Genomic DNA, 47833 nt, shown 5'->3' with positions numbered 1-47833 from the left:
ACCGGGGTCACCTGGCACACCTGAGGCCCCCGCCCCGCACCCGGCCGGTGACGGCCGGGCCAGCGGCATGTCCGGGCCGGTTGCGTGAGCCGCTGGGGGGTGGCTCCCATAACACCTTGGAACCCATCGCACGTCTCGGGGAGTCGGCGGACCTGGTGTCGCTCGGGATGGCAGGATGTCGCCTCGTGTCCATCGGGGTTTCGCAGCAGTCACTGCCAGGTCTGGCCGCCCGTCCGGCGGCCCGTCCCACCCGGCGGATGCCCACGACGAACGGGCTGAGCGACCTCACGGTCATCGTCGGCCCGATGAAGAGCGGCAAGTCGCTGGAGCTCATCAGCCTGCTCTCGCCGCTGGCCTACTCCGACGTCACGCACCGCGTCTACCAGTCGGCCCGCCACCAGCGCGACGACAAGGTGACCTCGCGCAGTGGCAGCAGCCTCGTGACCACCAAGACGATGTCGCTCGAGCCGCTGCTGGACGACGACGTCGACGTGGTCGGCGTGGACGAGATCCACATGTTCGACGTCGCGGACGTGGAGGTGCTCGGCACCCTGATCGAGCGAGGGACCCGCGTCGTCGCGACCGGCATCGACCTGGACCACCGGGGCGAGCTGTTCGCGCCGGTCAGGGCACTGTTCGAGCTCGGTCCGCAGGTCGTGACCCACCGCCGCGCCGTCTGCGACGTCTGCCGCGAGTTCCGCGCCGTCTACACCCAGGTGCTCGACCGGGACCGCGCTTTCACGACACGGTTGGCGCCGTCGACGCCACTGCCGGACGACGGCACGTTCAGCTACGAGGCGCGCTGCCGGTCCTGCTTCGTCTTCCCGACCGACTGACACCGACCGGCCCGGTATGCCGCCCCCTCAGGTGAGGGGGCGGCATACCGTCAGGCGGGTGCGGGCGTCAGCGGACCGGGAACTCCGCCCGGCGCGGCATCCGTGTCATACCCGGGTCGCGCTCGATCGAGCCGGCGAGGACCTCGTCGATAGCCGCCATCAGGTCGGCGTCGAGGCGCACCCCGGCAGCGCGGGCGTTCTCGGTGACCTGCTCCGGGCGGGAGGCGCCGATGATCGCGGCCGAGACGTTGTCGTTCTGCAGGACCCACGCCACCCCGAGCTGGGCCATCGTCAAGCCGGCCTGCTCGGCCAGCGGGCGCAGGCGCTGAACCCGCTCGAGCAGCACGTCGTCGGCGAGCCAGCGGCCGACCATGTCGGCACCGCCCTTGTCGTCGGTGGCGCGTGACCCGGCTGGAGGAGCCTGACCTGGCACGTACTTGCCGGTGAGCACCCCCTGCGCCAGCGGCGACCACACGATCTGCCCGATGCCGAGCTCGCGGGAGGCGGGGACGACCTCGGCCTCGATGACCCGCCAGATCATCGAGTACTGCGGCTGGCTGGAGACGAACGGGATGCGCAGCTCCCGGGCCAGCCGGTGCCCCTCGCGCAGCTGCTCGGCGTTCCACTCCGAGACACCGATGTAGAGGGCCTTGCCCTGCCGGACGACGTCGGCGAAGGCCTCCATCGTCTCCTCCAGCGGCGTCATGTCGTCGTAGCGGTGCGCCTGGTAGAGGTCCACGTAGTCGGTGCCGAGCCGCGCCAGCGAGCCGTTGATCGACTCGTGGATGTGCTTGCGTGACAGGCCGTGCGCGTTGGGGCCGCGTCCCCCGGCGGGGAAGTAGACCTTCGTGCACACCTCGACCTCCTCGCGGCGGACGCCGGCAAGCGCGCGGCCCAGGACGGCCTCGGCCGCGGTGTCGGCGTAGGTGTCGGCGGTGTCGAAGGTCGTGATGCCCTCCTCCAGTGCCTGCCGCACGCACGCCACGGCCTGGTCTTCCTCGACCTGCGAGGCGTGGGTGAGCCAGTTGCCGTAGGCGATCTCCGAGATGCGCAGACCGCTGTTGCCGAGGTTCCGGAACTCCATGGCCGCACCCTAGGCGCGCCGTGGCACGCCCGCGCGACCCCCCTGGCCGCTGAGCCACTGATCGACCGCCAGGGCGTAACCACTGGCCGGTGGTGCTCGTTTCCCGGGGGACGCGCCCGGACGGGTGTGTCGCCTGACCGGACGGTGCGCAGGGTGCCGTCCGGTGACCCCGAGGAGATCGCCTCATGCCGATCCGTCCCCTTGCCGCCCGGCCGCGCCGGACGCTGGCCCTGACCGCCACGGCGGCGCTGCTCGTCGGAGGGGTGGGTGCGGCCGCGGTCGCGGCCACCCCCTCGGAGGGGTCGGTGTCCGACACCTCGCCCTCTGCGCAGTGGACCGCCGGGCCGTTCGCCGCCCCCAACGTGACCGGGACCGCCGGGGACGTGACCTGCGGTCCGGAGCTGTGCGACGGCTACGCGCTGCACGTCAGCACCCCAGCCGGGTACGGCGACACCCATCAGCTCACGATCAAGGTCGGGTGGGGCAACACGGCCGCCGACTTCGACGTCTACCTGCTCGACAAGGCGGGCACCGTCGTCGGGTCCTCGGCCTCCAACGCCGACCCCGAGGTCATCCAGGTGCCGCCGACGACCGGGGATTACACGGTCCGTGTTGTCCCGTTCAACCCACTCGGGGAGTCGGTCACCGGGACTGCGGCCCTCACGGACATCCCGGCGAACCCGCCGCCAGGCACGGACACGCCGCCGACGTTCAGCCAGTACGGCGCGCCACAGTCCTTCGCGCAGGCGCACAACGCCGGGGAGCCGTCGATCGGCAACAGCCACAAGACCGGGGCGACCTTCTACCAGGCGCTCTACGACACCTACAAGGCCACGTGGGACGACAGCGTGAGCCCGTCGAAGGTGAGCTGGAGCGACGTGACGGCCACGTCGGCCAACGGGTGCCCGACCGCTGGCACCGCCTCGCTGGACCCGATCGGCTTCACCGACCCGGTCACCGGCCGGGTGTTCGAGAGCCAGCTGGCCGGCAAGACGTCGCTGATGTGCTACTCCGACGACGACGGCAGGACGTGGTCGCCGAGCCAGGGCGGCGGCATCAACTCCGGCGTCGACCACCAGACGGTGGGCGGCGGCGCCTGGCCGGCCGGGACGCTCGGCTCGCTGCCGACCAGCAGTTACCCGCGGGCGGTCTACTACTGCAGCCAGGACGTCGCCGACGCCAGCTGCGCCTCCAGCCACGACGGCGGCACGACCTTCGGTCCGGCTGTCCCGATGTACTCCCTGCTCGACTGCGGCGGCCTGCACGGCCACGTCAAGGTCGCTCCCGACGGCACCGTCTACGTGCCCAACAAGGGCTGCGGCAGCAACCAGGGCGTGGCGGTCTCCGAGGACGGCGGCACCACGTGGTCGGTCCGCACCGACCCGGCCAGCACCCCCGGCGACTCCGACCCGAGCGTCGGCATCGGCGCCAACGGCACGGTCTACATGGGCTACCAGGCCGCCAACGGCACGCCCCGGGTCGCGGTCAGCCATGACAAGGGCAAGACGTGGACCGACGACCAGAACGTCGGCGCCAGCCTGGGCATCCACAACACGGTCTTCCCCGCCGTGGTCGCCGGTGACGACGACCGCGCGTCGTTCGCCTTCATCGGCACCACGACAGCCGGCAACTACCAGGACGCCGCGAACTTCCACGGCGACTGGCACCTCTACGTCTCCACGACGTACGACGGCGGCAGGTCCTGGGTCACGGTCGACACCACGCCCACCGACCCGGTGCAGCGCGGCTCGATCTGCACCGGCGGCACCACCTGCGGCAACGACCGCAACCTGCTGGACTTCATGGACGCCACCGTCGACAAGGACGGCCGCGTGCTGGTCGGCTACGCCGACGGCTGCACCAGCGCCTGCGCGGCACCCGGCGGGGCGCAGAACTTCGACGCCTACGCGACCATCGCCCGTCAGCAGACCGGCAAGACGCTGTACGCCGCGAACGACCCCCAGCCCAACCTCACCCCGAGCTCGCTCTCGGTGAGCAGGGTCGGCGGTCTCTACGTCCCCACCGCGACGCTGGCGAACACCGGCGCCGTGCGGGCCCCCGGGGCGGCGCTGCAGCTCGTCGTCGACGGCAAGGTCGTCTCGACCTCGGCCGCGAGCGACCTGGCCGCCGGCGCGAGGCGCACCGTCGCATTCGCCGGGGTCAAGCTGGCCAGGGGCACGCACACGATCCTGGTCGTGGCTGACCCGGCCAACACGGTCCGCGAGGCGGACGAGGGTGACAACCGGCGATCCGTGACGGTGACGTCGTGACGCGGGGGAGGGGGCGTGCGGTCCGTGCCGGGGCCCAGGTCTTCGCCGGAGCTGCAGCCCTGCTGCTCGCCGGTGCACTGACCGGGTGCGAGAGCGCTGAGCAGAAGGCGACGGAGTCCGCGGCCGACCAGATGTCGGTCTGTGCCAGGGACGCCTCGGCGGTCGACCTGCCGGCGACCTTCCCGTCCAAGGCTGCGCTTCCGGACGGCTACGTCGTGACCCACGTGGAGTCCCGCGACGGCGGACGCGTCGTCGTCACCGCGGTGTCGCCCAAGCCGTTCCGGGACACGCTCAAGGACATGCAGGCGACCTACGCCCGCAACGGCTGGTCCCTGTCGCAGGGGGAGGTCGAGGCCGACGACGCCGAGTCCAACTTCTCCGGCAACGGCCTCAAGGGGCGATGGGCGATCCGCGCGATGGACGCCTGCAAGGGCAACACCGCCGTGTCGCTGGTGACCGGCGCGACGGGCTGAGCACCGCCGCCGGCCATCCGACACCCGCAGGGCCCCCGGCGCGCCGGGGGCCCTGTCCTTGCCATGACGGTTAACCAAATGGTTAAGTGTGCGTCGTGGCCGTGCACCTGACGTTCGCTGCGCTCGGTGACCCGACCCGTCGGGCGCTCGTCGAGCGGCTCACGCGCGGGGAGGCGACCGTGAGTGAGCTCGCCGTGCCTCACGACATGAGCCTGCCCGCGGTCACCAAGCACCTGCGCGTGCTGGAGGACGCCGGTCTGCTCACGCGTCGCAAGCGGGGCCGCACCGTCGTGTGCTCGCTCAACCGGGCCCCACTCGCCGAGGCGGAGTCGTGGCTCATCGACCGCCAGCGCCTGTGGAGCGCCAACCTGGACCGCCTGGAGCGGTTCCTCATCGAGGAGAAGGACGCATGACCGCAGAGACGACCACCACGACCGAGTCCACCATCGTCATGGAGCGCACGTTCGACGCGCCGATCGCCCGGGTGTTCGCTGCCTGGACCGACCCTGCCCTGATGAGCCGGTGGTACTGCCCCAACCCCGCCTGGGAGATCGCCGTCGAGCGCGACCTTCAGGTCGGCGGGGACTTCACGGTGTCCATGGGCCCGCACGACGTGGTCGGGCGCTACACGGCGATCGAGGAGCCCACCCTGCTCGAGTTCACGTGGAAGTGGGTCGAGTTCGACCACGCCCCGTCGCTGGTGCGTGTGGAGCTGAGCGAGGTCGACGGCGGCACCCGCCTCGTGCTGACCCACTCCGACCTCGTCGACGCCGAGGACGTGAAGAACCACGCCGAGGGGTGGATCGGCTGCCTGGTGCGCCTGCCGGGCGCCCTGGCCGCCTGAGCCTGACGCCCGTTCCGGCCTGACCGGCCGCGGCCGTCGCCGGGGGGAGCCCGGCAGCCGAGGTTGGCGGCGCGGCATACAGTGCCTGTTCGTGAGCACCTATGCCGACGCCGACCGCCAACGGTGGGTCCGCGAGGACCCGGCGCTCAAGCGGGCCGACCGCGACGACTTCGCCCGCGACCGCGCCCGCGTCGTCCACTCCTCGGCGCTGCGCCGGCTCTCGGCCAAGACCCAGGTGGTGCAGCCGACCAGTGATGACTTCGTCCGCAACCGGCTGACCCACTCCCTGGAGGTCGCGCAGATCGGCCGCGAGTTCGGGGCCGCGCTCGGCTGCGATGCCGACGTCGTCGACACGGCCTGCCTGGCGCACGACCTGGGGCACCCGCCGTTCGGCCACAACGGCGAGGCCGCGCTGGCGGCCGTCGCTGCCGACATCGGCGGGTTCGAGGGCAACGCCCAGACGCTGCGCCTGCTCACCCGGCTCGAGGCCAAACGCACGCACCCCGACGGGCGCCCGGCCGGGCTCAACCTCACCCGGGCCAGCCTCGACGCGGTCCTGAAGTACCCCTGGCGGCGCGGCGAGGCGCCGTCGCAGACCGCCAAGTTCGGCGTGTATGCCGCGGACGCGCCGGTCTTCGAGTGGGTCCGGCTCGGCGCGCCGGAGGGTGACCCCAGCCGCCGGTGCCTCGAGGCCCAGGTCATGGACTGGTCCGACGACGTCGCCTACTCGGTGCACGACGTGGAGGACGCCGTGGCCTCGGGCCGGGTCGTCCTGGCCGACCTGCGCTCGGAGTCCCAGATGGCGCAGGTGGTCGAAGTGGCGCGCGCGGCCTACGCCCCGGACCTGACCGAGGAGGACCTGGCCGGGGCCATGGCCCGGCTGCTCGACACCGGGTGGATCCCGTTGTCCTGGAACGGTTCCCGCGCCGACCTGGCGGCGCTGAAGGACATGACCAGCCGGCTGGTCGGGCGGTTCGTGCTGGCCGTCGAGCAGGCGACCCGCGCGGCATACGGGCCGGGCCCGCTGACCCGCTACGCCGCGGACCTGGTCGTGCCCGACGAGGTCAGGGCGGAGTGCGCGCTGCTCAAGGGGGTGGCGGCGCACTTCGTCATGAACGCCGCCGAGCGCCTCCAGGTGATGGCGCGGCAGCGTGACGTGGTGCGCGAGCTGGTCGAGGCGCTGCTGGACAAGCCGGAGGACCGGCTCGACGTCACCCACCTGGCCGACTGGCGCGAGGCCGGGGACGACGCGGCGGCGATGCGGGCGGTCGTGGACCAGGTGGCCGGCTACACCGACCCGCGTGCCACGGCCCTGCACGCGATGTGGGTGTGACCACCTAGACTCGCCGCGGCACACCAAGGAGGCTCTGTGGCGGGTCGGATCAAGGCCGACGACGTTGCTCTCGTCAAGGAACGCTCGTCGATCGAGGACGTCGTGCGCGAGCACGTCACGCTGCGCAGCGCCGGTCCCGGCTCGCTCAAGGGCCTGTGCCCCTTCCACGACGAGAAGTCACCGTCGTTCAACATCCGCCCCGCGGTCGGCGCGTGGCACTGCTTCGGCTGCGGCGAGGGTGGCGACGTCATCTCCTTCGTGCAGAAGGTCGAGCACCTCAGCTTCAGCGAGGCCGTCGAGCGGCTCGCCGGCAAGCTCGGCATGGAGCTGCACTACGAGGACGGCGTCGGCCCGCGTCGCGACGAGGGCCTGGGCAAGCGGTCCCGGCTGGTGGAGGCCCACCGGGTGGCCACGGAGTTCTACGCCGGCTCCCTGGTCGACCTGGCCGAGGCGCGCGCCGGGCGGGACTTCCTGCGGGACCGCGGCTTCGACCGCTCTGCCGCGGAGCACTTCGGGGTCGGCTTCTCGCCGCGGGCCGGGGAGGCCCTGACCCGGCACCTGCGGGCCAAGGGGTTCAGCGACGACGAGATCGTGACCGCGGGGCTGGCCGGGCGGGGCCAGCGCGGGCTCTACGACCGGTTCCGCGGGCGCCTCATGTGGCCGATCCGCGACATCACCGGCGACGTGGTCGGGTTCGGCGCCCGGCGGCTGTTCGACGACGACCGGATCGAGGCGAAGTACCTCAACACCGCCGAGACCTCGATCTACAAGAAGTCCACCGTGCTCTACGGCCTCGACCTGGCCAAGAAGGCCATCTCCCGCGACCGCACCGCGGTCGTGGTCGAGGGCTACACCGACGTGATGGCCTGCCACCTCGCGGGCATCGAGACCGCCGTGGCCACCTGTGGCACGGCCTTCGGCGTCGACCACATCAAGGTGCTGCGCCGGCTGATGCGCGACGAGAGCGACCTGGCGCCGGCCAAGGTGGTCTTCACCTTCGACGGTGACGCCGCGGGTCAGAAGGCGGCGATGCGGGCCTTCGCCGAGGACCAGCGCTGGGCCTCCCAGTCGTTCGTCGCCGTGGAGTCCTCCGGCAAGGACCCGTGCGAGCTGCGCCAGTCCGGCGGCGACCTGGCGGTGCGCGCGCTCATCGAGGACGCCCTGCCGATGTTCGAGTTCGCCGTGCGCACCACCCTGGCGCGCTTCGACCTGGCCAACGCCGAGGGGCGCATCCAGGGCCTGCGGGCGGTGGCGCCGATCATCGCCGGCATCCGCGACCGCTCGCTGCGCCCGGAGTACACCCGCACCATCGCCGGCTGGATCGGCGTCGAGGTCGAGCAGGTGGCTGCCGAGGTCGGACGTGCCGGACGGGTCGCCGCTCGCGATGCGGCGTCCGGTGGTGCTGTACCGGGGCGCGGCAGTGGCGGCGCGGGCCACGGCCCGGACGGGGGTGCCGGCCAGGGCGAGCCCGACCACGCCCCGCGCGACGAGGCCCAGGTCATGCCGCACCCCGACCTGCGCGACCCTGTGGTGCTGGCCGAGCGGCAGCTGCTCCAGGCGGTGCTGCAGTTCCCCGGCCAGTTCGACGCAGCCGAGCTCGAGGCCATCGACCCGGCGGCGTTCAGCGCGCCGGCCCACCGGGCCGTCCACGACGCGATCCGCGCCGCCGGCGGACCCGCCGGCGCCGCCACCACCGGCGTGTGGGCCGACCGGGTCACCGAGGCTGCCGCGGCCACCGTCCGGCCGCTGGTGAGCGAGCTGGCCGTGGCCCCGCTGCCGACGAGGATCGACGGCGCGACCGGGCTGCCCGAACGGCGCTACCTCAGCTCCCTGCTGGTCCGCGTGCAGGAGGTGGCCCTGACCCGGCGCATCGCCGACGCGCTCAGTGCGCTGCGCCGCATGGAGTCCGGCGACCCCGAGGCGGCACGGGCCCTGTCGGTCCAGCTCCAGGGGCTGCAGCGTGAGCTCGTCGCCCTGCGTGACAGGCTGGGCTGATGCGCCTTCCCCGTCTCCGCAAGACCCAGCCCGACCTGCCCGGCGACGTCGCCGCGACGCTCGAGCTCGGTCGGGGGGAGCGTGTCCTGGCCCACGCCGTGGACGACGCCACCGGCGCCACGGTGGTGGCCACGACGTGGGCGCTGTGCGTGGTCGCCCCCGACGCCGCCGCGGTCAGCCTGCGGCGGCCGTGGCACGTCGTGGACGCGGGGGTGTGGCAGCACGAGACCTTCCTGCTGACGGTGACCTTCGTCGACGGCACGCGGCCGGTGCAGTGGACCCTGCGCGACCAGCAGACCCTGCTCCCGGAGACGCTGCGCGAACGGGTCCAGGCCAGCGTCGTGCTCGCCCAGCGTCTCTCGGTGGGCGAGCGCCGGATGGCCAGGGTCGCGATCCGCAAGGACTTCCGCACCGGCGAGCTGGTCTCCCAGACGGTCCTCGGTCGCGGCGTGCGGGCCAGTGACGTGATCGTCCAGGAGCAGGTCGCCCACGCGCTGGCCGAGCTCGAGGACCAGGTCGGCATCACCCGCTGACCCGGCTCGCCACGCCCGCGCGGGCCGTTTCGGAACAGCCCGAAACCTTTGCTACAGTTACGCCCGCGAGCGCAGCCCGCAACAATCCCCTGTAGCTCAATTGGCAGAGCAGCCGGCTGTTAACCGGCAGGTTATTGGTTCGAGTCCAATCGGGGGAGCTCGACACGAAAGGCCCGGATCCAGCACGGATCCGGGCCTTCGGCGTCTTCGGGCGGGCGCGATGGCGGGTGTCGGCCGGGGATGGCTTGCCGCTCAGGGGAGGGCGAGAGTGGTGTTGCTGGCCTCGGCCGCCAGGCCCAGCCCCGTGGCGTCGGGTGCGGCCGAGGTGACCGTGAAGCCCATCGGCAGCTTCGGCAGCGGGAACGAACGGTCCAGGGCACCCTGCAGGGCCGAGCGCACGACCGTGGGGGCCGACTGGAGGTCACCACCGGAGACCGCGACGCGCAGGACGCCCTGGCGCACGGAGACGTCGGCGTTGCCGCGGACGGTCACGTCACCCAGCGGCGTCGACACGACGGCCCGCACCCGCGCGGTGTTGCCGCCCCCGGAGGAGAACGTCAGGCGCAGCCCCTGGCCCTGCAGGCGCGTCGCCACGAGCCGGTCGAGCTCGGTCCAGGTGATGTGTCCCCCAGCCTGGGCGTGGTCGACGGGGACGGAGGACAGCGTGCCCCCGGTCAGCGCCGACAGGGGTACCCGGGCGCCCTCGACGGTCGCCTCCAGCCGGTCCACGCCCAGCCCGTTGACCGACACCGGCCCCGAGGTCTGGGCGGACACCCGGGTGTAGCGGCCCTGGACCACCTGGGTGAGGAAGGGGAAGCCGCCCACGGTCACGTGCGGTGGCGTCTGCAGGTGCGCCGACCGCTGGATCCGGTCGGCGACGTGCTGGCCGGCCAGGTGGGCAGCGCCGCGGTCCACGCCGACGAGCGCCACCAGCAGCAGCACGAGTCCGATCAGCTTCCTCATGACAGGTCTCCCATGCCGGACGAGGCTGTCACACGCTGCTGTGGCGCGCTCAGCCCGCCTGCCCGGGAGCCGCGGGAGCGGCCTTGGCGCTGGTGTGGCCACGGCGGCGCATGCGGCGCTCCACGCGGCCGGCGAGCACCGTCAGCAGGTAGTTGATCGCGATGAAGATGGCGGCGACGACGATGAACGCCGGCACCATGTTGGCCCGTGCCGTGCCGAGCGTCTGACCCTGGGCGAGCAGCTCGACGTAGGTGATGATCGAGCCCAGCGCCGAGTCCTTCAGCACCACGACCAGCTGCCCGACGATCGCCGGCAGCATCGCCGTGAGCGCCTGGGGCAGCAGGATCGAGCGCAGCGTCTGGGTGGCCGTCAGGCCGATCGACAGGCCCGCCTCGCGCTGCCCGGCCGGCAGCGAGCCGACACCCGCGCGCACCAGCTCGGCCATGACCGAGGCGTTGTAGAGCGTCAGCCCCGTGACCACGCCGGCCAGGGCCAGCTGCTCGGAGTCGAAGACGTGGTACACGGCGTACAGGTTGAAGGCGAAGATCATCATGAGCAGCACCGGCACCGCGCGGAAGAACTCCACGAACACCGAGCAGAACCACCTCAGCGGCCGGTTCTCGGACAGCCGGCCCATGCCGAGCAGCAGCCCCAGCACCAGCGCCAGCACGATCGAGATCGCCGCCGCCTCGAGGGTGCCGACCAGGCCGGGCAGGAGGTACTCGGTCCACGTGTCGCTGGAGGCGAACGGGTTCCACTTGGCGGGGGTGAGGTTGCCCTTGGCGGCCAGCCGCGACAGCACCCACGCGAGGACGCCGAGCACCACCACGCCGCCGGCGGCGGCGGCGAGGGTGTGCCGACGGCGCGCCCGCGGCCCGGGGGTGTCGAACAGGACGGTGTGGGAGGTCATCGCTTCACCGCCAGGCGCCGGGACATCGTCGTGAAGAGCAGGCCCATCGGCAGCGTGAGCACCACGAAGCCGAGGGCGAAGACGAGGAACACCAGGACGAGCTGGTCAGGGCTGAACTCGATCATCTCCTTCATCAGGCCCGAGGCCTCGGCGACGCCGATCGCCGACGCGACGGTGGTGTTCTTGGTCAGTGCGATCATCGTGTTGCCCAGCGGCGTGACCGCGCCGCGGAACGCCTGCGGCATCACGACGTGGCGGATGTTCTGCCCGAAGCTCAGGCCGATCGAGCGCGCCGCCTCGGCCTGGCCGGCGGGGACGGTGTTGATGCCCGAGCGCAGCGCCTCACAGACGAACGCCGCGTGGTAGACCGACAGGCCCAGGACCGCGAGGCGGATGTTGTTGTCGACCAGGAATGTCGAGGAGGAGTTGTCCGCCAGCCGCAGGCCGAGGTTGACGAACAGGCCGATGTTGCAGAAGACGATGATCAGCGTCAGCGGGGTGTTGCGCACGATGTTCACGTAGCCCGCGCCCATCGTCCGCAGGACCGCCACGGGGGAGACCCGCATCACCGCGACCACCGTGCCGATGACCAGCGCCCCGACCGCGGAGAACACGGTCAGGACGATCGTCATCCAGAACGCCCCGAGGACGTCGTACTGCTTGAGCAGGTCAGCCATGAGCCGCCCTTCGTTGCGTGCGTGTCACCGACCGGTATGCCGTCCGCGCGAGGTGCGCGGACGGCATACCGGCAGGTCGTTCCCGGCTCAGGAGCAGGTGTCGACCTTGGGCGGGTTCTGGGACGTGTCGACCTTGAAGCCGGCGGGGCCGAGGTTCTTGTCGATCGCCTTCTGCCACTCGCCTGAGTCCTGCATCTTCTTGATGGCGGTGTTGATCTTCTCGCAGAGGGCCTTGTCGCCCTTCTTGATGCCGATGCCGTAGCGCTCCTCGGAGAAGGTCTGGCCGACGACCTTGAGCTTGCCCTTGTACTGCGGCTGGCTGGCGTAGCCGGCGAGGATCGTGTTGTCCGTGGTCAGCGCGTCGACCGCGCCGGCCGAGAGCGCCTCGACGCACTTGGAGTAGGTGTCGTACTCCTGCAGCTGCACGCCGGGGTACTTGTCCTTGACCTTGGCCGCGGACGTGGAGCCCTTGACCGAGCACAGCTTCTTGCCGGTCAGGGAGTCGGGGCCGGTGATCGAGGTGTCGTCGGAGCGGACGAGCAGGTCCTGGCCGGCGACGAAGTACGGCCCGGCGAAGGAGACCTTCTGCTTGCGGGCGTCGGTGATCGAGTAGGTCCCGACGACGAGGTTGACCTGGCCGGTGGAGAGGAGCGTCTCGCGCTGCGGTGTGGGTGCCTGCACGAAGGTGATGTCGCTCTCGGAGTGGCCGAGCTCCTTGGCGACGTACTTGGCCACGTCGATGTCGAAGCCGGTGTACTTCGCGCCGTCCTTCAGGCCCATGCCGGGCTGGTCGTACTTGACGCCGATCTTGAAGTCGCCGGCGCCAGCGCCACCGCCCCCGCAGGCCGCCAGACCCAGCACGGCGGCGGCAGCGACCGCCACCACGCCGATTCGACGAACGTTCATGCGTTTTCCTCCCTGTTGGACGCGACTTCAGTGCGTCAGGATCTTGGCGAGGAAGTCCCTCGCCCGTGTGGACTGCGCGTTGGTGAAGAACTCCTCGGGCGTGCCCTGCTCGACGACCTGGCCGTCGGCCATGAACACCACCCGGTCGGCGGCACGGCGGGCGAAGCCCATCTCGTGCGTCACCACGACCATCGTCATGCCGGACTTCGCCAGCTCGGTCATGACGTCGAGAACCTCGTTGATCATCTCCGGGTCGAGCGCCGAGGTCGGCTCGTCGAAGAGGATCACCTTGGGGTCCATGGCGAGAGAGCGCGCGATCGCCACGCGCTGCTGCTGCCCGCCGGAGAGCTGTGCGGGGTACTTGTCGGCCTGGTGCGCCACCCCGACCCGTTCGAGCAGCTCCATGGCGCGCCGGTCCGCCTCGGCCTTGGCCAGGCCGCGGACCTTGATCGGCCCGAGCGTGACGTTCTCGCGAATCGTCTTGTGCGCGAACAGGTTGAACGACTGGAACACCATGCCGACGTCGGCGCGCAGGCGGGCGAGCTCCTTGCCCTCGGTGGGCAGCGGCCGTCCGTCGATGGTGATCGAGCCGGACTCGAACGTCTCCAGCCGGTTGATCGTGCGGCACAGCGTGGACTTGCCCGAGCCCGAGGGCCCGATGACCACGACGACCTCACCCTCGCCGATGGTGAGGTCGATGTCCTGCAGGACGTGCAGCGCACCGAAGTGCTTGTTGACCTTGTCGAGCACGACGAGCGGACGGCGTCCCGGGGAAGCGGCGGCGTCAGTCATGCGGATCAACCTACCCACAGGCCACTTCCGTGCCACACGTGACCTGTGCGCCAGCCATGTGCCTGCTGTGTGCCTCAGGCCCCGGCGAGCACGAGTCGCGTGGGCGCGGTCCCGCTCCCGGGGAGGCGCAGCGGACCGTCACCAGGGGTGATGCTCCCGAGCAGCCGAGGCCCCCGCGCCCCGGTCGCCGACGGCAGCGAGGCTGGGTGCCCGGCCCAGGTCATCCAGCCCAGCACGGCGAAGGCCACGGCCTCCTTGGCCTGGTCCGGCAGCCCGAGGTCGGAGGCCCGAGTGAGCCGCACGTCGCCGAGCTCGCGGGCGAGGTCGCGCCGCAGCGTGGGGTTGCGCACGCCGCCCCCCGAGGCCACCACCTCGGTCGCGTCGTGGCGCCCCACCGCGTCGGCGACGGTGCGGGCGGTGAGAGCGCTCAGCGTGGCGAGCACGTCGTCCCCGCCGAGGTGGGCGTGGCCGCGCCACACCCGCTCCAGGTATGCCGCGTTGAACCACTCCTTGCCGGTGGACTTGGGTGCCGGGCGGGCGTAGTACGGGTCGGCGAGCAGCTCGGTCAGCAGCGCCTCGTCCACCCGGCCGCGCGCGGCACGGGCCCCGCCGGCGTCGAAGGCCTCGGTCCCTCCGGTGAGGTGGACGACCGCCGCGTCGAGCAGGGCGTTGGCCGGGCCGGTGTCGTAGGCGACGGGGGAGGTGCCCTCCACCCCGGCGGTGATGTTCGCGATACCGCCGAGGTTGAGCGCGACCGGGCGGCCCCGCCGCCCCCGCAGCCACAGCGCGTCGAACAGGGCGACCAGCGGCGCGCCCTGCCCGCCGGCGGCGACGTCGCGGGAGCGCAGGTCCGAGACGACAGGCAGACCCGTGGCCTCGGCCACCCACGCGGGCTGGCCGACCTGGAGCGTGCCGCGGACGGCGCCGCCCTCGACCCAGTGGAAGAGGGTCTGCCCGTGCGAGACGACCAGGTCGGCGCGGCCGCCGGCCAGCTCCTGCACGGCCCGCCGGGCCACCGCGGCGAACGCGCGGCCGACGCCGGTGTCGAGGCGGCACCAGTCCAGGGCCGTGGCCGGCGCCGGTGGCAGCGCCCGGGTGATGGCGGCGCGCAGGTCCGGCGGGTAGTCCTGGCTGAGGTGTCCCAGCACGGTGACGTGCAGGGTGTCGCCGTCGGCCTCGAGGTCGACCACGGCCGCGTCGATGCCGTCGTGGGAGGTGCCCGACATCAGGCCGACGACGCGCAGGGCCATGGCGGGGCTCATCGGGGGAGCGCGCGGCGGTGGTCGTCGGCGCGCAGCCCGAGGCAGGCCAGTGCGCTGACGACGCAGGTGGCGATGACGTACCAGGCCGGGATGTCGGCGTTGCCGGTGCGCTTGATGACCTCGGTGATGATCAGGCCGGCGCTGCCGGCGAACACCGCGTTGGCGAGGGAGTAGCTCACGCCCAGGCCGGTGTAGCGCACGGTGGTGTGGAACATCTCGGCGAGCATCGCCGGCCCGGGCCCGGCCATGAGGCCGACGATGGCGCCGGCGACGAACACGACGAGGAACTTGGTGCCGGTCGAGGTGCCGGGGGCCTGGAGCAGGTTGAGCATCGGCAGGGCGAGCACGGCGATGAGCGCGGCGCCGGTGACCATGAGCGGCTTGCGCCCGACCCGGTCGCTGAGTGCGCCGGCCGGCAGGATCGAGGCGGCGAAGCCCACGTTGGCGATGACGCCGGCGATGAGCGACTCGCGGAACGAGGTGCCCAGCGAGACCTGCAGGTAGGAGGGCATGACCACGAGGAAGGTGTATCCGGCGGCCGCCCAGCCCATGAGCCGCAGGATGCCGAGCAGGATCGCCACGCCGGTCGAGGTCGGGGCCTCGGGGGCCGCCTCACCCTCGGTGGCGCGGAGGGCGGTGTCCTCCTCGGCGACGTCCTCCTCGGCGGTGGCGGCGCGGAACACCGGGGTCTCCTCGACCTTGAGTCGCACCCACAGCGCGGCCGCGCCGAAGGGGAGTGCGAGGAGGAACGGGACTCGCCAGCCCCACGCGTGCAGCTGCTGGTCGGACAGGACGACAGCCAGGATCGCCGCGGTGCCGGCGCCGCCGAGCAGGCCCAGGGCCACGGTGAACGACTGCCACGAGCCGTAGAGCCCGCGCCGCCCCGCCGGGGCGTGCTCGGTCATCAGCGAGACGGCACCGCCGAACTCGCCGCCGGCGCTGAGGCCCTGCAGGATGCGCACCAGCGTCAGCAGGACCGGTGCCGCGGCGCCCACCGTCGCCCGGGTCGGCAGGACGCCGATGAGCGCGGTGCCGAGCGCCATGAGCAGCAGCACCAGGACCAGGGTGGGGCGGCGGCCGACCCGGTCGCCGACCCGGCCGAAGAGCCAGGCGCCGACCGGCCGGAAGAAGAAGGCGATGGCGAACGAGGCGTAGGTCTTGACCAGGGCCTCGAGGTCGCCGGCGCCTGAGGTGGCGAAGAAGGCGCCGGCGATGACGGTGGCGAAGTAGCCGTAGACGCCGAACTCGTACCACTCGATGAAGTTGCCGACGCACCCGCCGACGAGCGAGCGCCGCGAGGCCCGCACGTCGAGCACGGTGGCCCCGCCCGGGGCGCTGTTCGTGGTTGGGGTGGTGGTCATGCGTCGTCCTCGTCTCGGGCCCGGAGCAGGTTGTGAGATACCTTCGCGACGCCGACCAGGTGTGTCAAGGATTCACGACAAGCGGGTCCGGGCCGTGGACGTGACGGTACCGGCCGGGGCCGGGCTCAGTGCTCGAGGAAGGTCGCCGCCATGTCCTTGTCGCCGTGGCCGGCCTCCAGGGCCCGGTCGAGGTGCCCGCGGACCGCCTCCAGGACGGCGAGGTCGACCCCCGCGCCGCGGGCGGCGTCGACGACCAGCCCGGCGTCCTTGGCCGCGCCGTCCAGGCCGAACGCCGGCGCGAAGTCCCCGTCGAGCATGGCCGAGCCCTTGAGCTGGACGTAGGGCGCGTCCATGGCGCCGCCGGACACGGCCTCGAGGAACAGGGCCGGGTCCAGCCCCAGGGCCCGCGCCAGGGTCAGGGACTCGGCGATGCCCTCCACGACGGTGAGCACCCAGGCGTTGGCGGCCAGCTTGAGCCGGGACCCGGCACCCGCCGGGCCGACCCACAGGGTGCGCGAGCCGATCGCGTCCAAGACTGGCTCCACGCGCGGGCGGAGCTCCTCCGGGCCCGAGGCGAGCACCACCAGTGCGCCGTCCTCGGCCGGCTTGCGGGTGCCCAGCACCGGTGCGTCCACCAGCGCCACCCCCAGGTCGCCGGCCAGCGCGGCCAGGCGGTCATGACCGGCCACCCCAACGGTCGTCTGCTGCACCCATACCGCGTCCGGGCCGAGCGCCCCTCGGGCCTGCTCCATGGTCGCTGCGACGCTGTCGGCGTCGAAGAGCATGGTCACCACGAGGTCGGCCCCGGTGACCGCCTCGGCCACGTTCCCGGCGACGTGCGTGCCGGTGCCGGCCAGCGCCTCGGCCTTGTCCCGGCTGCGGTTCCACACCCGCAGCGGCAGGCCGGCCGCGGCGATGTTGCGGGCCATGCCGGCCCCCATGGTGCCGGTCCCGAGCAGGGCGACGGTGGGCTGGCGGGTCACGGGCTACCTCCGGTGGGTCGTCGGTTCGCGGCGAAGCAGGCGGGCGGGTCGGTTGCGGTCCTGTCTACCCCTCCAACGAGGGCTGGCGCGCGGCGTGGGCGGCCCGCCGGCGGGTCGCCACCAGGTCGCCGATGCCGATGACCAGCGAGACGGCGGTCAGCGCCACGGCTGCGCGCAGGCCGTGGCTGGCGGCGGCCGTGAAGTCCCCGCGGGTGGAGGTCAGCGTCGCGAAGTAGATCGAGCCGATGATCGCGATGCCGGCCGCGGTGCCGAGGCGCTGGCCGGTCTGGAGCACCCCGCCCGCGGTGCCGGCCCGCCGCACCGGCACCTCGCTCAGGGTCAAGGTGACGTTGGGGGAGATGACCAGGCCGCTGCCGATGCCGGCCAGCAGCAGGGGCAGCGCCGTGGCCCAGCCCAGGCCGCTGTCCTGGCCGTGCCCGGCGACGACCATGTCGGTCAGGGCAAGGCCGACCACGACGGTCGCGAGGCCGCCGACGACCAATGGCCGGCCGGCGCGGGTGACCAGGCGCCCGCCGACCGCTGCGGCCACGGCCGAGCCCGCCGCGAACGGCGTCACCGCCAGGCCGGCCTGCAGTGGCGTGTAGTGGAGGCCGCCCTGGAAGAAGAGGGTGAGGACGAAGAAGATGCCGGTGAAGCCTGAGAAGTAGGCCATGGCCAGGCTCGAGCCGGTGCTGTAGCTCGCCAGGCGGAACAGGCTCAGGTCGATCAGCGACGTGCGGCCGCGCGCGGCATACCGGCGCTCCCAGGCGACGAACACCACCAGCAGCACGGCACCCACGGCGAGCAGCGACCACTTCGTGCCGCCCTGCCACTGCTGCTCCTCGACGAGGGGCAGCAGCAGGGCGAGGACCGCGGCGCCGAGCAGGCCGACGCCGACCGGGTCGAGGTCGCTGCGGCCTTGGCCCTGCGGCTCGTGCGTGGGGATGAGGCGCAGCGCCAGCACGATGGCGGCGACGCCGATCGGGATGTTGACGAAGAAGATCCACCGCCAGCCCGTGTCGACGCCGAGCAGCCGGATGATCAGGCCGCCGAGGATCGGGCCGACCGCGGTGGAGACGCCGATGACGGTGCCGAGCATGCCGAACGCCCGACCGCGCTCGCGGCCGGGGGAGAACAGCTCCTGGATCAGGCCGGAGACCTGGGGGTTGAGGATGCCGCCGCCGACACCCTGCACGAGGCGGGCGATGACCAGCAGCAGCGCCGTGGGGGCCAGCCCGGCCAGCAGGCTGCTCGCCGTGAACACGGCCACGCCCACGACGAACATGGTCCGCCGGCCGCGGGCGTCGCCGAGGCGGCCGGACGGGACCAGCACCAGCCCGAACGTCAGCGCGTAGCCGGAGACCACCCACTGCAGGTCGCTGGGGCCGGCGCCGATGCCGGTGCGGATCGAGGGAAGCGCCACGTTGACGATGCTGATGTCGAGCAGCGTCATGAAGCCTGCGACGAGGCAGACGCCCAGGGCCTTCCAGCGGCGTGGGTCAGGGGTGTCCGTCACCTCGGGGGCAACCCCGCGCGGTGCGCGGTTCATTCCCCAACCGTCCACCCACCGGTATGCCGTGTGCCTGCGGGGCGGCGCGCCGCACCCGCCGTCCGTGTCAGGAGCTGGCCACCGGCCCCCCGTGACCCCGGGGGAGGGGTCGTCGTTGGGTGGCCAGGAGGTCGCCATGAGACTGCCCCACCGGCGCAAGCAGGGCCCGCCCCCGCAGGGCGAGGCCGAGCACGGAGACGAGCACGGGACCGCGCCCGGGCACGAGCACGCTTCCTACCCCTACGACCCCGAGCACCCGGACCGCCCCTACGAGCAGGTGCAGCGCGACATCGGCACCAGCCTGCTGTTGGGCGCCGTGGTGCTCGTGGTGCTGGTGGGCCTGCTGGCCCTGGGGCTGGCCTGACGGCTGTGGCGCGAACGCGATCCCGTTCCGGCGTCGAGCATTTGGCGTGCCCGGGACGAAACGGGCATGCTGGGCGACGATGTCCGAGAACCAGCCTCAGACGCCCGACGCGCCCCGGCCCGACGGCGATGCCTTCGACGCCGCGACGCTGCGCGTCCCCGTGACCTCTGACCGCGACGACGCCGCCGCGCGGATCGCCGAGCTGGTCCGTCGCTCCAACGAGCGCAGCTCGGCCGCTCCGGCGTCGACCACGGGCGCCGCCCCGACGCCGCCCGCGGCGCCGGCCCCGGCTCCAACCCCTGCTCCGGCGCCCGCGCCGGCCCCTGCTGCGGACCCGGCCGGTGAGGCCACGCAGGCGTGGCCGGCCCCGGCGGCCGACCCCGACGCGACCCAGGCGTGGCAGCCGGTGGCCGAGCACCGCCCGCAGGCGCCGCTCGACCCCGAGGTGACCCAGGCCATGGCCCCGGCCGTCGGTGCCGGCGGTGCTCCCCGTGCCGGCGGTGCTCCCGTCGGGGCGGCGCAGGCCATGCCCTCCGTGGGTGCCGAGCCGACCCAAGCGGTCCGCTACGCCAGCAGCGGGGTGTCCGAGGCGACGCCCGTGGCTCCGCTGGACTACGACGCGACCGCGCAGGTTCCCCTGCCGACGGCCGCCGGTGCTGCCCACACCACGGCGTTCGAGAGCCCGGCCGTCACGCCGGCGCGACCGGCCGGCCCCCGGCGGCGAGGCCTGCCCGTGCCGAGCTGGGCCATCGTGGCCGGCCTGGTCGCGGTGATCGCCCTGCTGGTGTGGGCGTTCACCGGGGGTGGCGGGTCGGGTGCGGGCCAGGGCAACGCGTCCGCAGGCTCCTCGGCCGGCGCGGGTCAGGCGGCCCCGGCCGGCTTCCAGGTCCGCCTCAGTGACACCGTCACCGACTGCGCGGCGCACTCCCGGGGCAAGGTCAAGGAGACCTTCCGACAGGTGCCGTGCGTCAAGGCGACCCGCTCGGTCGGCACCGGCACGGTCAACGGCCGCAAGGTCCTGTTCGTCGTCTCCCGGATCGAGATGTCCTCCTCCGACGACGCGGCGCGGATCAAGTCCGTCCTCGACGGCGACGGCACCGGCAACCTCAACGACCTGCTGCGCGAGGGCAGGCGCTTCGCCGGTGGGCCGCGCCAGATGCCGCCATCGGGCTACGCCTCCGTCCAGGCCGACGAGATCGTGGGGGTCGCCGAGGCCGGCTACCTCGACGGGAGCTCCTCCGACAGCGACCCGGCGCTGCGGGACGCGGCCGCCCAGGTCGCCGAGTCGGTCGGCACCCACTGACGCCCGGCTGACGCGGCCCGACCGACGAGGCCCGGGACACGGGCGGGCGGCGACGGTGACGCGTGGTCAGCCGCAGGCGGCAGCCCGCTGCAGCAACAGGGTGCGCTCGCGCTCGTTCTGGGTGAGCGTGGCGGCGTGCTCGAGCTCGACCCGGGCCTCCGCTTGCCGGCCCAGCCGCACGAGCAGGTCTGCCCGGACCGCCGGCAGCAGGTGGTAGCGCCCCAGCGTGCCGGTGGCCGCGAGGGCATCCACGATCTCCAGGGCCGGGGCGGGCCCGTGGGCCATCGACACGGCCACGGCGCGGTTCAGCTCGACCACCGGCGAGGGCTGGACGGCGACGAGCACGGCATACAGGGCGGCGATCCGGTCCCAGTCGGTCTCGCCGGCGGTGCGGGCGCGCGCGTGGCAGGCGGCGATGGCCGCCTGCAGCGTGTAGGGGCCGGACACCCCGGCGGAGAGCGCCTCGGCCCGCTCCAGCCCGGTGAGGCCACGGCCCACCAGCAGCTGGTCCCACCGGCCGCGGTCCTGGTCGAGCAGGAGCACCGGGGTGCCGTCGGCGGCGGTGCGCGCCCGGGTGCGCGAGGCGTGCAGCTCCATCAGCGCGACGAGGCCGTGGACCTCGGGCTCGTCCGGCATGAGCCCGGCGAGGACGCGGCCGAGCCGCATCGCCTCGGCGCACAGCTCGGGGCGCAGCCAGTCCTCACCGGCGGTGGCGGAGTAGCCCTCGTTGAAGACGAGGTAGACCACCTCGAGCACAGAGGCCAGCCGGGCCGGGCGCTCGTGCGCCGGGGGCACCTCGAACGGCACGCCCTTCGCGGCGAGGGCGCGCTTGGCGCGCACGACCCGCTGGGCGATGGTCGGCTCGGGCACGAGGAAGGCGCGGGCGATCTCCGTCGTCGAGAGCCCGCACAGCACCTTCAGCGCCAGCGCGACCCGGGCCTCGGTGGACAGCACGGGGTGGCAGGCGGTGAAGACGAGGCGCAGCAGGTCGTCCTCGATGTCGTCCTCGAGCACCGCGGCGAGGGCCGGGTCGTCCCCGCTCGCGCGGCGCCCCTGCTCGCGGCCGAGCTCGGCGTGCTTGCGGTCCCGGCGTTCCTGCCGCCGGAAGGCGTCGACCGCCCGGCGCTTGCCGACTGCCATCAGCCACGCCCCCGGGTTGCGCGGCACGCCCTCCGACGGCCACTGCTCCAGGGCGGCGAGCAGCGCCTCCTGGGCGAGGTCCTCGGCCAGACCGACGTCGCGGGTCAGGTGTGCCAGCCCCGCGACCAGGCGCGCGGCCTCGATCCGCCAGACCGCCTCGACCGCCCTGTGCGTGCTCGCCGTCCCCGTCACACGGCTCATCCCACAAGCGCCGGCACCTTTGCGCAAGAACCGGTCGCGAACCGCGTCGGATAACGGGCCCGGGGCGTCGTCATCATGCGCAATGCCGGGACAACCCGGGGGAGGGGGAGGCGGGGGCGTCGGGGCGGCCGGGGCAAGGCGCGGGGGAGCGCGCTCGCGGGGCGGGCCTGGTGACCCGCCCCGCGCTCCCCGCCGGAGTCAGTGCTGTTGACCCGCGACCTGCTCGCGCAGCCGTGCCTCCTGCTCGCGCAGCTCGGGGGTGAACTCCTCGCCGAAGTCCTCGGCCTCGAAGACCTGGCGGATCTCGATCTCGTCGCCGGGCAGGAACGGCGCCCGGCGCACCCACTCGATCGCCTCCTCGCGCGAGGAGACCTGCCACAGCCAGAAGCCGGCGACGAGCTCCTTGGCCTCGGCGAACGGGCCGTCGACCACCGTCGTGCTGCGGCCCTCGCCGAAGCGCACCCGGGCGCCCTTGGAGCTGTCCTGCAGGCCTTCACCCGCGAGCATGACGCCGGCCTTGACCAGCTCCTCGTTGAACGCGCCCATCTCGGCCAGCTGCTCCTGCGTGGGCAGCGTGCCCGCCTCGGTGTCCGCGTTGGCCTTGACCATCACCATGAAACGCATGTCCGTGCCCTCTTCCTTCGTCCGTCATCGGTCTGGGCCGGGCCCCTCGTGAGCCAGCCTCCACCAACGCGTCGCGCGGGCGCACCTCAGATCGACATCTCCGTGGGATGAGTTTTCGCCGGGTCCGCCCCCGTGTGCCCGGCCACCGCGAGCGGACCGTGCGTGCCCGGCACGGTGAACTGCTCGTGCCGCCCGGCCACGCTCATCCGGCGCCAGTGGGCGAAGCCGCGCAGGTCGTGGTGGACGACGAGGTAGTACCACGCGTAGCGCGCGGCGTCCGGCAGCCGCCGCCAGCGCAGGCCGGGCTGGGCGGTGAGGTAGCCCAGGTTCCGGAATGTCAGGTCGCGGCGGCCCGGGTCGCGCGGCACGAGCACGGAGAGCCGGCCGCCGAGCAGCGGGGTCCAGTCGTCACGGCCCTGCGGATGCAGGTACGCCGCCGGTGCGCAGGTGCCGAAGCGCAGGCCGCTGCGCTTGAGCCGCCGGTGCACCTCGACCTCGTCGCCGCGGACGAACAGCCGCGGGTCGGGCACGCCCACGGCTTCGAGGGCGGTCCGGGAGAAGAGCGCGCCGTTGAACAGGTTGGCGGTGCCGGGCAGGAGCACGTCCGTGCCCAGCTGGTCGCGCCGGCGCAGCCAGGTCAGTCCGCGGCGTAGCGGGAAGGCGAGCTGCTCGGGGTCCTCCTCGTCGAGCACGAGCGGGGACACCACCTCGAGGTCGTGCTCGGCCGCCGTGACCAGCAGCCGGCCCAGCACCCACCGGTCGGCCGGCCGGCCGTCGTCGTCAGCCATCCAGACCCAGTCCGCACCCAGGGCGCGGGCGTGCAGGACGCCGTAGGCGAACCCGCCCGCGCCGCCGAGGTTGGCCGCGGACGGCAGGTAGGTGCACGGCATACCGGCGTCGCGCACGACCGCCTCCACGACGGGGTCAGCGGCGTTGTCGACCACGACGAGGTGGTCCGGCGGCCGGGTCTGGTGCACCACCTCATGCAGGCACCGGCGCAGCAGCTCGGGCCGGTCCTTGGTGACGATGACGCAGACGACCTTGGGGTCCCTGATGCTCACTCCGCCAACGTAGGAGCGGTCGCTGAGGGAAATCTGACACGCCGGTGAACGGCGCGGACCCGTGAGGTGGCCGCGGGGATCCGGGGCGTGACAGTGCTCACGGCCGGACCGCGTGTCCCGTTCGCGGCGGCCTTACTGTTGGGGGGTCTGACGGGCCTGCGGGGTGCCTGCTCAGCACGTCGGAGAGTCTCACAGGACGCCTTCGCCGAAGTGAAAGACGGGGTTCAGGCTCTGTCATGTTTCGTTCACCTAACTCTCAAGAAGCGCTCCTACCTTCACACTTGTGAGCACCCCCTTCTCCTTGCTGCTGCCCGTTTACGGGGGCGATGAGCCGTCGCACGTCGAGCGGGCGTTCCGGAGCACCGTCGAGGAACAGCTCCGGCCGCCGGCCGAGGTCGTGATCGTGCAGGACGGCAAGATCACCCCCGGGCTGGCCAGCGCCCTCGACCGCCTGGAGTCGGAGAGCCCGGTGCCGGTGCGCCGGCTGCGGCTGAGCCACAACGTGGGGCTGGCCCAGGCGCTGCAGTGCGGCCTGTCCGCCTGCAGCTACGAGGTCATCGCGCGGATGGACGCCGACGACGTCAGCCTCCCGCACCGGTTCGCGGTGCAGCTGCCGCTCATCGAGGCGGGTGCCGACCTGGTCGGCTCGGCCCTGGTCGAGTTCTCCGACAATGACCCGGACGGCAGCTTCGGGACCTTGCGCGTCCCACCGCTGGAGGCCGACGAGATCGCCCGCGCCGCCCGGCTGCGCAGCCCGTTCAACCACCCGAGCGTGGTGTACCGGCGCTCGGCGGTGCTCGAGGCGGGCGGCTACCGCGAGCTGCCGCTGCTGGAGGACTACTGGCTGTTCACCCGGATGATCGACGCCGGGGCCAGCGTCGCCAACGTGCCCGACGCGCTGGTGCAGTACCGCGTGGACAGCGGCTCCTACCAGCGCCGCGGCGGCCTGCGGCTGCTGCGCTCCGAGGTCGCCCTCCAGCGCCGGCTGCGCGCCGAGGGCTTCACCACCACCAACCAGATGCTGCGCAACCTCACCGTCCGCGGCGGCTACCGGGTCATCCCGGTAGGCATCCGCCGTGCCCTGTACCGCCGTACCTTCACGACCCCATCGGAGGGATCACCATCAGTGGACTCACTGCCCGTCACGCATCACCGACTGCTGCACCGGCGGGGGGCTCGTCGATGAGGGCTGACCTCGTCGTCGTCGGGTCGGGGCTGTTCGGGCTGACCGTGGCCGAGCGTGCCGCCGAGCGCGGTCTCGACGTCGTCGTGCTCGACCGGCGCGAGCACGTCGGTGGCAACGCGTGGAGCGACATCGACCCCGACACGGGCCTCGAGGTGCACCGCTACGGGGCGCACCTGTTCCACACGTCGAACGCCCGGGTGTGGGACTACGTCAACCGCTTCACCTCGTTCACCTCCTACCAGCACCGGGTGTGGACCGTGCACGGCGGCGAGGTGTTCCCGCTGCCGATCAACCTCGGCACGGTCAACCAGTTCTTCCGCGCCAACCTCGGACCCGCCGAGGCCGCCGCGCTGGTCGCCGAGCAGGCCGCCGAGCTCACCGGCGAGCCGGCCAACCTCGAGGAGAAGGCGATCTCCCTGATCGGCCGCCCGCTCTACGAGGCGTTCATCAGGGGCTACACCGCCAAGCAGTGGCAGACCGACCCGCGGGACCTGCCCGCTGAGGTGATCAGCCGGCTGCCGGTGCGGCTCACCTATGACAACCGCTACTTCAACGACACCTGGGAGGGCCTGCCCACGGACGGGTATGCCGCGTGGCTGAGCCGGATGGCCGACCACCCCCGCGTGGACGTTCGCCTCGGTGTCGACTTCCTCGAGGAGGGTCACGAGCTGTCCCGGGACGCCGTGCGCGGCCAGGTGCCGGTGGTCTACACCGGTCCGCTGGACCGGTACTTCGGCGACGTGCACGGCCCGCTCGGCTGGCGCACGCTCGACTTCGAGCAGGAGGTCCTGCCGGTCGGGGACTTCCAGGGCGCCCCGGTGATGAACTACGCCGACGACGACGTGGACTTCACCCGCATCCTGGAGTTCCGCCACTTCCACCCCGAGCGCGACTACCCGTCCGACAAGACGGTCATCGTGCGGGAGCGCTCCCGCTTCGCCGGCGCCGGTGACGAGCCGTACTACCCGGTGAACACCCCGGAGGACCGGACCCGGCTGCTCGAGTACCGCGAGCTCGCGCAGGCCGAGCGCGACGACCACCAGGTGGTCTTCGGTGGGCGGCTCGGCTCCTACCAGTACCTCGACATGCACATGGCCATCGCCTCGGCGCTGCGCCTCGCCGACAACGACCTCGACGACCTGCTGCAGGGTCGCCAGGCGCTGGCGGAGGTGGCCCGATGAGTGCCGCCGACCAGCTCTCCCCGACCGACCGTCCGGGAGCGGCCGACCTGCGTGTCGTGGCCCGCGTCGTGCTGCCCACCGAGGGCGACCTCGACGTCCTGCCGCTCTATGTCGACGGCGAGCACGTACCCGTGCCGGTCGAGACCGAGCACGGCACCACCGTGCTGGCACCGACGTCCTCGACGCAGCAGCCCGACCAGGTCCTGGGGCGGTACTCCTACCGGGTCGGCCCCGGGGAGCGGACGTCGTTCGCGACGTACTTCAACGCCTTCCCCGCGGCCTACTGGCGGCGCTGGACGGTCGTCGAGACCGTCACCCTGCGCGTGAGGGCGCACGGCACGGGCACCCTCCTGGTCTACCGCTCCTCCGCGCGGGGGGCCGTCGCCCGCGTCTCCTCGCGCCAGCTGGACGGCTCGGCCGAGCACCTCATCGAGCTGCCCCTGAAGGCTTTCGGCGACGGCGGCTGGTACTGGTTCGACCTGGTCGCCGGCCAGGAGGAGCTGCGCCTGGAGGAGGCCCAGTGGCTCGTGCCCGAGGCCGGCCGGCCCGCCTCGACGGTCACGGTCGGGATCACCACCTTCAACCGGCCCTCCTACTGCACCGCCCTGCTGGGCCAGCTCGGCGAGGCCGCTGAGCTGCGCGACGTCGTCGACGAGGTCCTCGTCATCGACCAGGGCACCCAGAACGTGCGCGACGACGAGGGCTTCGCCGGGGCCCACGCGGCGCTCGGCGACCGCCTGCGGATCGTCGAGCAGGCCAACCTCGGTGGCTCGGGAGGCTTCTCCCGCGCCATGATCGAGACGCTGGACGGCGGGCGCAGCGACCACGTGCTGCTGCTGGACGACGACGTCGTCTGCGAGCCCGAGGGCATCGCCCGCGCCGTGGCCTTCGCGGACTTCGCGCGCCGGCCCACCATCGTCGGTGGCCACATGTTCAGCATGCACGAGCGGTCGGTGCTGCACGCCTTCGCCGAGGTCGTCCTGCCCTGGCAGTTCCGCTGGGCCCCCGCCGCGCCGACCGAGCACGACCACGACCTGTCCCGCGCCAACCTGCGCTCGACGCCGTGGCTGCACCGTCGCGTGGACGTGGACTACAACGGCTGGTGGATGTGCCTGATCCCCACCGCCGTGCTGCGCGAGGTCGGCCTGTCGCTGCCCCTGTTCATCAAGTGGGACGACGCGGAGTACGGCCTGCGCGCCGCGGCCCACGGGTTCCCGACCGTGTCCCTGCCGGGTGCGGCTGTCTGGCACGTCCCGTGGACCGACAAGGACGACAGCGTCGACTGGCAGGCCTACTTCCACGCCCGCAACCGGTTCGTCGCCGCCCTGCTGCACTCCCAGTTCGAGCACGGGGGGCGCATGGTCCGCGAGAGCCTGGCCATCCAGCTCAAGCACCTGATGGCCATGCAGTACTCCGCGGCGCGGCTGCGGCAGCAGGCGCTGCTGGACGTCCTCGCCGGCCCGGAGCACCTGCACGAGCAGCTCCCCACCAAGCTCGGTGCGGTCCGCGCGCTGCGCTCCGCCTTCCCCGATGCGGTGGTCAAGCCCGACCCCGAGGAGTTCGCCCCGGTGCACAGCCCGCGCCCGCGCAAGCGCGACGTGGTGACCCGCAAGCCGGGGTCTACGCTGGCGACCATGGCCACGGCGGCAGCCGGCCTGGCCCGGCAGCTCAAGCCCGTCCCCGCAGCCGCGCAGGACCACCCGGAACGGGTGGTCCCGGCGGTCGACGCGGGCTGGTGGACGCTGTCCCGGCTCGACTCGGCCCTGGTCTCGACGACCGACGGCACCGGTGTCTCGTGGCACCGGCGGGACCGGGCGGCGACGCGGACCGCCGTGCGGGAGGCCCTCGCCACCCACCAGCGGCTGCTGCGCGAGTGGCCGGCCCTGGCCCGCCGCTACCAGGCCGCGCTGGCCGAGCTGGCCGGCGAGGACGCCTGGCGCAAGACCCTCGAGGGCCCCGGGGGGACCGCTCCGTGACCGTGGTCCAACCCGAGGCCGCCCTCACCGTCCAGGGGTGGGGCGGGGGCCTGCTGGAGGTGGTGCGCCGGCGGTTCCTGCTCAGCCTGCTGGTGCGCAAGGAGCTGCGGGTGCGCTACCGCGCCTCGGTGCTCGGCCTGGGCTGGTCCTACGTCAAGCCCGCCGTGCAGTTCCTCGTCTACCTCGTGGGCATGGGCCTGATCCTGCAGCAGCGGGCGATCGGCAACTACCCGGTCTACCTCTTCGGCGGCCTGGTCGTGGTGACGACGTTCAGCGAGGCTGTCGGCAACGCCTCCCGCTCGGTGGTGGCCAACGCCGACCTGGTCAAGAAGATCTACCTGCCGCGCGAGCTGTTCCCCGTGGCCAGCATCTGCGTGGCGGTCGTCCACCTCGCGCCGCAGGTCGTCGTGCTGCTGGCCGGGTCCCTCCTGAGCGGCTGGCGCCCCGACCCGGTCGGCATGGCCGCCCTCGTCGCCGGCCTGGCGCTGGTGCTGCTGCTCGCCCTGGGGCTGGGCCTGCTGCTCGGCGCGGTCAACGTGCTGTTCCGCGACGTGGAGAACGTGGTCGACCTCGTGCTCATGGTGCTCATCTGGGTGTCGCCGGTGCTCTACCCGTGGCAGCGGGTGGCCGCCGTCTTCGGCGAGGGGTCCATCTGGCTCACCCTCTACCAGCTCAACCCGCTCACCGTGGCCGTGGAGCTGGTCCACCGCGGCACGTGGGCCTCCGGCACCAACGCCGGCGCCACGCCCCCCGGGCTGGCTGGGCAGACGGTGGCGGCGTTCGGCATGACCGTGGTCCTGATCGTCGTCGGCCAGCTGGTCTTTCGCCGCCTGTCCGGCCGGTTCGCCCAGGAGCTGTGATGAGCACGCGACCCATCGCCGTCGAGGTCGACGGCGTCACCAAGCGCTTCCGCCTGCGCCACACCCACTCCCTCAAGGAGAGCCTGGTGTGGATGATGCAGGGGCGGGAGCGGCACAACGACTTCACCGCCCTGGACGACATCAACCTCACCGTGCCGCAGGGGCAGACGATGGCCCTGCTCGGGCGCAACGGGTCCGGCAAGTCGACCCTGCTCAAGCTCCGGGCCGGGGTCATGGCGCCCGACCAGGGGCGGGTGCGGCTGCGCGGCCGGGTCGCGGGCCTGCTCGAGGTCGGCGCGGGCCTGCACCCGGACCTGACCGGGCGGGAGAACGTCTTCCTCAACGCCTCCATCCTCGGGATGACGGAGGCGGACATCCGGGCCCGGTTCGACGACATCGTCGACTTCGCCGACATCGGCCCGTTCCTGGACACCCAGGTGCGCTTCTACTCCTCGGGGATGTTCCTGCGGCTGGCCTTCGCCGTCGCCGTGCACACCGAGCCGGACGTCTTCCTCGTCGACGAGATCCTTGCCGTCGGCGACGAGCCGTTCCGGCGGCGCTGCCTGGAGCGCATCGAGCGCCTGTCGGCCGAGGGACGGACCCTGGTGGTGGTCAGCCACGACCTGCCGCTGGTCGAACGGCTCTGCAACCGGGGCGTGGTCCTCCAGCAGGGCAGCGTCATCCATGACGGGGACGTGTCCGAGGCGGTCGCCCACCTCAAGGCCCCGGCGTGACCTCGCTGGCCGCCTGGGCACCGGCCTGGCCGGCGCTGCTGGCGGCGGCCGCTGTCCTCCTCGTCCCTGGACTGGCCACGGCCTACGCAGCCGGGCTGCGCGGCATACCGGCCTGGGGGCTGGCCGCGCCGCTGTCGGTGTCCATCGCCGCGGTGGGCGCCGTGCTGGGCCCGTTCGTCGGGATGCGGTGGGGGGTGGCGCTCGCGCTCCTCGTCACGGCGGTGTCCGCCGCGCTCGCCTTCGGCCTGGACCTGCTGCTGCGGCGCCTGCAGGGCAGCGCGCCGGGCTCGGACCGGTCACCGACCCGCCTGCTGGCGCTGGCCGGGGGAGCGGTGGGGGCGGTCTTCGCGTCCGCCTCGGTCATGGTGGGCCTGCGCCGCCCGGACGCGGTCGCGCAGACCTTCGACGCGGTGTTCCACCTCAACGCGGTGCGCTACGCCATGACCACCGGTGACGCCTCGAGCCTGGACCTGGGGCGGGTGAGCTCGCCGCAGCAGGCGCACGTGTTCTACCCGGCCGCCTGGCACGCGGTCACCGCGCTTGTGGCCGAGGTCGCCGGTGTCGCGCCGCCGACCGCCGCCAACGCGGTCTCGGTCGCCACCGCCGCCCTCGTCTGGGTCTCGGGCTGTGTCCTGCTGGCCCGGCAGGTCCTGGGCAGCCGGCCGTTCCTGCTGGTCGCCGCGGGGGTTCTGGCGCCAGGGTTCGCGGCGGCGCCGTACATGCTCATGTCCTACGGCACCGTGTGGCCCAACGCGCTGGGGACCGCCCTGCTGCCGGCCTGCCTCGCCGCGCTGGTGTCGCTGGCGGGGCTGGCCCGGGAGGACCTGCTCGGTCGCCGCCGCGCGGCGCTCGTGACGGTCGCGGTGATGCCCGGCCTCGTGCTGGCCCACCCCAACGTCGTCGTCGCCCTGCTCGCGTGGGGAATGGTGCTGGCGCCGGCCGCGGCCCGTCGCCTGCTCGGTGACCGGAGCGTCGTGGACGACCGGCGGGCCCGCCTCGTCTGGGGCGGGGTCGCGGGCTACGTGCTGGTGGTGGTCTGGCTGGTGATCTGGTCGCCGGTCTTCGCCGCCACCCGCGGCACCAACTGGCCGCGACGGGAGTCGATCCCGCAGGCGGCGGGGGAGTGGCTGCTGTCCGCCCCCTGCGCCGTCCCGGTCGCGGCGGTCCTCGCCGGGCTGGTCCTCGTCGGCCTGGTCACCAGCCTCCGGTCCCCGGTGTGGTGGCTCGGTGCCTGCCACCTCGTCACCGCCGGGCTGTGGGTGCTCGCGGCGGGCAGCGACGCCCCGATCTCGCAGATGCTCACCGGCCCCTGGTACAACGACGCGTTCCGCCTCGGGGCGCTGATCCCGGTGACCGGCGTGCCGCTGGCCGTCCTCGGGCTGGACTGGCTCGTGGACCAGGCCGGGCGGGTGCGGGTGGTCCCGTGGACCCACGCCCACCGGGCCGTCCTCGCGTTGCTCGCGGTCGTGCTGCTGAGCCAGGGCCTGTCGGTCAGGGACAACGCGCACGTCCTGTCGACCTGGTACTACCCCTCCCGCGACGTCCTCGCCGGGCCCCGGGAGCAGGCCCTGCTCCGGCGCCTCGACGCCCTCGTGCCGGCCGGCAGCGTCGTCGCGGGCAGCCCGTGGAACGGCTCGGTCCTCGGGCAGGCGCTGAGCCATCGCCAGATGCTCTACCCGCACATGCTCGGGCGCTGGGGCACCGACGGCACCCTGCTGGCGAACGAGCTCGTCGACGCCTCCGGCGACAGGGCGGTCTGCACCGCGGCCCGCCGGCTGCACGTGGGCTACGTCCTGGACGGGCCCAGCGGGTTCTGGGTCACCGACCCCCGACAGCGCTGGTATGCCGGGTTGCACGTCGCGGGGGCACCCGGCTTCCAGCCGGTCGCCAGCGGAGGGCGCCTGACGCTGTACCGGATCACCGCCTGCGGCAGCTGAGCAGGGGGCCTCCCGGGGCTGTCCGGTCGGCCGGGGCGCTGATGCCGGCGACGCGCGTTGCAGGTCTGTGCAAATGCCTTCGTACCGGGGCGTTCCGGCCCTAGGCTGCGCTCGGCGCGCACGGGGCGGGCTCAACGTTCGTGGGGGAAGCGTGGTTCGCGTGCATCGCGTCCGTCGACTGTGGGCTGCCGTCCTGGCCGTGCCCGTCCTGGTCCTGTCCGGCACCGTCGCGAGCCCGGCGCTCGCCGACACCTGGAGCCCGCCGCCGGGTGCGGTGGACCTGCTCTTCTGGGGCAGCACTGCCACCAGCTCCATCCAGTCAGTCACCCCGGTCTCGGCGGATCCGGCGCCGACCCGGGACGGAGCCCTGACCACGGTGGCCGGCCTGTCCATCGGGCGGATCCCGGACATCGGCACCTACACGCTGTCCAGCAGGCCGACGGCAGGCCAGGTCTTCGCCGACCCGACGGGCACCTGCGGCAGCGGGTACACGTCCGTCACCGGGACCATCGTGGTCCACGAGCTGCGGTACGCCGACGACGGCACGCTCCAGCAGATCGCCGCGGAGGTGACCCGGACCTGCGGCTACGCGTCGAGCCTGGTGTGGCGCTGGCACAGCGCCGTTCCCTACCCGCGACTGTCGGTCACGCCGCCGGCGGCCTCCACGAGTGAGGTCGGCGACACCTGGAGCGGGGACTGGACGGTGCACAACACCGGCACGAACTCCCTGACGCTCAGCGGGTTCGCCACGCCGCCGACCGGCCAGTCTCTGGGAGGCACCTGCACGAAGGGGCTGGTGCTCCCAGTTGACGGCACCTGCACCGTCACGCTGACCTACGACACCCTGACGGCGCACGCCACCCGGGTGGCCCTGGGCGTCGGTGTGGGCGCCGACAACGTCCCGGGCGTCTCCGCCCTCAGCACCCTGAACCTGCCCGACGCCCTGGTGCCGCCGACCCTGTGGGTCGCCGGGCGTACGTCCACGGACGTGGGCCTGGCGTGGAGCCCCGGTCAGAGCCCGCAGGACGACCCGGTGGCCGGCTATGAGCTGATGCGGACCTCCAACGGCGTCACGACGGCAGTCCCGCTGACCAGCGGGGCGGCCCGGTCCTGGCACGGTCCAGCCCAGCGGGCCGGGTCATTCGGCTTCGCCTGGTCGGTGCGTCTGGTGACCAGCTCGGGCCGACGATCCGTCCTGACGCCCTGGGTCGCCGCCGACAACTTCACCTCGGCCATGCTCGGCGCGTCTGGCGGGGCGCTGGTTGGAGGGGCGTCCAGCGGTGACGCCTCCGTGGTGCGGCTGCTCGACGCCGGGGACCTGCCGACGGCAACCACGGTCGCCGGCGTCGAGGCCTCGCCGGACCGCACGCACCTGCTCCTCACCCTGCATGACGGGAACGGCGGCGCGGACGCGCTGTGGCTCACCGACCTGCGTGGCCAGAACCACCAGGTCGTGGACACCTCTGCTGTCCCGGCGGGGGCGTTCCGCCGTGCCGTGCTCAGCCCGGACGGCCGCAGGGCCGCCGTGTCCACGACTGCTGACGGCATCGCGGTCCTCGACCTGGGCGCCAGCCCGGCACGCACCACGGTCCTCGCCCCGACGGGTCAGGTCCAGGCCTGGTCACCCGACGGCACGCGGCTGCTCGTGCTCGGAGGGACTGTGGCCGGCGGACAGCCGGCGCCAGCCGGCCTGCGCTGGGTCACCATCGCGTCCGGCGTCGCCACGGCTCTCCCGGGCAGCGCCGCAGCGACAGCCGCCGACGTCGACCGGTTGGGGGACGTGGTCTGGCGCGAGGCCGGCGCCTCCGCTGGGACGGACAAGCTCCAGGTGCTGGCGGCCGGCGCCACGGTTCCCAAGACCCTGTGGAGCCCGGTCGGCTGCGCCTTGGGCGTTCCTGCCTATAGCCCGGGCGCAGGGTCGTTGGCCGTGGGCGTCAGCGGCGCAGGGTGCAGCGCACTGGCCGGGGGAGTTGCCCGGACGATGGTCGTGCCGCTGAACGGGGCCACCTTCGCGGGAACGCCGAATGTGGCGCTGCCTGTCGAGCTGGAGGGCCCGGTGGCGCACACGCGCCTGGTGACGTTGGCGCCGGTGCCGACGCTGATGCTGGAGGCCCGAGACGCGAACCCCAACGACGGCCAGACCCCGGTCACCCGGGGAAGCGTGGCGATCGTCCCGACGGTCAGCGATGCCGACGACCCGGTCCAGGCCCTGACCGCAACCTGCTCCACCGACGGCGCCGCGGCGCAGCCCTGCTCGGTTGCCGGCTTCACCAGCCCGGTGCTCGGCCAGGGCACGCACACCCTGACGATGACGGTCGCCGATCCCGCCGGCCACACGACCCCGCCGGCCACGGTCATGTGGACCGTGGACACGACGGCGCCGACGGCGTGGATGACCGGGATCCCCCCGGTGTACGCGCAGTCCGTCGGATGGGACTGGGTCAGCCTGCCCGGGCAGGTCTCCTGGGCTGGCCACGACGCGGGTGGGGCCGGTGGCCTCACGTTCGACACCCGCTACCGCTACGCCTCCCCGACCGGTTCGTGGAGCCGTCAGCTCGCCCTGAACACCGGGACCGAGACGTGGACGTCCTTCGGCTTCCAGCAGGGCTACTCCTACTGCCTCACCGTGCGCGCGACCGACGCTGCCGGCAACGTCGGGCCGTGGAGCGCCGAGCGGTGCACGTCGGCCGTCCTCGACGACAACTTCGTCTCGGATGGGGTCTCCCGCGCGCTCCCGCTCCACTACCGGGCGTACGCCTATGGCGACATCAGTCCCATGTACAACGGCGAGTCCCGTCAGTCCCAGACGGTGACCGCACGACGCATCGGGGTGGTCATGACCACCTGCCCGACGTGTGGGTCCTTCGAGGTCTGGCAGGGCAAGGTCAGGCTCGGCGTCGTCAGCGGCTACAGCGCCAGCAAGACCTACCGGACGGTCCGCTGGCTGCCGGCGTCCTCCACCTACCGGTGGGGCCAGGTCGTGCTCAAGGCGGTGTCGAAGGGCAGGGTCGCCTTCTTCGACGGCCTCGTCATCGGGAAGTGACCGGTGCCGGTCGCCCCGGGAGGTGACCGGCACGGCATACCGGTGAGGCCTGCGGTTCGCCGGGAGTTCGCCCGACCGATGCCAGCAGGCCTCACAGCCGGCATGCGGCGAACACCCAGCCACTTCACGCTGCTCGGAGTCGTCGTCAGCCGAGAGCAGGAGGGCCGCGTGTCGGAGTCGCCGGAGTTCACCGAGTGGGTACGCCGCTACAACGGGCTGGCGTTCCTGCACCCGCAGTGGCGCCTGCTCTACGTCTCGGTGCCCAAGGCGGCTGGCACCTCGCTGAACATCGCCCTGACCCGGTCCGCGGGCATCGACTTCCCCGGCACGTTCGTGCAGTCGCTGGGCGAGGAGTCGCTGGTCAGCCAGACGATCTGGGACGGCGAGGCCGGCGGCCGGCCGATGGTGGAGTCCCTGGGCGACGCGGCATACAAGCGGCTGATGCGGGGCGGGCTGCGGCACGTGTTCACGGTCGTCCGGCACCCGGTCGAGCGGCTGCTGACCACGTGGTCGAGCAAGTACCTCGTGCGCGCGCCGTACTACCGCGCCCGGCTCGGTCTGCCCGACCCCGGGCTGCGCCGGTTCGACGCCGTCGAGGACGTGCTCGCCGACCTCGACCAGCTCGTCACGCACCTCCACGCCGACCCCACGCTGGTGCACCGCGACGTGCACCTGGTGTCCCAGCACGAGCTGCTGCGCCGCGACCTCAGCCGGTTCGACCACGTCGGGCGTACCGACCGGCTGGGGGAGACCATCGACTGGCTCCGGGAGCGGCTGGCGTCCGAGGGGGTGGAGCTGGCGCCCGTCGGGCACGACAACGACTCACCGGTCGACGTGTCCCCGCAGATGGTGGATCCCACGACGCTGCAACGGATCCACGAGATCTACGCCGAGGACTACGCCTTCCTCGGGTTCGACCCGGACGCGGCGCAGGTGCAGGGGAGCCTGTGCGGCGAGCTGCTGCCGGCCGTCAACCGCGAGGTCGAGCACAACGTGCGCGCGGAGGTGCTGCACGCCGCGGCGCACGGCTGAGCACGCCTGTGCCGCAATGTGTTTCGGGCCGAGACTGCGCCAGCTCAGGTCGACGGGCTGGCGTCGGCGGCGGCGCGGAGCGCGGCGATGTCGAGCTTGCGCATGCCGAACAGCGCCTGCATGGCCCGCTGAGCCCGCGCCGGGTCCTCGTCGCGCATGAGAGCGTCCAGCTCGGTCGGCACGACCTGCCAGGAGAGTCCGAACCGGTCCTTGAGCCACCCGCAGGGCCCTTCCTCGCCGCCCTCGGACAGCCGCTCCCAGTAGTAGTCGATCTCGGCCTGGTCCTCACAGTCGACCGCCAACGAGATCGCCTCGTCGAAGGTGAACTCCGGGCCGCCGTTGATCCCGACGAAGCGCTGGCCGTCCAGCTCGAACTCCACGGCCAACACCATGCCCGCAGGCCTCGGTCCGGCGTCGGTGTAGTGGCTGACCGAGACGACCCGCGAGTTCTTGAAAACCGAGACGTAGAAGGCGGCGGCCTCCTCTGCCTCGGTGTCGAACCACAGGTTGGTGGTGATCCTCTGTCGCATGGTGGTGCGTCCTCTCGTGCGTCGGGACCGGTCCCTCCGGTTCCATGCTGCACCCGGTACAACGTCGTGCGTGGCGATCGATCATCGGTCCTTGCGCCACCTGTGCAGGCGCCAGCGCAGCATCGCCGTCGTGCGCCGGCCGGGGTCCCGGCCGAAGCGCAGCCGTGAGGTGCTCGAGGGCAGCTCGAGGTCGTCCGCCCAGTCGCCGGGGGTCACGCCGTGCCGGATGGTGCGGCGCAGCAGCCGTGAGTTCGCCTCCCGGCGCCGATCCCCGGGCTCCAGGGTCCGGCTGCTGACGTACTCGCGGCGGTCGAAGCCGGGGTCGGTCTCCCGTCGACGCTCGATCTCCGCGCGGACCCGGTCGAGGCAGGTCCGGGCCTCGGCCGCGGTGTCGAACGCCTCCACAAGCACGTGCCGTCGCTCGTGCCGCTGGGGGTCGTAGCGGTAGTGGTGCACGACGAAGCGGCGGAGGTCGTCGTCCTCGGGGTCCACCCTGGCCACGTCAGCAGACTAGGCCCGCGGGTTCTGCCATGGTGGCCTCATGCCGGCGCGGTCGATCTGGGGGGTCACTCCCCGCGAGCACATCGAGGCCGAGTGCGCCCGCCGGGGCAGGGACGCCGTCGTCGCCGACTGCCTCGCCCTGCTCGACGGTGCCGAGGACCCGGCGCTGGTGCTCTCCCTGGCCGGGCCAGGAGCGCGCAAGTACCTCGACGGCCAGCAGCACGCCGACACCTACTGGTTCCGGGTCTGGGCGCTGCGCGGGCTGCTGTGGAACTGGGACCCCCGGGCCACCCAACCGGTATGCCGTGCCCTCACCGACGAGGCGTGGCGGGTACGCGAGATGGCGGCCAAGGTCGTGGCGCGGCACCTGGTGGGGGAGGCGACCGGGACGGTCGCCCACCTGCGGGAGGACCCGGTGCCCCGGGTCCGCCAGGCCGCGCATCGGGCGCTGGTCCGGCTCACCGCCGCCGGCGCCTGAAGCGGGCGAGGGTCGACGGCTGGCGCCGGTCTCCTCACCGATGAGGGCGTCCTCCGGCGGTGGGCGTGCAGCAGGTCCAGGATCGCGGCCTCGGAGGCCAGGTCGCCCTCCGTGGCGAAGTCGCTGGGGGACTTGTCGATCCGGGCCAGGGACTGGCCGTACACCGACCGCACCACGGCGGCGCCCGCCTCGGCGGCGCAGACGGCGAGCTCGGCGTCGGAAAGGTTCACGGAGCAGACCCTAGGGCCCGAATTGCCGTGCGCGGCGGACCCGGTGGTGACACGAGGCGCGAACGGTGCCACCCGGCATACCGGTGGTGTGATGATCGCGCCATGACGTGGACTGCCCCCGAGGTGACCCTCCCCGACGGCCCGCTCACGGGCGAGGACCGGCCGATGCTGGAAGGTTTTCTGGCCTGGCATCGGGCTCTGCTGCGGCACAAGTGCGCCGGGCTGACCGGCGAGCAGCTGGCGCAGCACTCGGTGCCGCCCTCGAACCTGTCGCTGCTGGGCCTGGTGCGCCACATGGCCAAGGTGGAGCGCAGGTGGTTCCGTGAGCTGATCGCCGGCCAGCAGCTCGAGCCGATGTACGACCCGGCCCTGGGCAAGGACGCCGACTTCGAGGACCTCGACCCGACGCGGGCGCAGGCCGACTACGAGCGGCTGCTTGAAGAATGCCGGCTGGCCGAGGAGGTGCTGGCTGCGACGTCGTACGAGGACACCATCGAGTCGAGGATGGGGACCATGTCGGTGCGGGCCGTGGTGGTGCACATGATCGAGGAGTACGCCCAGCACAGCGGTCACGCCGACCTGTTGCGCGAGTGCGTCGACGGGACGACCGACAAGTAGCCGCGCTGTCCGGAAAGCGTCCCTCCAACAGCCCGGGGGGTGGCACAGTGGGTGTCACGCGTTGTGGCGGGGGATGGGGGTAGGCATGTTCTGGTTCGTGCTGGGAGTGGTGTTCCTCGGCCTGGTCGCGGTGGGCCTGCTGTCGGTATGGCGACGCCGCAGCTCAGCGGGGTCGCCAGGCCAGGGGAGCGTGGAGTCGGACGCCCGGCAGAACGACGCCAAGTCGTGGGAGCGGAACCGGAGCAGCCGGCTCGGGTGAGCTGGCCGGTTGGCGGGCGCTGACCCGGCGCCCCGGGTCAGCGCGCCAGCGTCCGGCAGAGTCCTCGACCGCTGGGCAGGGGGTGCGCCCTGCGGCCCCGGGGACCTTGGCCCCTGCCGCCAGAGCCCTCGTGGCCACCAGCCTGAACTCGTGCGGGCAGCCACGAGGAGGGGGACCGCGATGCACCTCATGGCCGAGAGTGGTGGGGTCCTGGAGAAGGTGCGATCGCGGTGAGCGACCAGGTCATCGCCCGGACCGTGGGTGTGCTCTTCATCGTCGGTACCGTCACGGCGATTGTCGGGGGCTCGATGGTGCTGGCGATCGAGCATCCGGGGGCGCTGGCCGCCGTGGCCGCCGATCACAGCCGTGTGGTGACCGGGATGCTCCTGGAGTTGGTTCTCGCGCTGTCGGTGCTCGGCATCGGTGCGCTGCTGTTCCCCGTGCTTCGGCGTCGCGACGAGGGGCTGGCTCTGGCCTACGCAGGCGTGCGGACCCTCGAAGCCGTCTTCTTGATGGCGGCCTCGGTCGCAGCCCTGGTGTTCCTCGCGTCGGGACCGGGAGCCAGGGCGGTCGGCGCTGTCAGCCGTGCCCCTGCGCTGGTCCTCGCGCTGCGTGAGTGGACGTATCTCAGTGGGTCGATGGTGCTGCTCGGCGTGGGAGGCCTGCTCCTGTACAGCCTGCTGTTCCGGGCTTCCCTGGTGCCCGCATGGCTGTCCCTCTGGGGGCTCGTGGCTGCGGCCCTGATCCTGCTGCGAGGGGTGCTGGAGCTCGCCGGGCTCGACCTGCCGGGGGTGTGGCAGGCCTACTGGCGGCACCGATCGCGGTCAACGAGATGGTGTTGGCGGTGTGGCTGATCGTCAGGGGCTTCGATGTCTCCGGCGCCGGCGTGAGCAGAGTCCTGCGGAGGTGACGGGGTGCCGGGCGTGCCGTCACGGTCAGACGTGCGGCGACGGGAGGAGGCGTTGAGATGACAACCGTGCCGAAGGGGCGCGACAAGCGGCCCTGGCTTCCTCCCCGCTGGGTTGTGCGGCTGGCCTGGTACGTGCACCGCGGGCTGTACCGCGCCACGGGGGGACGCGTCGGCCTGTGGCGGCCGAAGGGCAACCGCTACGGCACCCTGCGACTCACTACGACGGGGCGCCGCACCGGGGCGTCACGCAGCGTGATCCTCGGCTACGTCCAGGACGGTCCACGCATGGTCACGCTGGCCATGAACGGCTGGGCTGACGGGGAGCCGTCGTGGTGGCTCAACCTCCAGGCCCACCCCGAGGCCAGGGTCGAGCTCGCCGGTAGCGCCGGCATGGTCACGGCCCACGCTGCCGCAGGACAGGAACGGGATCGCCTCTGGGCGTGGTGGCGGCAGATCGACAAGAACCTCGACGCCTACGCGGCACTCCGGTCGACGGAGACCGCTGTCGTGGTCCTCGAGCCCCTGCCAGGCCGCGCGGAGCGCTAGGTGGCACCTCCCCTGGCCGTTCCTGCGAGACGCGATGCAACCAGTACCGCGTTCCCACCCTGGCCAGGACCATCCTGCCGTCGAGCGACTCGCCTTCGCGTACGGGCCGCAGCCACACGCGTTGCACTGCCTTGACGGCCGGGCTATGGAGGTGCCAAGGGAGGTGAGCCAGGTGTCGTTCCCGTCAGTGAGCTCGCTGGCCGCGCGAGCCATGACCCGCTGGCTCGCAAACGCAACCCGCCCGCCGGATGCGACAACCCCTACCAACGCGGAAGCCTTCAGGAGCACGGCAGCCGTTGGTGCGCGGGTGACACCGGCATGTTCGGATCACCCCACAGCTCGAGCGTGGCTGTCTCGCCCGACCAGGTCAGGCGGTACGTCCCGAAGTCGAATGGCCGGTATCCATCGTCGGTGACGTAGCCACCGACCGGATGGGTGAGGTGCTCGCCTGGGCGCAGGACATGGACCACACCGCTGCCAAGCAGCAGGAACGACCTCTGGTCGACGACCACGCGGCACCCGGATGGGCTGGCTGGCCCCAGCACGAGGTACCGGGAGGCCGCGTCACCCAGAGCCGCCCACGCGACACAGAGGACTGCAGCCGTTGCCACGGCGGCCCGGCCGATCCGCCTCGCCGTCGTTGTCCAGCGCCGATGTCGCCCAGCCCCTCGCTGCTGCGGGAGGAACGCCGAGGGAGCCTGCTGCTCCGCTTCGGCAGCACCGGCGGCCATGGCCGGCGACGGCACGGGGGGCTCCGGCTGGAGGAGGGCTGGCGCGACGACCGGGGCCAGGACGGCCATGACGAAGGCGGCGGCCACCAGGGCGGCGCCGACCTGGGCCGGACGGACGACCCGGCCGGCGAGGACGAGCAGCCTGCTGGGGTCAGCGGGGATGAGGGTGACGACCATGGCCAACACGAGGCAGCCGAGCTGCGCGGCCCCCACTGCTCGGCCAATGGCCTTCCCCGCCCGCATGCCGTCCCCCCGCCCGCTCCGAAACCCGCTGGAACGGTAGTGGGGCAGGTCGGGCTTGAACCGACGACCGACGGATTATGAGTCCGCTGCTCTGACCGACTGAGCTACTGCCCCCGGGCCCGGCACGCGGCTGGCACGGCATACCGGCTCGGGCGCCTCGGAGCCTATCGCGGGCGTCTCACAGCCTCGTCATCAGATCGCGACGGGGCGGGCACAGTCCCAGCGCCGACGGTGGTCCACGACAGCACGTCCCCGCACGGAGGAGCCCACCATGAAGAAGCCCAGCAACCTCGTCATCGGCGTCGCCGCCCTGGCCACCGCTGTCGGCGTGGCCGTCGCCGGCGCGTCCCTGGCCAACGCGCAGACGCCCACCAGCACCGGGTATCCCGCGCCGCAGCAGGGCGGCTACGGCCAGGCTCCCTCGGGTCAGCCCGGCGACAGCCAGCCGCCCACGGGCGGCCAGCCGCCCGTGGGCGCTCAGGCGCCGGACCCGCACCAGGCCACCCACCCCGGCGAGAAGCTGCTCACCGGCACGACCAAGGACCAGGTGACGGCAGCGGCCAGGGCCAAGGAGCCCAAGGCCATCATCGAGCGGGTCGAGACCGACGCCGAGGGCGTCTACGAGGCGCACATGCTCCGCCCCGATGGCACGCACGTCACGGTGCACGTCGGCAAGGACTTCGCCGTCAACTCCGTGGAGGTCCAGGGCGCCGGCGGTCCGGGCCGCGGTATGCCCCCGGCCGGCGCCGGCGGCAACGGTTCCGGCGGCAGCGGCGTCGGCGGAACCGGCACCACGTCCGGCACGGACTAGCCGGTCGGGTCGCCCGGGGTGCCCCCGCCCGTCGGCACTCCGGGCGTCGCCGCGTCCACCGCGCCGCCTGGCCCAACGGCGCCGCCGGTCGGGCCAACAGAGTCGCCAGGCAGCCGCGCCAGCAGCCGGCGCCGGGCCGCGCCGTCCATCGGGCCGCCCCGCGACGCCAGGGCCGAGGCGATCTCGACCCGCTGCTCGACGCTCTTGTTGCCGCCGTACTTGAACTTCGCCCGCACGCCGGTGACGGTCAGCCGCAGCCCGCGGATGCCGGGCAGCTGCCGGCGGTCCGCGCCCAGCGCGTCGACCGGCAGCCGGGGTGAGCCCGCCGGCTCGAAGTGCGCCAGCTGCCGGTTGAGGATCGCCGCCTTGGCCGCCGGGTCGTCGACCACCTCCACGTCGACCTCGGCCTGCACGCTGGCGTAGTAGCTGGTCGGCACCCCGAGCGCGGGGTCGTCGCCGGCGTTGACCTCTGCCGGGACGTAGACGTAGTCGCCCACCACGGTCAGCAGCGCCCGAGGGCGCTCCTCGAAGGCCGCCCACACAGGGTTGGGCCGGGCCAGGTGCAGCTCGACCGTGCGGTCACCGTCGAACAGGAAGTGCGTCGGGACCACCACCGGCAGCTCGCGGCCGGGCCCACCCGGGGCGATGAGCTGGCCGAAGTCCAGGACGCGCAAGGCCTCCCGCCATTCGTGCTCGTCGACGGGGCCGTCCCAGGGGTGCACCAGCATGTGGCGATCCTAGGCGGAGTCGATACGCGATTCGGTGGTGCGCAGGTGCCCCATGGGGCACAATGACGACCAGTCCGGCTCGCCCGGGCACACGGCATACCGCCGGGTTCTCTTCGTGCACGAGGTCGTTGGGGAAGACGTCCCTCGCACACAGGAGGTCCGGATGTCTGTTGTGACGTCGCGTCCCACGACGCGCGGGGTGGTGTTCGTGCACTCCACCCCTTCTGCGCTGTGCCCGCACATCACGTGGGCTCTCGAAAGTGTGCTCGGCCAGCGGGTCAGCCTGGACTGGACCCGCCAGCCTGCCGGGCCCGGCCTCCTGCGCGCCGAGCTGTCCTGGACCGGCGAGGCCGGCACCGGCGGGCGCATCGCCAGCGCCCTGCGCGGCTGGGACAACCTGCGCTACGAGGTGACCGAGGAGCCGAGCCCCGGCTGCGACGGCTCGCGCTGGTCGCACACGCCGCGCCTGGGCATCCACCACGCGTGGACCTCAGCCAGCGGCGACGCCGTGGTCAACGAGGACCGGCTGCGCACCGCTATCGCCATCAGCAAGGGCAACCCCGAGGTGCTCGCCCACGAGGTCGACCTGCTGCTGGGCGCCGCCTGGGACGAGGAGCTCGAGCCGTTCCGGTATGCCGGTGACGGGGCTCCCGTGCGCTGGCTGCACAAGGTGGGGTGAGACGGGAAGGAGCTTGTCAGCCGGTGGGACCGGGGAGCCTGGTGCCCCCGGACCCCTCGGCTGACGCCAACGTCGGGACCAGGTCCCCCGCACGCCGAAGGGTTGACCACACCAGGATGTGGTCAACCCTTCGGGCTGTGTGGGTGGCGCGGCGTTACAGCGGGATATTGCCGTGGTGGCCTCGGCGCTGCGGCGCCTCGGCGATCGCGCGGGCCAGGGCCGAGCGGGTCTTGGTCGGCTCGACGACCTCGTCGATCACGCCGATGTCGACCGCGCGCGGCAGGCCGCCGGCCAGCTTCTCGTGCTCGAGGGCCAGCTCGTTCTCGACCTGGGTGCGGTCCTCCTCGGGCACCTCGGCGAGCCGCCGGCGGTGCAAGATGCGCACCGCGGCGACGGCGCCCATGACGGCGACCTCGGCGGTCGGCCAGGCGAAGACGCGGGTGGCGCCGAGGGAGCGGGAGTTCATCGCGATGTAGGCGCCGCCGTAGGTCTTGCGGGTCACCAGGGTGACGCGGGGGACCACCGACTCGCCGAACGCGTGCAGCAGCTTGGCGCCGCGGCGCACGACGCCGTCCCACTCCTGGCCGACACCGGGCAGGTAGCCGGGCACGTCGACCAGCACGATCAGCGGCACGCCGAACGCGTCGCACATGCGCACGAAGCGGGCGGCCTTCTCGGCCGAGGCCGAGTCCAGGCAGCCACCCAGACGCATCGGGTTGTTGGCGATGACACCCACGGTGCGGCCGCCGAAGCGGCCCAGGGTGGTGGTGATGTTCGGCGCCCACTTGGGGTGCAGCTCGACGCTGTCCTCGCCATGGTCGAGCACGTTGGCCACGAGCGGGTGCACGTCGTAGGCGCGCTTGGCCGACTCCGGGAACGTCTCGGCCAGGTCGCGGTCCTCGACCGAGGCCACGTCGAGCTTGCCCTGGTCACCCAGCAGCGCGCACATGAGGCGGCCCCGCTCGAGCGCCTCCTCGGTGGAGGAGGTGACCACGTGGACGACGCCGGAGCGACGGCCGTGCGGCTCCGGGCCGCCGAGGCGCAGCGCATCGACGTTCTCGCCGGTGACCGAGCGGACCACGTCGGGGCCGGTGACGAAGACGCGGCCGTCCGGGCCGAGGATGACGATGTCGGTCAGCGCCGGGCCGTAGGCCGCGCCGCCGGCGGCGGCGCCGATGACGATCGAGATCTGCGGGATCTTGCCCGACGCGCGGGTCATGATCGCGAAGACCTCGCCGACCGCGTGCAGCGAGACGACACCCTCGGCCAGGCGCGCGCCACCGGAGTGCCACAGCCCGACGACCGGCACGCCGTCGACCAGCGCCCGCTCGTAGGCGACGAGGATGACCTTGCAGCCGTCGACGCCCATGGCGCCGCCCTGGATGGTGGCGTCGGAGGCGAACGCGACGACCTTGGTGCCGCGGACCTGCCCGACGCCGGCCAGCATGCCGCTGGTGTCCTCGGGGGTGATCAGCTCCAGGGTGCCCGGGTCGAAGAACGCCTCGAGCCGCTTGCGCGGGTTGCGCGGGTCGTTCTCGCGGTCGACCTTGGGCCGGGTGGCGGTGGCGGCTGCCTGGGCGGCCTCGCTCGGCATGCGTGCGGTCATCAGATGCTCTTCACGGTCAGGGCGACGTTGTGGCCGCCGAACCCGAAGGAGTTGTTCAGCGCCGCGATGTCACCCTGCGGCAGCTTGCGGTGCTCGCCGTGGATGACGTCGAGCTGGATCTCCGGGTCGAAGTCGTCGAGGTTGATCGTCGCCGGCGCCACGCGGTGGTGGACCGCCAGGATGGTCAGGACGTTCTCCAGGGCGCCGGCGGCGCCGAGGAGGTGACCGGTCATCGACTTGGTGGCGCTGACCGGCATACCGTCCGCGTCGTCGCCGAAGGCGCGGCGGATCGCATTGGACTCCGCGACGTCGCCCACCGGTGTGGAGGTGGCGTGCGCGTTGATGTGGACGATGTCCTTGGGGCTCAGGCCCGCCCGCTCGACCGCCTCGCGCATGGCGCGGGAGGCGCCGGCGCCGTTGGGCTCCGGGGCGGCGATGTGGTGGGCGTCGGCGGACATCCCGACCGAGCCGAGCTCGGCGTAGATGCGGGCGCCGCGGGCCTTGGCGTGCTCCTCGCTCTCGAGCACGATCACGCCGGCGCCCTCACCGAGGACGAAGCCGTCACGGCCGGTGTCGTAGGGGCGCGAGGCGCGCTCGGGGTCGTCGTTGCGGGTCGAGAGGGCCTGCATCGCGGCGAACCCGGCGATAGGCAGCGCGTGGACGGCCGCCTCGGTGCCGCCGGCGACGACCACATCGGCGCGGCCGGAGCGGATCATCTCGAGGGCGAAGCCCATGGCCTCGGCGCCGGAGGCGCAGGCGCTGACCGGGGTGTGCGCGCCGGCGCGGGCGCCGAGCTCCAGTGACACTGCGGCCGCCGGACCGTTGGGCATCAGCATCGGGACCGCGAGCGGGAACACCCGGCGGGGGCCCTTCTCCTTCAACGTGTCCCACTGGGACAGCAGGGTCCACACGCCACCGATGCCCGAGCCCATGGCCACGCCGAGACGCTCCGGGTCGACCTCGGGGGAGCCGGCGTCGGCCCACGCCTCACGGGAGGCGATCAGGGCGTACTGCGCGGACGGGTCCAGCCGGCGCACCTCGACCTTGGCCAGGACCTCCTCCGGCGGGGTCTTGATGGTGGCCGCGAAGGTCACCGGCAGCTCGTACTGGGCCACCCAGTCATAGGTCATCGTGCGCGCGCCCGAGCGCCCGGCGAGGATCGCGTCCCAGGTCTCGGTCGCAGTGCCGCCGAGGGGAGTGGTCGCGCCGAGCCCGGTGACAACGACGCGCCGTTCGGGGTTCGGGGTCATCGGAAGTTGTGCTCCTTGGTCTGGGTGAGGCAGCCGGTGATGGTGGGTATGCCGTGGGGCTGGCTCCGGGCCCGCGTCCGCGGCCAGGGGTGTGTCCGGGACGCGGGCACCGGGGCGGTCAGGTGTGGGTCAGCCCTGGGCGCTGGCGATGAAGGACACGGCGTCCTTCACCGTCTTGAGGTTCTTGACCTCATCGTCCGGGATGCGCACGCCGAACTTCTCCTCGGCGTTGACGACGATCGTCATCATCGACAGCGAGTCGATGTCGAGGTCGTCGGTGAAGGACTTGTCGAGCTCGACCGACTCGGTCGGCAGACCGGTCTCCTCGTTGACGATCTCGGCCAGGCCGTCGAGGATCTCCTGCTCGCTCTGCGCCATGGGGTTCAGCTCCTTGGTGATTCGATGGATGTGACGGGGTGGTGCGGGCTGACCCGAGTTACCCGTCGGGCCGCGGGGGTCATCAGGGCAGGACCACGACCTGCGCGGCGTAGACCAGGCCTGCGCCGAAGCCGATCTGCAGGGCCAGTCCGCCGTGCGGTGCCTCGCCCTGCTCGAGCATCCGCTCGGTGGCGAGGGGGATCGAGGCGGCCGAGGTGTTGCCGGTCTCGGCGATGTCGCGGGCCACCGGGATGTGGGCGGGCAGCTTGAGCTGCTTGATCATCGCGTCGATGATCCGCATGTTCGCCTGGTGGGGGATGAACGCGTCGAGGTCGTCGGCGCTCACGCCGGCCTTGTCCAGGGCCGCCTGGGCGACCGGGGCCATCGACCAGACCGCCCAGCGGAAGACCGACTGCCCGGCCATGCCGATGGCGGGCCAGTCGACGTCGTGGTCGCGCACGCTGGTCCACGGGTCACGCTGGGAGATGGTCTCCCACTGGGCGCCGTCGGAGCCCCAGACCGTGGGGCCGATGCCGGGGAAGTCCGACGGGCCGACCACGGCGGCGCCGGCGCCGTCACCGAAGATGAACGCGGTGCCGCGGTCGTGCCTGTCGGTGAAGTCGGACAGCTTCTCCACGCCGACGACCAGGACGTACTCGGCGCTGCCGCCGCGGACCATGTCGTTGGCCAGGGAGATGCCGTGGCAGTAGCCGGCGCAGGCCGCCGAGATGTCGAACGCCGCCGCGGGGGTGGCGCCGAGCCGGTCGGCGAGGATCGGGGCGGCAGCGGGGGTCTGGTAGGGGTGCGTGACCGTCGCGAGGATGATCGCGCCGACCTGCGAGGGGTTGATCCCGGCCGAGGCCAGCGCCTTGCGCGCGGCCTGCTCGGCCATGTCGACCACCGACTCCTCCGGCGCGGCCCAGCGTCGGCTGACGATGCCGGAGCGCTCCCGGATCCACTCGTCGGAGGAGTCGATCCAGGTGCAGACCTCCTCGTTGGTGACCACGCGCTCGGGGCGGTAGCCGCCGACGCCCCAGATGCGGGCGTGCTTGGCGCCGGCGGGCGGGTTCAGCGTCCCGCGGTGGGTGGGCTGGGTCATCTCGGTCATCTCCGGGTCACTCAGGCTTCGGTGGGGTGCAGGCGCAGTAGCGGCTGACCGGGGGAGACGGGGTCGCCGTCCTCCACGAGCCACTCGATGACCCGTCCGCCGTGAGGTGCGGTGACGGAGTAGCTGTCGCGCAGGGTGTTGACCGTGGCGACGACGGACCCGGCGGGCACGGTGGTGCCGGCCTCGGTGACGGTGTAGGTGACGGTGCCCTTGGCCGGGGCGATGACCAGGCGCCAGGTGGGGTTGTCGGCCACCTCGCTGGGCTGGGCGTGCTCGCGGACCATCCGGTGGGCGGCCTCGAGGTCATCCGGCGTCTTCAGCGCCAGCACCTCGACCCCCGGCAGCCCGCGCTTGGCCAGGTTGGCCAGCGTGCCGGCCGGCGGGATCTCGATCAGGCCGGTCACGCCGATGTCCTTGAACGTCTCCATGCACAGGTCCCAGCGCACCGGGTTGCTCACCTGGCTGACGAGGCGCTTGAGCACCTGGCGGCCGTCGTGGAACACGGCGCCGTCGGCGTTGGAGACCAGGCGGGTACGCGGGTCGTGCGTGGAGATCGCGCGGGCGTAGCCGGCGAGCACGTCGACCGCGGGGGCCATGTGGTGCGTGTGGAACGCGCCGGCCACCTGCAGCGGGATGACCCGGGCCTTGGCCGGCGGGTCGGCCTTGAGCGCCTCGAGCTGCTCGAGGGTGCCGGCGGCGACGAGCTGGCCGCCGCCGTTGTTGTTGGCCGCGGTGAGGCCGTGGCGCTCCAGGGTCGCGGCCACCTCCTCGGGGTCACCGCCCAGGACGGCGCTCATGCCGGTCGGCGTGACGG

General features: G+C 72.8%; 47 protein-coding genes and 2 tRNA genes. 26 read left to right on the top strand and 23 right to left on the bottom strand.

The window, feature by feature from the left end; translation table 11 throughout:
* The first annotated feature begins 185 nt into the window (after nucleotides 1-185).
* Nucleotides 186-836 (top strand): thymidine kinase, encoded by a 651-nt coding sequence (locus tag ACXVGS_RS08905; RefSeq protein WP_458529239.1) that lies wholly within the window; start codon nucleotides 186-188, stop codon nucleotides 834-836.
* Nucleotides 837-903: 67 nt separating this feature from the next.
* On the opposite strand, the gene ACXVGS_RS08900 is transcribed toward ACXVGS_RS08905, so the two are convergent.
* On the bottom strand, nucleotides 904-1920 hold the full coding sequence (locus tag ACXVGS_RS08900; protein ID WP_458532115.1) for an aldo/keto reductase family protein: 1017 nt from the start codon (nucleotides 1918-1920) through the stop codon (nucleotides 904-906).
* A gap of 185 nt (nucleotides 1921-2105) precedes the next feature.
* Between ACXVGS_RS08900 and ACXVGS_RS08895 the strand changes: the two genes are divergently transcribed.
* From ACXVGS_RS08895 to ACXVGS_RS08860, 8 genes are all read left to right on the top strand, one after another.
* Nucleotides 2106-4190 carry a CARDB domain-containing protein gene (locus ACXVGS_RS08895; RefSeq protein WP_458536853.1) on the top strand — a complete coding sequence of 695 codons (2085 nt, stop codon included), beginning with the start codon at nucleotides 2106-2108 and terminating at the stop codon, nucleotides 4188-4190.
* Nucleotides 4187-4663, top strand: a complete 477-nt coding sequence (locus tag ACXVGS_RS08890; protein ID WP_458529236.1) for a hypothetical protein — start codon at nucleotides 4187-4189, stop codon at nucleotides 4661-4663. Before ACXVGS_RS08895 ends, ACXVGS_RS08890 begins: the two co-directional genes overlap by 4 nt.
* Before the next feature lie 95 nt (nucleotides 4664-4758).
* Nucleotides 4759-5076 carry an ArsR/SmtB family transcription factor gene (locus ACXVGS_RS08885; RefSeq protein ID WP_458529235.1) on the top strand — a complete coding sequence of 106 codons (318 nt, stop codon included), beginning with the start codon at nucleotides 4759-4761 and terminating at the stop codon, nucleotides 5074-5076.
* On the top strand, nucleotides 5073-5507 hold the full coding sequence (locus tag ACXVGS_RS08880; protein ID WP_458529234.1) for an SRPBCC family protein: 435 nt from the start codon (nucleotides 5073-5075) through the stop codon (nucleotides 5505-5507). Before ACXVGS_RS08885 ends, ACXVGS_RS08880 begins: the two co-directional genes overlap by 4 nt.
* 91 nt (nucleotides 5508-5598) lie before the next feature.
* Nucleotides 5599-6840, top strand: a complete 1242-nt coding sequence (locus tag ACXVGS_RS08875; protein WP_458533109.1) for a deoxyguanosinetriphosphate triphosphohydrolase — start codon at nucleotides 5599-5601, stop codon at nucleotides 6838-6840.
* 36 nt (nucleotides 6841-6876) lie between these two features.
* On the top strand, nucleotides 6877-8835 hold the full coding sequence (gene dnaG / locus ACXVGS_RS08870; RefSeq protein ID WP_458529232.1) for a DNA primase: 1959 nt from the start codon (nucleotides 6877-6879) through the stop codon (nucleotides 8833-8835).
* A complete protein-coding gene (locus tag ACXVGS_RS08865) occupies nucleotides 8835-9368 on the top strand; it encodes a hypothetical protein (protein WP_458529231.1) in 534 nt (177 codons plus the stop codon). Before dnaG ends, ACXVGS_RS08865 begins: the two co-directional genes overlap by 1 nt.
* 85 nt (nucleotides 9369-9453) lie before the next feature.
* A tRNA-Asn gene (locus tag ACXVGS_RS08860) sits at nucleotides 9454-9526 on the top strand.
* A gap of 94 nt (nucleotides 9527-9620) precedes the next feature.
* On the opposite strand, the gene ACXVGS_RS08855 is transcribed toward ACXVGS_RS08860, so the two are convergent.
* The 9 genes from ACXVGS_RS08855 to ACXVGS_RS08815 form a co-directional block, all read right to left on the bottom strand.
* A complete protein-coding gene (locus ACXVGS_RS08855) occupies nucleotides 9621-10331 on the bottom strand; it encodes an LmeA family phospholipid-binding protein (protein WP_458535387.1) in 711 nt (236 codons plus the stop codon).
* Between the two features lie 49 nt (nucleotides 10332-10380).
* The gene (locus tag ACXVGS_RS08850) at nucleotides 10381-11241 is read right to left on the bottom strand and encodes an amino acid ABC transporter permease (protein WP_458529229.1); all 861 of its coding nucleotides are present in this window, start codon (nucleotides 11239-11241) and stop codon (nucleotides 10381-10383) included.
* Nucleotides 11238-11918, bottom strand: coding sequence for an amino acid ABC transporter permease (locus ACXVGS_RS08845; RefSeq protein ID WP_458529228.1), 681 nt, complete (start codon nucleotides 11916-11918; stop codon nucleotides 11238-11240). Before ACXVGS_RS08845 ends, ACXVGS_RS08850 begins: the two co-directional genes overlap by 4 nt.
* 87 nt (nucleotides 11919-12005) lie before the next feature.
* On the bottom strand, nucleotides 12006-12824 hold the full coding sequence (locus ACXVGS_RS08840) for a glutamate ABC transporter substrate-binding protein (protein ID WP_458529227.1): 819 nt from the start codon (nucleotides 12822-12824) through the stop codon (nucleotides 12006-12008).
* Nucleotides 12825-12851: 27 nt separating this feature from the next.
* Nucleotides 12852-13616: an amino acid ABC transporter ATP-binding protein gene (locus ACXVGS_RS08835; protein WP_458536852.1), complete on the bottom strand. Its 765-nt coding sequence runs from the start codon at nucleotides 13614-13616 to the stop codon at nucleotides 12852-12854.
* A gap of 74 nt (nucleotides 13617-13690) precedes the next feature.
* Entirely contained in the window at nucleotides 13691-14878 is a 1188-nt protein-coding gene (locus ACXVGS_RS08830) for an anhydro-N-acetylmuramic acid kinase (protein WP_458533113.1), read from the bottom strand.
* The gene (locus tag ACXVGS_RS08825) at nucleotides 14875-16239 is read right to left on the bottom strand and encodes an MFS transporter (RefSeq protein ID WP_458532109.1); all 1365 of its coding nucleotides are present in this window, start codon (nucleotides 16237-16239) and stop codon (nucleotides 14875-14877) included. The genes ACXVGS_RS08830 and ACXVGS_RS08825 overlap by 4 nt, the downstream gene beginning before the upstream one ends.
* Before the next feature lie 125 nt (nucleotides 16240-16364).
* Nucleotides 16365-17222: an NAD(P)-dependent oxidoreductase gene (locus ACXVGS_RS08820; protein WP_458529223.1), complete on the bottom strand. Its 858-nt coding sequence runs from the start codon at nucleotides 17220-17222 to the stop codon at nucleotides 16365-16367.
* A 64-nt stretch (nucleotides 17223-17286) separates the two neighbouring features.
* Complete coding sequence (locus tag ACXVGS_RS08815; RefSeq protein WP_458532108.1) at nucleotides 17287-18771, bottom strand: MFS transporter; 1485 nt, start codon at nucleotides 18769-18771, stop codon at nucleotides 17287-17289.
* A 136-nt stretch (nucleotides 18772-18907) separates the two neighbouring features.
* Here ACXVGS_RS08815 and ACXVGS_RS08810 point away from each other — a divergent pair, with 136 nt between their 5' ends.
* Nucleotides 18908-19135, top strand: coding sequence for a hypothetical protein (locus ACXVGS_RS08810; protein WP_458529221.1), 228 nt, complete (start codon nucleotides 18908-18910; stop codon nucleotides 19133-19135).
* A 79-nt stretch (nucleotides 19136-19214) separates the two neighbouring features.
* Nucleotides 19215-20438: a hypothetical protein gene (locus tag ACXVGS_RS08805; protein WP_458532107.1), complete on the top strand. Its 1224-nt coding sequence runs from the start codon at nucleotides 19215-19217 to the stop codon at nucleotides 20436-20438.
* Between the two features lie 66 nt (nucleotides 20439-20504).
* Here the strand turns inward: ACXVGS_RS08805 and ACXVGS_RS08800 are convergent, their stop codons facing one another.
* The 3 genes from ACXVGS_RS08800 to glfT1 form a co-directional block, all read right to left on the bottom strand.
* On the bottom strand, nucleotides 20505-21779 hold the full coding sequence (locus ACXVGS_RS08800) for an RNA polymerase sigma factor (protein WP_458536851.1): 1275 nt from the start codon (nucleotides 21777-21779) through the stop codon (nucleotides 20505-20507).
* A gap of 198 nt (nucleotides 21780-21977) precedes the next feature.
* Nucleotides 21978-22403, bottom strand: a complete 426-nt coding sequence (locus tag ACXVGS_RS08795; RefSeq protein ID WP_458529218.1) for a YciI family protein — start codon at nucleotides 22401-22403, stop codon at nucleotides 21978-21980.
* An 86-nt stretch (nucleotides 22404-22489) separates the two neighbouring features.
* Nucleotides 22490-23464, bottom strand: a complete 975-nt coding sequence (gene glfT1 / locus ACXVGS_RS08790; protein ID WP_458529217.1) for a galactofuranosyltransferase GlfT1 — start codon at nucleotides 23462-23464, stop codon at nucleotides 22490-22492.
* 283 nt (nucleotides 23465-23747) lie between these two features.
* Here glfT1 and ACXVGS_RS08785 point away from each other — a divergent pair, with 283 nt between their 5' ends.
* From ACXVGS_RS08785 to ACXVGS_RS08750, 8 genes are all read left to right on the top strand, one after another.
* Entirely contained in the window at nucleotides 23748-24650 is a 903-nt protein-coding gene (locus ACXVGS_RS08785; protein WP_458529216.1) for a glycosyltransferase, read from the top strand.
* Nucleotides 24647-25831: a UDP-galactopyranose mutase gene (gene glf, locus ACXVGS_RS08780; protein ID WP_458536850.1), complete on the top strand. Its 1185-nt coding sequence runs from the start codon at nucleotides 24647-24649 to the stop codon at nucleotides 25829-25831. The genes ACXVGS_RS08785 and glf overlap by 4 nt, the downstream gene beginning before the upstream one ends.
* Nucleotides 25828-27807, top strand: a complete 1980-nt coding sequence (locus ACXVGS_RS08775) for a glycosyltransferase (protein ID WP_458536849.1) — start codon at nucleotides 25828-25830, stop codon at nucleotides 27805-27807. Before glf ends, ACXVGS_RS08775 begins: the two co-directional genes overlap by 4 nt.
* Nucleotides 27804-28667: an ABC transporter permease gene (locus ACXVGS_RS08770; RefSeq protein ID WP_458529213.1), complete on the top strand. Its 864-nt coding sequence runs from the start codon at nucleotides 27804-27806 to the stop codon at nucleotides 28665-28667. The genes ACXVGS_RS08775 and ACXVGS_RS08770 overlap by 4 nt, the downstream gene beginning before the upstream one ends.
* Nucleotides 28667-29401, top strand: a complete 735-nt coding sequence (locus tag ACXVGS_RS08765; RefSeq protein ID WP_458536848.1) for an ABC transporter ATP-binding protein — start codon at nucleotides 28667-28669, stop codon at nucleotides 29399-29401. The genes ACXVGS_RS08770 and ACXVGS_RS08765 overlap by 1 nt, the downstream gene beginning before the upstream one ends.
* Nucleotides 29398-31338 (top strand): DUF6541 family protein, encoded by a 1941-nt coding sequence (locus ACXVGS_RS08760; RefSeq protein WP_458529211.1) that lies wholly within the window; start codon nucleotides 29398-29400, stop codon nucleotides 31336-31338. The genes ACXVGS_RS08765 and ACXVGS_RS08760 overlap by 4 nt, the downstream gene beginning before the upstream one ends.
* 160 nt (nucleotides 31339-31498) lie before the next feature.
* Nucleotides 31499-34381 (top strand): TolB family protein, encoded by a 2883-nt coding sequence (locus ACXVGS_RS08755; protein WP_458535394.1) that lies wholly within the window; start codon nucleotides 31499-31501, stop codon nucleotides 34379-34381.
* Nucleotides 34382-34483: 102 nt separating this feature from the next.
* A complete protein-coding gene (locus ACXVGS_RS08750; RefSeq protein WP_458531078.1) occupies nucleotides 34484-35413 on the top strand; it encodes a sulfotransferase family 2 domain-containing protein in 930 nt (309 codons plus the stop codon).
* A 44-nt stretch (nucleotides 35414-35457) separates the two neighbouring features.
* On the opposite strand, the gene ACXVGS_RS08745 is transcribed toward ACXVGS_RS08750, so the two are convergent.
* Both ACXVGS_RS08745 and ACXVGS_RS08740 read right to left on the bottom strand, forming a co-directional pair.
* Nucleotides 35458-35943 carry a VOC family protein gene (locus ACXVGS_RS08745; protein ID WP_458531079.1) on the bottom strand — a complete coding sequence of 162 codons (486 nt, stop codon included), beginning with the start codon at nucleotides 35941-35943 and terminating at the stop codon, nucleotides 35458-35460.
* 81 nt (nucleotides 35944-36024) lie between these two features.
* Nucleotides 36025-36444, bottom strand: a complete 420-nt coding sequence (locus tag ACXVGS_RS08740; protein ID WP_458536847.1) for a hypothetical protein — start codon at nucleotides 36442-36444, stop codon at nucleotides 36025-36027.
* Between the two features lie 40 nt (nucleotides 36445-36484).
* Between ACXVGS_RS08740 and ACXVGS_RS08735 the strand changes: the two genes are divergently transcribed.
* The 5 genes from ACXVGS_RS08735 to ACXVGS_RS08715 all read left to right on the top strand — a co-directional run bounded on the left by ACXVGS_RS08735 (nucleotide 36485) and on the right by ACXVGS_RS08715 (nucleotide 39485).
* Nucleotides 36485-36922 carry a HEAT repeat domain-containing protein gene (locus tag ACXVGS_RS08735; RefSeq protein ID WP_458529206.1) on the top strand — a complete coding sequence of 146 codons (438 nt, stop codon included), beginning with the start codon at nucleotides 36485-36487 and terminating at the stop codon, nucleotides 36920-36922.
* Between the two features lie 332 nt (nucleotides 36923-37254).
* Entirely contained in the window at nucleotides 37255-37770 is a 516-nt protein-coding gene (locus ACXVGS_RS08730; protein WP_458529205.1) for a DinB family protein, read from the top strand.
* Nucleotides 37771-37855: 85 nt separating this feature from the next.
* Nucleotides 37856-38029 carry a hypothetical protein gene (locus ACXVGS_RS08725; RefSeq protein WP_458529204.1) on the top strand — a complete coding sequence of 58 codons (174 nt, stop codon included), beginning with the start codon at nucleotides 37856-37858 and terminating at the stop codon, nucleotides 38027-38029.
* A gap of 230 nt (nucleotides 38030-38259) precedes the next feature.
* Nucleotides 38260-38883, top strand: a complete 624-nt coding sequence (locus ACXVGS_RS08720; protein ID WP_458536846.1) for a DUF4386 domain-containing protein — start codon at nucleotides 38260-38262, stop codon at nucleotides 38881-38883.
* A 113-nt stretch (nucleotides 38884-38996) separates the two neighbouring features.
* Nucleotides 38997-39485 carry a nitroreductase/quinone reductase family protein gene (locus ACXVGS_RS08715; protein WP_458529202.1) on the top strand — a complete coding sequence of 163 codons (489 nt, stop codon included), beginning with the start codon at nucleotides 38997-38999 and terminating at the stop codon, nucleotides 39483-39485.
* 278 nt (nucleotides 39486-39763) lie between these two features.
* On the opposite strand, the gene ACXVGS_RS08710 is transcribed toward ACXVGS_RS08715, so the two are convergent.
* A complete protein-coding gene (locus ACXVGS_RS08710) occupies nucleotides 39764-40459 on the bottom strand; it encodes a hypothetical protein (RefSeq protein WP_458531082.1) in 696 nt (231 codons plus the stop codon).
* Between the two features lie 40 nt (nucleotides 40460-40499).
* Nucleotides 40500-40573, bottom strand: a tRNA-Ile gene (locus ACXVGS_RS08705).
* Between the two features lie 157 nt (nucleotides 40574-40730).
* Here ACXVGS_RS08705 and ACXVGS_RS08700 point away from each other — a divergent pair.
* Nucleotides 40731-41270 carry a hypothetical protein gene (locus ACXVGS_RS08700; RefSeq protein ID WP_458531083.1) on the top strand — a complete coding sequence of 180 codons (540 nt, stop codon included), beginning with the start codon at nucleotides 40731-40733 and terminating at the stop codon, nucleotides 41268-41270.
* Here the strand turns inward: ACXVGS_RS08700 and ACXVGS_RS08695 are convergent.
* Nucleotides 41267-41998, bottom strand: a complete 732-nt coding sequence (locus tag ACXVGS_RS08695; RefSeq protein WP_458531084.1) for an FMN-binding negative transcriptional regulator — start codon at nucleotides 41996-41998, stop codon at nucleotides 41267-41269. The genes ACXVGS_RS08700 and ACXVGS_RS08695 overlap by 4 nt on opposite strands.
* Before the next feature lie 163 nt (nucleotides 41999-42161).
* On the opposite strand from ACXVGS_RS08695, the gene ACXVGS_RS08690 reads away from it, so the two are divergent.
* Nucleotides 42162-42677 carry a DUF3145 domain-containing protein gene (locus ACXVGS_RS08690; RefSeq protein WP_458529198.1) on the top strand — a complete coding sequence of 172 codons (516 nt, stop codon included), beginning with the start codon at nucleotides 42162-42164 and terminating at the stop codon, nucleotides 42675-42677.
* A gap of 154 nt (nucleotides 42678-42831) precedes the next feature.
* Here the strand turns inward: ACXVGS_RS08690 and ACXVGS_RS08685 are convergent, their stop codons facing one another.
* The 5 genes from ACXVGS_RS08685 to ACXVGS_RS08665 all read right to left on the bottom strand — a co-directional run.
* On the bottom strand, nucleotides 42832-44283 hold the full coding sequence (locus ACXVGS_RS08685; RefSeq protein ID WP_458529197.1) for an acyl-CoA carboxylase subunit beta: 1452 nt from the start codon (nucleotides 44281-44283) through the stop codon (nucleotides 42832-42834).
* Nucleotides 44283-45533: a beta-ketoacyl-ACP synthase II gene (gene fabF / locus ACXVGS_RS08680; RefSeq protein WP_458533125.1), complete on the bottom strand. Its 1251-nt coding sequence runs from the start codon at nucleotides 45531-45533 to the stop codon at nucleotides 44283-44285. Before fabF ends, ACXVGS_RS08685 begins: the two co-directional genes overlap by 1 nt.
* A gap of 129 nt (nucleotides 45534-45662) precedes the next feature.
* Nucleotides 45663-45911, bottom strand: a complete 249-nt coding sequence (locus ACXVGS_RS08675) for an acyl carrier protein (protein ID WP_141787858.1) — start codon at nucleotides 45909-45911, stop codon at nucleotides 45663-45665.
* A gap of 82 nt (nucleotides 45912-45993) precedes the next feature.
* Nucleotides 45994-47010 carry a beta-ketoacyl-ACP synthase III gene (locus ACXVGS_RS08670; protein ID WP_458530946.1) on the bottom strand — a complete coding sequence of 339 codons (1017 nt, stop codon included), beginning with the start codon at nucleotides 47008-47010 and terminating at the stop codon, nucleotides 45994-45996.
* A 20-nt stretch (nucleotides 47011-47030) separates the two neighbouring features.
* Nucleotides 47031-47833: biotin/lipoyl-containing protein (locus tag ACXVGS_RS08665; protein ID WP_458536845.1), on the bottom strand; the 803-nt coding region annotated here is incomplete at its 5' end.

The sequence above is a fragment of the Oryzihumus sp. genome (genome assembly GCF_054325275.1).
Note: the sequence above shows the minus strand (reverse complement) of the source record. Positions and strands in the feature narration are given on the sequence as shown.

Coding starts and splice junctions, on each gene's coding strand:
- fabF (WP_458533125.1), bottom strand. CDS start 45,533: ATGACCCCGAACCCCGAACGGCGCGTCGTTGTCACCGGGCTCGGCGCG.
- ACXVGS_RS08700 (WP_458531083.1), top strand. CDS start 40,731: ATGAAGAAGCCCAGCAACCTCGTCATCGGCGTCGCCGCCCTGGCCACC.
- ACXVGS_RS08695 (WP_458531084.1), bottom strand. CDS start 41,998: ATGCTGGTGCACCCCTGGGACGGCCCCGTCGACGAGCACGAATGGCGG.
- ACXVGS_RS08840 (WP_458529227.1), bottom strand. CDS start 12,824: ATGAACGTTCGTCGAATCGGCGTGGTGGCGGTCGCTGCCGCCGCCGTG.
- ACXVGS_RS08835 (WP_458536852.1), bottom strand. CDS start 13,616: ATGACTGACGCCGCCGCTTCCCCGGGACGCCGTCCGCTCGTCGTGCTC.
- ACXVGS_RS08845 (WP_458529228.1), bottom strand. CDS start 11,918: ATGGCTGACCTGCTCAAGCAGTACGACGTCCTCGGGGCGTTCTGGATG.
- ACXVGS_RS08795 (WP_458529218.1), bottom strand. CDS start 22,403: ATGCGTTTCATGGTGATGGTCAAGGCCAACGCGGACACCGAGGCGGGC.
- ACXVGS_RS08730 (WP_458529205.1), top strand. CDS start 37,255: ATGACGTGGACTGCCCCCGAGGTGACCCTCCCCGACGGCCCGCTCACG.
- ACXVGS_RS08715 (WP_458529202.1), top strand. CDS start 38,997: ATGACAACCGTGCCGAAGGGGCGCGACAAGCGGCCCTGGCTTCCTCCC.
- ACXVGS_RS08880 (WP_458529234.1), top strand. CDS start 5,073: ATGACCGCAGAGACGACCACCACGACCGAGTCCACCATCGTCATGGAG.
- ACXVGS_RS08900 (WP_458532115.1), bottom strand. CDS start 1,920: ATGGAGTTCCGGAACCTCGGCAACAGCGGTCTGCGCATCTCGGAGATC.
- ACXVGS_RS08850 (WP_458529229.1), bottom strand. CDS start 11,241: ATGACCTCCCACACCGTCCTGTTCGACACCCCCGGGCCGCGGGCGCGC.
- ACXVGS_RS08670 (WP_458530946.1), bottom strand. CDS start 47,010: ATGACCCAGCCCACCCACCGCGGGACGCTGAACCCGCCCGCCGGCGCC.
- ACXVGS_RS08865 (WP_458529231.1), top strand. CDS start 8,835: ATGCGCCTTCCCCGTCTCCGCAAGACCCAGCCCGACCTGCCCGGCGAC.
- ACXVGS_RS08765 (WP_458536848.1), top strand. CDS start 28,667: ATGAGCACGCGACCCATCGCCGTCGAGGTCGACGGCGTCACCAAGCGC.
- ACXVGS_RS08855 (WP_458535387.1), bottom strand. CDS start 10,331: ATGAGGAAGCTGATCGGACTCGTGCTGCTGCTGGTGGCGCTCGTCGGC.
- ACXVGS_RS08825 (WP_458532109.1), bottom strand. CDS start 16,239: ATGACCACCACCCCAACCACGAACAGCGCCCCGGGCGGGGCCACCGTG.
- ACXVGS_RS08685 (WP_458529197.1), bottom strand. CDS start 44,283: ATGACCGCACGCATGCCGAGCGAGGCCGCCCAGGCAGCCGCCACCGCC.
- ACXVGS_RS08895 (WP_458536853.1), top strand. CDS start 2,106: ATGCCGATCCGTCCCCTTGCCGCCCGGCCGCGCCGGACGCTGGCCCTG.
- ACXVGS_RS08735 (WP_458529206.1), top strand. CDS start 36,485: ATGCCGGCGCGGTCGATCTGGGGGGTCACTCCCCGCGAGCACATCGAG.
- ACXVGS_RS08830 (WP_458533113.1), bottom strand. CDS start 14,878: ATGAGCCCCGCCATGGCCCTGCGCGTCGTCGGCCTGATGTCGGGCACC.
- ACXVGS_RS08815 (WP_458532108.1), bottom strand. CDS start 18,771: ATGAACCGCGCACCGCGCGGGGTTGCCCCCGAGGTGACGGACACCCCT.
- ACXVGS_RS08810 (WP_458529221.1), top strand. CDS start 18,908: ATGAGACTGCCCCACCGGCGCAAGCAGGGCCCGCCCCCGCAGGGCGAG.
- ACXVGS_RS08800 (WP_458536851.1), bottom strand. CDS start 21,779: ATGAGCCGTGTGACGGGGACGGCGAGCACGCACAGGGCGGTCGAGGCG.
- ACXVGS_RS08690 (WP_458529198.1), top strand. CDS start 42,162: ATGTCTGTTGTGACGTCGCGTCCCACGACGCGCGGGGTGGTGTTCGTG.
- ACXVGS_RS08775 (WP_458536849.1), top strand. CDS start 25,828: ATGAGTGCCGCCGACCAGCTCTCCCCGACCGACCGTCCGGGAGCGGCC.
- ACXVGS_RS08745 (WP_458531079.1), bottom strand. CDS start 35,943: ATGCGACAGAGGATCACCACCAACCTGTGGTTCGACACCGAGGCAGAG.
- ACXVGS_RS08725 (WP_458529204.1), top strand. CDS start 37,856: ATGTTCTGGTTCGTGCTGGGAGTGGTGTTCCTCGGCCTGGTCGCGGTG.
- ACXVGS_RS08710 (WP_458531082.1), bottom strand. CDS start 40,459: ATGCGGGCGGGGAAGGCCATTGGCCGAGCAGTGGGGGCCGCGCAGCTC.
- ACXVGS_RS08805 (WP_458532107.1), top strand. CDS start 19,215: ATGTCCGAGAACCAGCCTCAGACGCCCGACGCGCCCCGGCCCGACGGC.
- ACXVGS_RS08675 (WP_141787858.1), bottom strand. CDS start 45,911: ATGGCGCAGAGCGAGCAGGAGATCCTCGACGGCCTGGCCGAGATCGTC.
- ACXVGS_RS08750 (WP_458531078.1), top strand. CDS start 34,484: ATGCGGCGAACACCCAGCCACTTCACGCTGCTCGGAGTCGTCGTCAGC.
- glf (WP_458536850.1), top strand. CDS start 24,647: ATGAGGGCTGACCTCGTCGTCGTCGGGTCGGGGCTGTTCGGGCTGACC.